48 protein-coding genes and 11 tRNA genes (2 of these 59 cut by a window edge) are annotated in these 57,671 nt (G+C 63.8%); 8 read left to right on the top strand and 51 right to left on the bottom strand.

What is annotated here, in order from left to right:
* The 10 genes from RIN61_RS19430 to RIN61_RS19385 form a co-directional block, all read right to left on the bottom strand.
* A protein-coding gene (locus RIN61_RS19430; protein WP_252192186.1) for a lactonase family protein crosses the window boundary here: on the bottom strand, positions 1-582 show its 5' portion. Its footprint begins 549 nt before the window's first position; the window shows 582 of its 1,131 coding nt (coding positions 1-582); it begins with the start codon at positions 580-582; the stop codon falls past the left edge of the window.
* Positions 548-838, bottom strand: coding sequence for a DUF5629 family protein (locus RIN61_RS19425; RefSeq protein ID WP_112252074.1), 291 nt, complete (start codon positions 836-838; stop codon positions 548-550). The genes RIN61_RS19430 and RIN61_RS19425 overlap by 35 nt, the downstream gene beginning before the upstream one ends.
* A 164-nt stretch (positions 839-1,002) precedes the next feature.
* On the bottom strand, positions 1,003-3,378 hold the full coding sequence (locus RIN61_RS19420) for an efflux RND transporter permease subunit (protein ID WP_207880020.1): 2,376 nt from the start codon (positions 3,376-3,378) through the stop codon (positions 1,003-1,005).
* A 20-nt stretch (positions 3,379-3,398) separates the two neighbouring features.
* A complete protein-coding gene (locus RIN61_RS19415) occupies positions 3,399-4,418 on the bottom strand; it encodes a WD40/YVTN/BNR-like repeat-containing protein (protein WP_112252073.1) in 1,020 nt (339 codons plus the stop codon).
* A 265-nt stretch (positions 4,419-4,683) separates the two neighbouring features.
* Positions 4,684-7,341 (bottom strand): aminopeptidase N, encoded by a 2,658-nt coding sequence (gene pepN, locus RIN61_RS19410; RefSeq protein WP_207880010.1) that lies wholly within the window; start codon positions 7,339-7,341, stop codon positions 4,684-4,686.
* A 12-nt stretch (positions 7,342-7,353) separates the two neighbouring features.
* Positions 7,354-8,184 (bottom strand): DUF2797 domain-containing protein, encoded by an 831-nt coding sequence (locus tag RIN61_RS19405; RefSeq protein WP_112252071.1) that lies wholly within the window; start codon positions 8,182-8,184, stop codon positions 7,354-7,356.
* Positions 8,181-8,441, bottom strand: coding sequence for a YeaC family protein (locus tag RIN61_RS19400; protein ID WP_003260154.1), 261 nt, complete (start codon positions 8,439-8,441; stop codon positions 8,181-8,183). Before RIN61_RS19400 ends, RIN61_RS19405 begins: the two co-directional genes overlap by 4 nt.
* Before the next feature lie 13 nt (positions 8,442-8,454).
* Entirely contained in the window at positions 8,455-9,342 is an 888-nt protein-coding gene (locus tag RIN61_RS19395; protein ID WP_112252070.1) for a rhomboid family intramembrane serine protease, read from the bottom strand.
* Positions 9,339-10,310, bottom strand: a complete 972-nt coding sequence (locus tag RIN61_RS19390) for a metallophosphoesterase (RefSeq protein ID WP_112252069.1) — start codon at positions 10,308-10,310, stop codon at positions 9,339-9,341. Before RIN61_RS19390 ends, RIN61_RS19395 begins: the two co-directional genes overlap by 4 nt.
* The gene (locus tag RIN61_RS19385; RefSeq protein WP_112252068.1) at positions 10,310-11,200 is read right to left on the bottom strand and encodes an NAD(+) kinase; all 891 of its coding nucleotides are present in this window, start codon (positions 11,198-11,200) and stop codon (positions 10,310-10,312) included. Before RIN61_RS19385 ends, RIN61_RS19390 begins: the two co-directional genes overlap by 1 nt.
* Before the next feature lie 88 nt (positions 11,201-11,288).
* Between RIN61_RS19385 and RIN61_RS19380 the strand changes: the two genes are divergently transcribed.
* Together RIN61_RS19380 and RIN61_RS19375 are read left to right on the top strand one after the other, a co-directional pair.
* Positions 11,289-12,221: a DUF1853 family protein gene (locus RIN61_RS19380; protein WP_215521132.1), complete on the top strand. Its 933-nt coding sequence runs from the start codon at positions 11,289-11,291 to the stop codon at positions 12,219-12,221.
* Between the two features lie 225 nt (positions 12,222-12,446).
* Complete coding sequence (locus RIN61_RS19375) at positions 12,447-12,992, top strand: cytochrome b (RefSeq protein ID WP_133970816.1); 546 nt, start codon at positions 12,447-12,449, stop codon at positions 12,990-12,992.
* Here RIN61_RS19375 and RIN61_RS19370 read toward each other — a convergent pair.
* The gene (locus RIN61_RS19370; protein ID WP_313853456.1) at positions 12,983-13,876 is read right to left on the bottom strand and encodes a 1-aminocyclopropane-1-carboxylate deaminase/D-cysteine desulfhydrase; all 894 of its coding nucleotides are present in this window, start codon (positions 13,874-13,876) and stop codon (positions 12,983-12,985) included. The two genes, RIN61_RS19375 and RIN61_RS19370, sit on opposite strands and share 10 nt — an antisense overlap.
* Before the next feature lie 152 nt (positions 13,877-14,028).
* Positions 14,029-16,065: an NADPH-dependent 2,4-dienoyl-CoA reductase gene (locus RIN61_RS19365; RefSeq protein ID WP_215521130.1), complete on the bottom strand. Its 2,037-nt coding sequence runs from the start codon at positions 16,063-16,065 to the stop codon at positions 14,029-14,031.
* Positions 16,066-16,258: 193 nt separating this feature from the next.
* On the opposite strand from RIN61_RS19365, the gene RIN61_RS19360 reads away from it, so the two are divergent.
* Positions 16,259-17,377, top strand: a complete 1,119-nt coding sequence (locus RIN61_RS19360; RefSeq protein WP_252378828.1) for a carbon-nitrogen hydrolase family protein — start codon at positions 16,259-16,261, stop codon at positions 17,375-17,377.
* Between the two features lie 4 nt (positions 17,378-17,381).
* Complete coding sequence (locus RIN61_RS19355; protein ID WP_313853450.1) at positions 17,382-18,422, top strand: AraC family transcriptional regulator; 1,041 nt, start codon at positions 17,382-17,384, stop codon at positions 18,420-18,422.
* 289 nt (positions 18,423-18,711) lie between these two features.
* On the opposite strand, the gene RIN61_RS19350 is transcribed toward RIN61_RS19355, so the two are convergent.
* From RIN61_RS19350 to leuC, 21 genes are all read right to left on the bottom strand, one after another.
* A complete protein-coding gene (locus RIN61_RS19350) occupies positions 18,712-19,551 on the bottom strand; it encodes a DUF2242 domain-containing protein (RefSeq protein WP_215521129.1) in 840 nt (279 codons plus the stop codon).
* Positions 19,552-19,751: 200 nt separating this feature from the next.
* Positions 19,752-19,828: transfer RNA gene (locus RIN61_RS19345), tRNA-Asp, on the bottom strand.
* A 141-nt stretch (positions 19,829-19,969) separates the two neighbouring features.
* A tRNA-Asp gene (locus RIN61_RS19340) sits at positions 19,970-20,046 on the bottom strand.
* 99 nt (positions 20,047-20,145) lie between these two features.
* Positions 20,146-20,222, bottom strand: a tRNA-Asp gene (locus tag RIN61_RS19335).
* A 66-nt stretch (positions 20,223-20,288) separates the two neighbouring features.
* A tRNA-Val gene (locus RIN61_RS19330) sits at positions 20,289-20,364 on the bottom strand.
* A gap of 238 nt (positions 20,365-20,602) precedes the next feature.
* Entirely contained in the window at positions 20,603-21,376 is a 774-nt protein-coding gene (locus tag RIN61_RS19325; RefSeq protein ID WP_013971614.1) for an SDR family oxidoreductase, read from the bottom strand.
* Positions 21,373-22,584, bottom strand: a complete 1,212-nt coding sequence (locus RIN61_RS19320; RefSeq protein ID WP_085705863.1) for an O-succinylhomoserine sulfhydrylase — start codon at positions 22,582-22,584, stop codon at positions 21,373-21,375. Before RIN61_RS19320 ends, RIN61_RS19325 begins: the two co-directional genes overlap by 4 nt.
* A gap of 16 nt (positions 22,585-22,600) precedes the next feature.
* A complete protein-coding gene (purF, locus tag RIN61_RS19315; RefSeq protein WP_085625289.1) occupies positions 22,601-24,106 on the bottom strand; it encodes an amidophosphoribosyltransferase in 1,506 nt (501 codons plus the stop codon).
* A gap of 42 nt (positions 24,107-24,148) precedes the next feature.
* Positions 24,149-24,706: a CvpA family protein gene (locus tag RIN61_RS19310; RefSeq protein WP_013971612.1), complete on the bottom strand. Its 558-nt coding sequence runs from the start codon at positions 24,704-24,706 to the stop codon at positions 24,149-24,151.
* Positions 24,707-24,904: 198 nt separating this feature from the next.
* Positions 24,905-25,573 (bottom strand): SPOR domain-containing protein, encoded by a 669-nt coding sequence (locus tag RIN61_RS19305; protein ID WP_112251850.1) that lies wholly within the window; start codon positions 25,571-25,573, stop codon positions 24,905-24,907.
* Positions 25,557-26,864, bottom strand: coding sequence for a bifunctional tetrahydrofolate synthase/dihydrofolate synthase (gene folC / locus RIN61_RS19300; RefSeq protein WP_112251851.1), 1,308 nt, complete (start codon positions 26,862-26,864; stop codon positions 25,557-25,559). Before folC ends, RIN61_RS19305 begins: the two co-directional genes overlap by 17 nt.
* Positions 26,864-27,757: an acetyl-CoA carboxylase, carboxyltransferase subunit beta gene (gene accD, locus RIN61_RS19295; protein WP_013971609.1), complete on the bottom strand. Its 894-nt coding sequence runs from the start codon at positions 27,755-27,757 to the stop codon at positions 26,864-26,866. The genes folC and accD overlap by 1 nt, the downstream gene beginning before the upstream one ends.
* Before the next feature lie 222 nt (positions 27,758-27,979).
* Positions 27,980-28,600, bottom strand: coding sequence for a phosphoribosylanthranilate isomerase (locus RIN61_RS19290; RefSeq protein ID WP_025338242.1), 621 nt, complete (start codon positions 28,598-28,600; stop codon positions 27,980-27,982).
* A gap of 61 nt (positions 28,601-28,661) precedes the next feature.
* Positions 28,662-29,519: a tRNA pseudouridine(38-40) synthase TruA gene (gene truA, locus RIN61_RS19285; protein WP_085589219.1), complete on the bottom strand. Its 858-nt coding sequence runs from the start codon at positions 29,517-29,519 to the stop codon at positions 28,662-28,664.
* 195 nt (positions 29,520-29,714) lie between these two features.
* Positions 29,715-32,414, bottom strand: a complete 2,700-nt coding sequence (locus RIN61_RS19280; RefSeq protein WP_313853435.1) for a motility hub landmark protein FimV — start codon at positions 32,412-32,414, stop codon at positions 29,715-29,717.
* A 71-nt stretch (positions 32,415-32,485) separates the two neighbouring features.
* The gene (locus RIN61_RS19275; protein WP_112251853.1) at positions 32,486-33,490 is read right to left on the bottom strand and encodes an aspartate-semialdehyde dehydrogenase; all 1,005 of its coding nucleotides are present in this window, start codon (positions 33,488-33,490) and stop codon (positions 32,486-32,488) included.
* Between the two features lie 944 nt (positions 33,491-34,434).
* Positions 34,435-35,547 carry an aspartate-semialdehyde dehydrogenase gene (asd, locus tag RIN61_RS19270; RefSeq protein WP_112253309.1) on the bottom strand — a complete coding sequence of 371 codons (1,113 nt, stop codon included), beginning with the start codon at positions 35,545-35,547 and terminating at the stop codon, positions 34,435-34,437.
* 63 nt (positions 35,548-35,610) lie between these two features.
* Positions 35,611-36,693 (bottom strand): 3-isopropylmalate dehydrogenase, encoded by a 1,083-nt coding sequence (leuB, locus tag RIN61_RS19265; protein ID WP_112253310.1) that lies wholly within the window; start codon positions 36,691-36,693, stop codon positions 35,611-35,613.
* A gap of 54 nt (positions 36,694-36,747) precedes the next feature.
* Positions 36,748-37,512 carry a class I SAM-dependent methyltransferase gene (locus tag RIN61_RS19260; protein WP_112253311.1) on the bottom strand — a complete coding sequence of 255 codons (765 nt, stop codon included), beginning with the start codon at positions 37,510-37,512 and terminating at the stop codon, positions 36,748-36,750.
* A 148-nt stretch (positions 37,513-37,660) separates the two neighbouring features.
* A complete protein-coding gene (gene leuD / locus RIN61_RS19255; RefSeq protein ID WP_112253313.1) occupies positions 37,661-38,305 on the bottom strand; it encodes a 3-isopropylmalate dehydratase small subunit in 645 nt (214 codons plus the stop codon).
* A complete protein-coding gene (gene leuC / locus RIN61_RS19250) occupies positions 38,302-39,735 on the bottom strand; it encodes a 3-isopropylmalate dehydratase large subunit (RefSeq protein WP_013971600.1) in 1,434 nt (477 codons plus the stop codon). Before leuC ends, leuD begins: the two co-directional genes overlap by 4 nt.
* A gap of 130 nt (positions 39,736-39,865) precedes the next feature.
* Between leuC and RIN61_RS19245 the strand changes: the two genes are divergently transcribed.
* Positions 39,866-40,744 (top strand): LysR family transcriptional regulator, encoded by an 879-nt coding sequence (locus RIN61_RS19245; RefSeq protein WP_112253314.1) that lies wholly within the window; start codon positions 39,866-39,868, stop codon positions 40,742-40,744.
* Positions 40,745-40,806: 62 nt separating this feature from the next.
* The gene (locus RIN61_RS19240; RefSeq protein ID WP_207879731.1) at positions 40,807-44,103 is read left to right on the top strand and encodes a PAS domain S-box protein; all 3,297 of its coding nucleotides are present in this window, start codon (positions 40,807-40,809) and stop codon (positions 44,101-44,103) included.
* A gap of 94 nt (positions 44,104-44,197) precedes the next feature.
* Here RIN61_RS19240 and RIN61_RS19235 read toward each other — a convergent pair whose 3' ends face one another.
* The 13 genes from RIN61_RS19235 to uvrB form a co-directional block, all read right to left on the bottom strand.
* Positions 44,198-44,641, bottom strand: a complete 444-nt coding sequence (locus tag RIN61_RS19235; RefSeq protein WP_112253348.1) for an Hsp20 family protein — start codon at positions 44,639-44,641, stop codon at positions 44,198-44,200.
* Positions 44,642-44,874: 233 nt separating this feature from the next.
* Positions 44,875-45,846 (bottom strand): tRNA dihydrouridine synthase, encoded by a 972-nt coding sequence (locus RIN61_RS19230; RefSeq protein ID WP_112253316.1) that lies wholly within the window; start codon positions 45,844-45,846, stop codon positions 44,875-44,877.
* A gap of 51 nt (positions 45,847-45,897) precedes the next feature.
* Positions 45,898-46,332: an acyl-CoA thioesterase gene (locus RIN61_RS19225; RefSeq protein WP_112253317.1), complete on the bottom strand. Its 435-nt coding sequence runs from the start codon at positions 46,330-46,332 to the stop codon at positions 45,898-45,900.
* A gap of 140 nt (positions 46,333-46,472) precedes the next feature.
* On the bottom strand, positions 46,473-47,354 hold the full coding sequence (locus tag RIN61_RS19220) for an alpha/beta fold hydrolase (RefSeq protein ID WP_313853429.1): 882 nt from the start codon (positions 47,352-47,354) through the stop codon (positions 46,473-46,475).
* A 15-nt stretch (positions 47,355-47,369) separates the two neighbouring features.
* Positions 47,370-47,909, bottom strand: coding sequence for a TetR/AcrR family transcriptional regulator (locus RIN61_RS19215; RefSeq protein ID WP_039615373.1), 540 nt, complete (start codon positions 47,907-47,909; stop codon positions 47,370-47,372).
* Between the two features lie 173 nt (positions 47,910-48,082).
* Positions 48,083-48,158: transfer RNA gene (locus RIN61_RS19210), tRNA-Glu, on the bottom strand.
* A gap of 42 nt (positions 48,159-48,200) precedes the next feature.
* Positions 48,201-48,276 (bottom strand) — tRNA-Ala (locus RIN61_RS19205).
* A gap of 60 nt (positions 48,277-48,336) precedes the next feature.
* A tRNA-Glu gene (locus RIN61_RS19200) sits at positions 48,337-48,412 on the bottom strand.
* A 42-nt stretch (positions 48,413-48,454) separates the two neighbouring features.
* Positions 48,455-48,530, bottom strand: a tRNA-Ala gene (locus RIN61_RS19195).
* Positions 48,531-48,583: 53 nt separating this feature from the next.
* Positions 48,584-48,659: transfer RNA gene (locus RIN61_RS19190), tRNA-Glu, on the bottom strand.
* Positions 48,660-48,731: 72 nt separating this feature from the next.
* Positions 48,732-48,807, bottom strand: a tRNA-Ala gene (locus tag RIN61_RS19185).
* A 289-nt stretch (positions 48,808-49,096) separates the two neighbouring features.
* On the bottom strand, positions 49,097-50,578 hold the full coding sequence (gltX, locus tag RIN61_RS19180; RefSeq protein WP_025338230.1) for a glutamate--tRNA ligase: 1,482 nt from the start codon (positions 50,576-50,578) through the stop codon (positions 49,097-49,099).
* 309 nt (positions 50,579-50,887) lie between these two features.
* Entirely contained in the window at positions 50,888-52,903 is a 2,016-nt protein-coding gene (gene uvrB, locus RIN61_RS19175) for an excinuclease ABC subunit UvrB (protein ID WP_112253321.1), read from the bottom strand.
* A gap of 288 nt (positions 52,904-53,191) precedes the next feature.
* On the opposite strand from uvrB, the gene RIN61_RS19170 reads away from it, so the two are divergent.
* Entirely contained in the window at positions 53,192-54,388 is a 1,197-nt protein-coding gene (locus RIN61_RS19170; RefSeq protein ID WP_075044142.1) for an amino acid aminotransferase, read from the top strand.
* Between the two features lie 62 nt (positions 54,389-54,450).
* Positions 54,451-54,526: transfer RNA gene (locus tag RIN61_RS19165), tRNA-Asn, on the top strand.
* Between the two features lie 57 nt (positions 54,527-54,583).
* Here the strand turns inward: RIN61_RS19165 and RIN61_RS19160 are convergent.
* From RIN61_RS19160 to RIN61_RS19140, 5 genes are all read right to left on the bottom strand, one after another.
* The gene (locus RIN61_RS19160; RefSeq protein ID WP_112253323.1) at positions 54,584-54,985 is read right to left on the bottom strand and encodes a cupin domain-containing protein; all 402 of its coding nucleotides are present in this window, start codon (positions 54,983-54,985) and stop codon (positions 54,584-54,586) included.
* A gap of 216 nt (positions 54,986-55,201) precedes the next feature.
* Complete coding sequence (locus RIN61_RS19155) at positions 55,202-55,762, bottom strand: DUF1285 domain-containing protein (protein WP_112253325.1); 561 nt, start codon at positions 55,760-55,762, stop codon at positions 55,202-55,204.
* A gap of 10 nt (positions 55,763-55,772) precedes the next feature.
* Positions 55,773-56,378, bottom strand: a complete 606-nt coding sequence (locus RIN61_RS19150; RefSeq protein ID WP_112253326.1) for a DUF4823 domain-containing protein — start codon at positions 56,376-56,378, stop codon at positions 55,773-55,775.
* Positions 56,379-56,444: 66 nt separating this feature from the next.
* Positions 56,445-57,413, bottom strand: coding sequence for a GTP 3',8-cyclase MoaA (locus RIN61_RS19145; protein WP_112253327.1), 969 nt, complete (start codon positions 57,411-57,413; stop codon positions 56,445-56,447).
* Positions 57,414-57,665: 252 nt separating this feature from the next.
* On the bottom strand, positions 57,666-57,671 hold the end of the coding sequence (locus RIN61_RS19140) for a TetR/AcrR family transcriptional regulator (RefSeq protein ID WP_003260720.1). 630 nt of this gene lie beyond the right edge of the window; the window shows 6 of its 636 coding nt (coding positions 631-636); the start codon falls outside the window, past its right edge — the gene reads right to left on this strand; its stop codon occupies positions 57,666-57,668.

Genomic DNA, 57,671 nt, shown 5'->3' with positions numbered 1-57,671 from the left:
CACCTTGTCGGCACCCAGATCGCTGGCATACAGGTGTTGGCCATCCGGTGACAGCACCAGCGAATGCACATGGGCGCCGGCCTGGCGCTCGGGGTTGACCCCGCTCGCCTTGTGGCGAGCCTGTTGCACTACCGGCTTGAGCTTGCCGTCCTTGGCCACCGGGACAACCACCAGGCTGCCGCCGGGGTCGGGCTTGACCGCGTAGTTGGCCACGAACAGATAACGCTGGTCCTGGCTGAGGCTGGCGTGGGTCGGCTCATCACCTTGGCTGGCCACCTGGTTGAGGAGCTTGATCTCGCCTTTTGCACTGACGCTGAAACTGCTGGCATGGCCGTTCGGGGTTTCGTTGACCGCGAATAGCTGGCGTTGATCGGCCGACAATACCAGCCACGAAGGGCTGACACTCTTCACCACCTGCTGGGGGGCAGGGTCGATATGGCCGGTCTTTTCGTCGAACTGATAGCGGTAGATGCCCTGGCTGGCGCCATCGGTGTAACTGCCCACCAGCAAGGTGGCGGCGTGGGCGGGGATGGTCAGGCTCATCAGGCTAGCGGTCAGCAGGCTCGTCCAGGTCCGGTTCATCTTCGTCATCATCCGGGGCGCGAAAGGCACTCATACAGACTAGCCGATGCGCGCCGTTGGCATCGTCGAGCTGCCATTCATCACCGCTGGCGATAGCGGCGGTGATTTGCTCGGGGGTGAACGACCAGCGGCGGAGCTGGCGGCCGTCCATGCATTCGATGGTGAGGCCGGACTCATCGGAGGTGAAGTCGAAGGCGTGCAGGCCGTCGATCAGGAGCATGTCGCAGGACTGCAGGGCGGTGGCGAGGGGGGACATGGGGGTACCTGTGAGGGATGTAGCGGCATTATAACCCTGGGGCTGCTTTGCAGCCCATCGCGACACAAGGCCGCTCCTACAGGGAGCGCGTCAATCTGCGAATACGCGTTCCCTGTAGGAGCGGCCTTGTGTCGCGATGGGCCGCAAAGCGGCCCCCCTGCAATTCAATGGGCGAAAATCGACCCGCCCTCCTTGCCCGCCATCTTCTCCGGCTTGATCAGGAACCGCGCCAACGCCGGCAGCAGCCACAGCGCGCCAAACATGTTCCACAGCAGCATGAAGGTCAGCATCAGCCCCATGTCCGCCTGGAACTTGATTGCCGAGAAGATCCAGGTGCACACGCCGATGGCCAGGCACAAGCCGGTGAACAGCACCGCCTTGCCAGTCGAGCGCAGGGTCTCGTAATAAGCCTCCTGCAACGGCAACCCGGCGCGCAGGAAGCTTTCCAGCCGGCTGTAGATGTAGATGCCGTAATCCACGCCAATGCCCACACCCAGCGCCACCACTGGCAAGGTCGCCACCTTGACGCCGATGCCCATGTAGGCCATCAGCGCGTTACCCAGCACCGAGGTCAGCACCAGCGGCAGGACGATGCACAGGGTGGCGGCAAACGAGCGGAAGGTAATCAGGCACATCACCGCCACACAGATGTACACCAGGATCAGAATGGTCAGCTCGGCCGACTTGATCACCTCGTTGGTCGCTGCCTCGATCCCGGCGTTGCCCGCTGCCAGCAGGAACTGCAGGCCTTCCTTGTTGTGGCTGTCGGCAAACGCCTTGGCCACGGCAGTGACCCGCTCCAGGGTTTCGGCCTTGTGGTCGTTGAGGAACACCAGTACCGGCGCCAGCGAGCAGTCGCCGTTGTACAGGCCATCGGCACGGGCGATGGAGTTGTTGAGGATGTCCGGATTGCGCGACAGGGTTTCCCATTTCAGGCTGCCCTCGTTCATGCCCTTGATCACCTGCTTGGACACGGTCACCAGGGAAATTGCCGACTGCACGCCAGGGGTGTTCTGCATGGTCCACATCAGCTCGTCGATCGGCGCCATGGTCGAGTGGATCGAGCAGCTTTCCGGCGGGGTCTTGACCATGATCACCAGCACGTCGGAACTGGTCGAGTAGTTGCTGATGATGAAGTTGTTGTCCTGGTTGTAGCGCGAGTCGGGGCGCAGTTCCGGCGCACCCTGGTCGAGGTCGCCGATCTTCAGGTTCTGGCTGTACCACAGGCCACCGGCGAAGGCGACCAGCGCCAGAGCCACCGACACCGGCGCCACCTTGGCACTGGCAAAGTTCGACAACAGGCGCCAGAACGGGTGCTCGCGGGTGGCGTCCTGCTTGCTGCGCTCTACGGCCTTCTTGCTGATGCCGACATAGGAGATGGCTACCGGCAGCAGGATGAGGTTGGTGAACACGATCACCGCCACACCGATGGAAGCTCCGATGGCCAGCTCACGGATCACCCCGATGTCGATGATCAGCAGGGTGATGAAGCCCACGGCGTCGGCAAGAATGGCGATCATCCCCGGCAGGAACAGCTGCCTGAAGGTGCGCCGGGCGGCGGTCAGGGCGTTGTCGGCGCCACTCGACTGCAGGGCGATACCGTTGATCTTTTGCACCCCGTGGGAAATGCCGATGGCAAAGATCAGGAACGGCACCAGCATCGAGTACGGGTCCAGGCCAAAGCCCACCGCATGCATCAGGCCCAGTTGCCAGACCACCGCCACCAGGGTGGTGATGAGCACGGCGATGGTGCTGCGGATGCACCAGGTGAACCAGTACAACAGCACCCAGGTGATGGCCAGGGCGACACCGAAGAACATCGCCACCATCACCAGGCCGTCGATCAGGTCGCCGACCTTCTTGGCGAAACCGACGATGTGGACCTTCACGTTGGGGTTCTGCGCCTGGAACTTGTCACGGATCTTTTCTTCCAGCTGGTGCGAGAACTGCTGGTAGTCCAGCTTCACCTGCTTGCCCGGGTCCTGCGGGTCGGGGTAGCTCTCCAGCAGCGGCACATCGACGATGCTGGACTTGAAGTTGTTGCCCACCAGGCGCCCCACCTGGCCCGACTTGAGCACGTTGTCGCGCAAGGTGTCGAGGCTGTCCTGCGAGCCGTTGTAGGTGTTGGGGATCACCTCGCCACCGGAAAAGCCTTCTTCGGTGACCTCGCTCCAGCGCACGCTGGGGCTCCACAGCGACTTCAGCCCGGCACGGTCGACGCCAGGGATGTAGAACACTTCGTCATGGATCTGCCGCAGGGTCTCCATGTAATCCTTGTCGAAGATGTCGCCATTCACCGCCTCCACCGAGATGCGCACGGTGTTGCCGAGGTTGGCCAGGTCGTTGCGGTGCTCCATCATCTGCTCGATGAACGGGTGCTGCAGCGGGATCATCTTCTCGAAGCTGGTGGACGGGCGGATCTGCGTGGCCTGCCAGAACAGGAAGATGCTGACCAGTACGCACAGGGCGATGACCACGGGGCGATTGTTGAAGATCAGGCGTTCGAGCAGCGTGGCCTTGTCCTGGTGATGCGGGTGCATGGTGATGCTCTCCCTGCTGGTCATGGACGCACCTCCTGGTCAGCACCCTGCGGGTCAGCCAGGTGCACGCCACCCTGCCCTACCAGCAGCAGGCCGCCATCGGCCCGGCCACTGACGCCGGCCAGGGCGATGCGGTCGGCGCGGTTGTAGACACTGAAGGTCTGGCCATCATCGGCACTGCGCAGCACGCTGCCGCCATTGCCGACCAGCACCAGGCTACCGTCCTCGACAAGCGTAGCGCCTGCCAGGCCGAATTCGAGGGTGCCACGTGCGGCCTTGAGTTCGATCGGCTGCCAGCTGTTACCAAAATCGGTGGAACGGAACAGGTTGCCGCGCAGGCCGTAGGCCAGCAGGGTGTGCGGCCGGGCAGTACCGATCACGCCGAACAGCGACCCCTCGTACGGGCCCTCGACCTTGGCCCAGGTCTGGCCGTTGTCGGCGGAGCGGAACATGCCGCCCTGCTCGCCGACGATGAACAGGCCAGCATCGCGCACCTGGGCGATACCGTTCAGGTGCAACTGGTCGGGGTTGTCCAGGCGCTCGGCCACGTCCTGCCAGTGCTGACCACCATCGGTGGTTTCCAGCAAGGCGCCGTAGGCACCCACGGCAAAGCCGTGCCGGGCATCGAGGAAGGCGACATCGAGCAAGGGTGCTTCGCGGGACAGGTCTTCGAACTGCTTGCTCCAGGTGGCACCACCATCGCTGCTGGCAAGGACCAGCGCATCATGGCCGACGGCCCAGCCGCGCTTGTCGTCGAGGAAGAACACTGCGGTCAGCAGTTGCCGGGTGGGCACCCGCGCCTGGGTCCAGGTGCTGCCCTGGTCGTCGGAGAACAGGATATGACCGCGATCGCCCACCACCACCAGACGCTTGCCGGCGTGTGTGGCATCGATCAGCAGGCTTTGGCTGGCCTTGGCCGATTCGGTGGAGTATTCGTCGGCGGCAGCGGCTTGCACGCTGTCAGCCCACACGCCAAGCCCCAGCGCCAGTACCGCGCCGGCTGCCAATGGCCAGGCAAAGCGCCTGTTCTGTTCCCTCATGACTGTCCCCTTTGTGTTTTTATTTGGCGGGTCAATGCATTGCAGGTACTGCGAAAAGCCTGATCTAGAGGCCTGCAATAGCTTGAGGGGATCGTAGCGGGGATGTTTGCGGGAACACAACGAACGGGGTGTTATGTTTTGTTATCGGCCCAAAAAGCTTCGCGGGTAAACCCGCTCCCACAGGTCCTCCACCGCCCATGAAAGCAGTGCAGTACCTGTGGGAGCGGGTTTACCCGCGAAGAGGCCAGCTCAGGCTACAGAAAACTCAAGCCAGGCTCTTGCTCACCACTTCATACACATCACTGGACAGCTCCCCAGAAGCCAGAATCCGCTCCAGCTCGCCCTTCATCAGGGCCTGACGCGCATCGTCATACTTGCGCCAGCGGGTCAGCGGTGCCAGTTGCCGCGAGGCAATCTGCGGGTTCAGCGCATTCAGCTCGATCACCAGGTCCGCCAGGAAGCGATAGCCCGAGCCATCCGCCGCATGGAAGTTGACCAGGTTCTGCCCGGCGAAGGCGCCAATCAGCGCACGTACCTTGTTCGGGTTCTTCAGGGTGAACGCCGGGTGCTGCATCAGCGCCTTGACCCGCGCCAGCCCGCCCGGCAGCGCACTGGCTGCCTGCACGCTGAACCACTGGTCCATGACCAGCGGGTTGTCCTTGAAATGCTCGGCAAAGGCTTCCAGCGCTTTCGCGCGTTCGGCCTCGAACGGCGAGTTGACCAGCACGGCCAGCGCGGTAAGGCGCTCGGTCATGTTGTCGCAGTGCTTGAACTGCTCCAGGGTCGCCTGCAGCACCTGCGGCTTGCCGCTCTGCATCAGGTACGACAGCGCGATGTTCTGCAGGCTGCGGCGGGCGAAATGCTCGGCCGAGGCCACATAGGCGGTGCTGCGCGACACTTCGCGGTTGGCCTGGTAGCGCGCCCACAGGGCGTCGAACAACTGCTCGGCGATCTGCTGGCGGGCGAACTCGCGGGCGGCGTGGATGGCGTCCACGTCGGCCACCTGGCTGATTTCGGTAAGGTAGGCCTCACCTGGCAGCGAAAGCATTTCGGCAACCATGGCCGGGTCCAGCGACTCGTTGCCGAGCACGGTGCCAAGGGCGGTGATCAGGCGCTGGTCGAGCTTGAGTGCTTCGCCACGCTGATGCTGGCCGATCAGCTCCTGCAGCACCTGCACCGACAACTGCTGCCCCGCCTCCCAGCGGTTGAAGCCATCGCTGTCATGCTGCATCAGGAACATCAGCTGGTCCCGGTCATAGGGGAAGCTCAGCTTGACCGGTGCGCTGAAACCACGCAGCAGCGACGGCAGCGGCTTGGCCTGGATGCCCTGGAAGGTGAAGGTCTGCTCGGCTTCTGTCACCGACAGTACGCGGCTGGTGCCCTGCGCCGCAGCTTCACCAGCCAGCTGCAGCGGCAGGTCGTTGCCTGCGGCATCCAGCAGGCCAAGCTCCACCGGGATCACGAACGGCAGCTTTTCGGCCTTGTCCGGGGTCTGCGGGCAGCTCTGGCGGAAGGTCAGGCTGTAGGTCTGCGCGGCCGCGTCATAGGCCTCGCTGACTTCCAGGCGCGGGGTGCCGGCCTGGTTGTACCAGCGTTTGAACTGGGTGAAGTCGACGCCGTTGGCGTCTTCCATGGCCTTGATGAAATCGTCGGTGGTCACCGCCTGGCCATCATGGCGCTCGAAGTACAGGTCGCTGCCCTTGCGGAAGCCGTCGGCGCCCAGCAGGGTACGAACCATGCGCACCACTTCGGCGCCCTTCTCGTACACGGTCAGGGTGTAGAAGTTGGAGATCTCGATGAAGCTGTCCGGGCGTACCGGGTGGGCCATGGGGCCAGCATCTTCGGCGAACTGGTGAGTTCGCAGGTAGGCCACGTCTTCGATGCGCTTGACCGTGCGCGAGTTCATGTCGGCGCTGAATTCGGCATCGCGGAACACCGTGAAGCCTTCTTTCAGCGACAGCTGGAACCAGTCACGGCAAGTGACGCGGTTGCCCGACCAGTTGTGGAAATACTCGTGGGCAACCACGCCTTCAACACGCTGGTGCGCGGCGTCGGTGGCCGTTTCGGCACGAGCCAGTACACAGCTGGAGTTGAAGATGTTCAGGCCCTTGTTTTCCATGGCGCCCATGTTGAAGTCGTTGACCGCGACAATCATGAAGATGTCCAGGTCGTACTCGCGGCCATAGACTTCTTCGTCCCAGCGCATGGACTTCTTCAGGCTGACCATGGCGTGGTCGCACTTGTCGATGTTCTCGGGCTCTACGTAGATGCGCAGGGTCACATCACGGCCGGACTGGCGGGTGAAGCTGTCCTCGACGCACCACAGGTCACCGGCCACCAGGGCGAACAGGTAGGCCGGCTTCATGAACGGGTCTTCCCAGGTCGCCCAGTGGCGGCCGTCTTCTGCCGGCCCGCTGCCGATGGGGTTGCCGTTCGACAGCAACACCGGGTAGCGATGCTGTTCGGCGATGACCGTGGTGGTGAAGGTGCTCATCACGTCCGGGCGGTCGAGGTAGTAGGTAATTTTGCGGAAGCCTTCGGCCTCGCACTGGGTGCAGAACATCTTGCCCGACTTGTACAGGCCTTCCAGTGCGGTGTTGCTCTCGGGGTGGATCTTCACGCTGGTGTCGAGGGTGAAGCGCTCGGCCTTGGGCTGCAAGGTCAGGCTGTCGGCATCGAGCTGGTAATCGCCCGGCTGCAGCTCCTGGTCATCCAGCGCGGCGCGCAGCAACTCCAGCTGCTGGCCATCGAGTTCCAGTGGCGGCAGGCCGGCACCGCGTGCCGGGTTGCGGCGCATGACCAGTTGCGCGTGAACCAGGGTGTGGTCCTCGAACAGCTCGAAGGTCAGGTGCGTCTCGTCGATCAGGTACTCGGGCGCCTGGTAATCCTTGAGGTAGATCACTTGCGGTTGTTCGGTACGCATGTGCAGGTCCTTTTACTGGAGCACGGCCAACTGGTAGGCCGTGTACTTGCGAATATTGATCACACCGGTGTCGAAGATCAGGTACTGGCCCTTGATGCCCAGCAGCGTGCCTTCCACTACCGGGTCCTTGTCGAGGTTGAAGCTGACGATCTTCGAGGGGTAGGCCTCGACCGGGTACTTCATCTGCACCACTTCGGCGTCGGCCAGCGGCTGGATGGCCTGCAGGCCGAAGCGCCCCTGCAGCTCGCGCAGGCCGTCGGCGCAGGCGTCGAACACCTGTTCACGAATGGCGACCAGGTCGAGCTCCTCGGCATCGCCCTTGAGCAGGGCGCGCCAGTTGGTGCGGTCCGGCACCTGGCTGCGCAGCAAGTCTTCGACCAGGCCGGACTGCTGGCGGGTGGCCACGCGCATGATCGGCAGGGCCTGGCTGGCACCTTGGTCGAGCCAGCGGGTGGGTAGCTGGGTGGCGCGGGTGATACCGACCTTGATCCCCGACGAATTGGCCAGGTAGACCACATGGTCGGTCATGCAGAACTGTTCGCCCCACGACGGTTCACGGCAGGTGCCAGCGTCGTAGTGGCACTTTTCCGGGGCCATGATGCACACATCGCACTGGGCCAGTTTGGTCATGCACGGGTAGCAGTAACCCTGGCTGAAGCTGGTCTTGGTGCGCTTGCCACAATGGCTGCAGTGAATGGCGCCGAGGTATTCAAGGCGCAGGCGCTGGCCGATCAGCGGGTTGACCGGCACCTGGGTGTCATCCAGGCGGAAGCTGTACTGCACCACTGGCGCCTGCAGGCTTACCGCCATCTTGCTCAACGAGCCACGAGCGAGTTCGATCAATGTACCGAGTCCGACTTGAACAGAATGTTGGCGATCGGCGCGGACTTCGAGGCGCATTCCTGCGGGCCCATGTAGCCGGTACGCTGGTCTTCGGGCAGGTTTTTCATCTCCCAGGCGATTACCGCTTGCAGCGACAGCTCTTTCTGCTCGGCAGTGAGCTTGCGGCCGTCCGACCATTTGCCGATTTCCACGGCCAGTTTCAGGCTCTCGTAGATTTCAGGGGTGATGTTTTCAATCATTTGCGCGAAAGTGGACATAGTGTCTCCTGATTCAAGCCGACAGTTTACGCCGGGCCAGCGCCCCACCCAAGAGCCCGGTCAGGCATCCGATGAGCAGCCCGCCGACGTGGGCGGCGTTGGCGATCTGGCCAAGGCCCAGGGTGTCGATCACGCCGCTCAGGCACACCACCAGCCAGATCAGCATCATCACCAGCACGCCCTTGGGCAGGTTGAAGTAACGGTTTGGCGCCAGCCACTGGAACAGCCAGATGTGCCCGAGCAGGCCGTACAGCACACCAGACAAGCCACCGAACAGGCTCGGCCCGCTGCTGTAGTGCTGGGCCAGGTTGGACACCAGGCTGAACAGCAAGGTCAGGCCCAGCAGCGCCCACGGGCCCTGGCGCAATTCGATGCGTTTGCCCAGCTCCCAGTACCACAGGCTGTTCATGGCCAGGTGCAGCACGCCGAAATGCAACAGCATGGGCGATACCAGTCGCCACCACTGGCCTTCGTCCAGGCTTTGCGCCAGCGGGCTGAAGTACAGGTAGTCGCCCTGGACGCGGAAATCGAGGAAGGTGAACCAGCTGATGGTGGTGAAGTTGTCGCCCAGGCCGGTCAGGCCGGCGACGATGAAGCACAGCAGCAGGGTGATAGTGGTGACTTTGCAGGCTTTGGCCTGTTCCGCAAGGGAGGGCTGTGTGGGGCTATTCGCGGGTGAACCCGCTCCCACAGGGCCCTTTGCAAGTTCGAGGTCGGCGTTGCCGTCAGGGTAGCGCTGGTAGAGTTCGCGGACGTCATCGGCCAGGGTGTCGGGGGCCCAGAGCACCTGGGCATCGCCCTCCTCGCTGACCCGGTGCGGCACTTGCAGGCGCTGTAGCAGGTGAACGAAGCCGCTGAGGTCGACCGACAGCGGCAGGCGCATCACTTCGATAATGTTCATTGGCTGGCCTGTGGGCGGTCGACATCGACCCAGACGAACTTGTGTGGGTCGATGCGGGTTTCATCATCCAGCCGGTAGGCAGCCAGCTTGCCGTAGAGCACGGCGCTGTAGTCCAGGCAGGCCAGGTTGGCGCGGATCGGCGCCGGGCGGCCGCTGCGCCAGTAATGGCCGACGAACAGCATGGGCTCGTCTTCGGCATAGCGCAGCAGGGCGTTCTTCTGGCTGTGGCTGAGCGGGGTGTTGGCCACTTCCGCGGGCAGGGCGTCTGGCTGGAACACTATGTCGCCGTAGGTTTGCGGGTCTTCTTCCCAGAACTTGGTACGGAAGAAGGCACGGGTCAGGCCGTCGCCACCGGTGAGGGTCAGGCCGTCCGGCAGGCGCATGTCGGTGCCGCGCAGCAGGCGGTTGCACGCGGTGGCGGCAAAGCTGCCGCTCACCGCCGAGGCCTGGATGAAGTGCTCGTCGATACGCCCGTCGGGGTACTGCTGGCGCAGCGGCTCGATCAGCCGCGGGTCCCAGCAGGCATGCACCAGGCGGAAGCGCCCGGCGTCGACGAACAGCGGCAATTCGTAGAACCAGTTGACGAAGTCGTGCCAGTCGGCGGGGTGGTGGGCAAACTGAGTCAGGGTTTCGTCGATCAACCGGGCGTGGCGCGGCGTATGCTCGCGCACGAAGGCCTTGCCGCTGCCAGGCAGTGCCGGAGTGACCCAGCCCAGGGCGTTGTACTCGTGGTTACCCATGATGCAGAACGCCTGGCCGGCCTCGACCATGTCGTGGACGATGTGCAGCGCCTCGCGAATGCGTGGCCCGCGGTCGACGATGTCGCCAAGGAACAGCGCCTGGCGCCGCGGGTGGCGCCACACGCCTGCCACACGCTTGTAACCAAGGGCGTCGAGCAGGCGTTCAAGGGTCAGCGCACAACCGTGCACGTCACCGATGATGTCGAAACTACGCGCCGGATCGAGCATCAGTCGTCCCTGCTTCCCAGGCGGCTGCCCCAGCCGAGCTTGGTGCGGCAGACCTCGTAGTAATTGTGGTCCAGCGGGTGGATCAGGCGCAGCTTCTGCGGCTTCTTGCTCACCGTGATGGTGTCGCCGGGGGCGCAGGTGAAGTGGTTCTGGCCATCACAGGATACTTGCGGGTAGATCTGCAGGTCCTTGGACACCACGATCTTCAGCTCGCTGTTGCCGTCGACCACGATCGGCCGGCCCGACAGGGTGTGCGGGTACATCGGCACGATGACGATGGCGTCGAGCTTGGGGTGCATGATCGGGCCGCCGGCCGACAGCGCGTAGGCGGTGGAGCCGGTGGGGGTGGCGACGATCAGGCCGTCGGCCTTCTGGCTGCAGACGAACTGGCCATCGATGTAGATCTCGAACTCGATCATGCGCGTGGACTTGCCCGGGTGCAGTACCACGTCGTTCAGTGCATCACCCTGGCCAATGGCTTCGTTGTGGCGGCGAACCTCGGCCTGCAGCAGGAAGCGGTTTTCTACCAGGTAGTGGCCGTCGAGCACTTCGGCGACCTTCTGTTCCAGTTCGTCAGGGCGGATGTCGGTGAGGAAGCCCAGGTTGCCACGGTTGATGCCCAGCACTGGAATGTTGTGCCGGGCCAAGGCGCGGGCGGCGCCCAGCAGGCTACCGTCGCCGCCGACCACGATGACCAGGTCGCAGACCTCGCCCAGCAACTTGCGGGTTGAGGTTTGCAGGCCATGGCCGGGCAGCACTTCGGCAATGGTGTCCTCGAGGATCACGTGCAGGTGCCGCTCGAGGAGGAATTTTTTCAGTCGGCGAATGGTGTCGAGCACCTGCGAGCTACCAAGGCGGCCGATGATACCGATATTGCGAAATTGCTCCATGGGGCTCCTGCGAGGCTCTGCGGCGGGTGACTATGCCGCGATTATGGGCGAAACCACCGGCTAGCGGCAAACCGGCTATGCTCGCAGGATGATGCCATTCGCCCTGCTCCACGACCTGCCCCGGCAACTACGTCGCCCCAACGTGCGCGACCTGGCCTGGGCCCTGCTGTCGCCCCCGTTGCTCAGCGCCCCGCCCTGCCCCCAGCGCCACCCGCTGGCGGGCAGCCTGTGGGCGGACCAGCCACAGTGCCTGGCAGACTGGCTGCGGGCGCTGGATGACGATGACCGCCCCTTGCGCGACTGGCTGGCGCAACTGGGCAGCCGGCGCCTGGGGCACTACTACGAACGGCTGTGGCAATTCGCCCTGGGCCAGGCGCCGGGCATCGAACTGCTGGCGGCCAACCTGGCGATTCGCGAAGCCGGGCGCACCCTGGGTGAGCTGGATGTGGTGCTGCGCGACCGCGACGGCGTGCACCACCTGGAACTGGCCATCAAGCTGTACCTGGGCCCGGAGCACGCCGGGCACGACCCCGGCGCCTGGCTGGGGCCAGGCTGCCATGACCGCCTGGGAAGCAAACTGGCGCACCTTGCACGGCACCAACTGCCCATGTCGGCCGGGGTACACAGCCGCGAGGTGCTGGCACGGCTGGGGGTGGAGCAGGTGCAGGCGCATGTATGGCTGGGTGGCTATCTGTTCTACCCGTGGCCTGGGCATGCGCAGCCACCACTGGGCGCCAACCCGCAGCATTTGCGCGGGCGCTGGCTGCGGCGGCGAGACTGGGTCATGGGCGAAGGTGAGCGATGGCAGCCGCTGCAACGGCATGCCTGGCTGGCGCTGGCGCGGGTCGAGGCGCATGAGTGCTGGGCGGTGGAGCAGTTTGCGGCGTGGCTTTACGTGCTGGAGCGGCAGGCTCCGGCGCAGTTGCTGGTGAGGTTGGAGCAAGAGGCTGACGGGGCGTGGCAGGAGGCCGAGCGGGTGTTTCTGGTGGCTGACGATTGGCCGCATCTACCCGATGTCTGATGTTGCCTTTACTGGCCCTTTCGCGGGTAAACCCGCTCCCACAGGTTCCGCGCAGCACATGAAGACTGTGCAGTCCTTGTGGGAGCGGGTTTACCCGCGAAGAGGCCGGTGCAGACAACACAATTTTCACAGACCTGGCGCAAAGATTTGTGCCCCCATAGCCATTACAGTACTACCTGAGCGCCAGCAAGAGCGCCATTCCGACCTGATGACGAGGACCGATCAATGGTTTCATCCACCTCCGCGACCCATTACGCGCGCCTGTCCATCGCCTTGCATTGGCTGATGCTGGTGCTGCTGGCCGCTGTCTATGCCCTTATCGAACTGCGTGGCCTGTTCCCCAAGGACAGCGTCGAACGCAACCTGATGAAGGACTTGCACTTCATGCTCGGGCTCAGCGTGTTCGTGCTGGTCTGGTTGCGCCTGGCCATCCGCCTGAGCCGCCCGACCCCACCCATCGTGCCCAAGCCTGCAGCTTGGCAGACCGGCCTGGCGCACCTGATGCACCTGGCGTTGTACCTGTTGATGATCATCCTGCCGCTGGCCGGCTGGCTGATTCTCAGCGCCGCCGACAAGCCGGTGCCGTTCTTCGGCCTGGAGCTGCCGCACCTGATCGGCCCGAACCCGGACCAGGCCAAGTTCATCAAAGGCTGGCATGAACGCATCGGCAGCTGGGGCTACTGGCTGATCGGCCTGCACGCGGTGGCCGGCCTGTACCACCACTACATCAAGCGCGACAACACGCTGTTGCGCATGCTGCCCTACAAGTAACCGCGCCGGCCCTGCAGGCCGCCGGTGTGTACGAAGAGCAGACGGGTGCCGGGCGCGAACAGCCCGGCCTCGACCTGCTCACGCAGGGCCAGCAGGGCTTTGCCGGTGTACAGGGCTTCGAGCGGCACGCCGGTGTGCCGCTCGCAGTCGGCAACGAACGCCAGCAGCTCAGCGTCGAACTTGCCGAAACCGCCACGGCAGGCGTCGTGCAGCTGGTAGCCATGCGCACCGGCCAATGTCGCTACCGCCTCCGGTACACCATGGCTCCTGGGTACAGCCAATGCACCATGCACGACATGTGCGCCCGCCTCGGCCATTACCAGGCCGGCCAAGGTAGTCCCCGTTCCGCTGGCCAGCCACCAGGCGTCGTAGCCCGACCAGCCCAGTGCCGCGATCTGCGCTTGCGCCTGTTGCATGATCAGCGCGCAGCCCTGTGCTCCGGCCAGCCCGCCGCCCCCTTCGGGGATGCAGTGCCAACCCGGGTAGCGTGCCTGCCAGGGCTCCCAGAAACCCGCTTCGTTTCGTGCACGGTAGCCGCCATAGCCCAGCCAGTGCAGTTGCATGCCCAGCGCCTGCAGGTCACGCACGGTTGGCGTGTCCTGGGCGTGGCCACGCAGCAGGCCGGCGGTGGCGAAGCCGAAGCGCTTGCCAGCGGTTGCCAGGGCGTGCAGGTGGTTGGAATGGTTGCCGCCCAGGCTGATCAGGCCCGGGGCGTTGCTGGCGCTGGCCTGTTGCAGGTGGTGGCGAAGCTTGAACCACTTGTTGCCACTGATCAGCGGGTCGATCAGGTCCAGGCGCAGGATGGCGGCTGCGACCTTGGCTTGCTGCAGCCAGGGCAGGTTCAGGGGGTGCAATGGGGCTTGGGGAAGGTCGAGTGCAGGCATGGATCGCAGTTTACAGGGAAACCTTGGGAGCCCGTTACGCCCCTGTGGGAGCGGGTTCACCCGCGAACACCGGCAGAGCCGGTGCCATGCACCGCGTGCCCTTCTTCGCGGGTGAACCCGCTCCCACAGGGCCGCGCAGCGGCCCGGCGATCTCAGAGTTCAGCCGCCAATCTCGAACCCTGGTTGATCGCCCGCTTGGCATCCAGCTCGGCCGCCACATCAGCGCCACCGATCAAGTGCACCGACTGCCCCGTCGCCACAAGCCCGTCCTGCAGTTCGCGCAGCGGTTCCTGCCCGGCACAGATCACCACGTTGTCCACCGCCAGCATCTGCGGCTCGCCATCGGCCACGCGAATATGCAGGCCGGCATCGTCGATGCCCAGGTATTCGACGCTGTTGAGCATCTGCACCCGCTTGTTCTTCAACCCGGTACGGTGAATCCAGCCGGTAGTCTTGCCCAGGCCGTCACCCACCTTGGATTTCTTGCGCTGCAACAGGTACACCTGCCGCGCCGGGGCATGCGGCTCGGCCTTGATCCCGGCCACGCCACCGCGTGCCTGCAGGTGGGTGTCGATACCCCACTCCCTCCAGAACGCCTCACGGTCCTGGCTGGTGGCCACGCCCTGATGCACCAGGTACTCGGAAACGTCGAAGCCGATGCCACCCGCGCCAATTACCGCGACAGCCTTGCCCACCGGCTTGCGCTCGAGCAGCACGTCCAGGTAGCTGAGCACCTTGGCATGCTCGATACCGGGGATGGCCGGCGTGCGCGGGGCGATGCCGGTGGCCAGGATAATCTCGTCGTAGCCACCGTCCACCAGGGCCTGCACATCGACCCGGGTGTTCAGGCGCAGGTCCACGCCGGTGCTGGCGACCTTGTTGCGGAAGTAGCGCAGGGTTTCATGGAACTCTTCCTTGCCCGGCACCCGCTTGGCCACATTGAACTGGCCACCGATTTCGCTGGCGCTGTCGAACAAGGTCACCACGTGGCCACGCTCGGCCGCTACCGTAGCCGCTGCCAGGCCCGCCGGGCCGGCGCCGACCACGGCAATGCGCTTGACGGTGCGCACCGGCAGGTAGTTGAGCTCGGTCTCGTGGCAGGCACGCGGGTTGACCAGGCAACTGGTCAGCTTGCCGCCGAAAGTATGGTCCAGGCAGGCCTGGTTGCAGCCGATGCAGGTGTTGATCTCGTCGCCGCGGCCGGCAGCGGCCTTGTTGACGAAGTCCGGGTCGGCCAGGAAAGGCCGAGCCATCGAGACCATGTCGGCATCGCCCTCCGCCAGCACCGCCTCGGCAACTTCCGGGGTGTTGATGCGGTTGGTAGTGATCAGCGGAATGTTCACCACGCCACGCAGCTTGGCGGTGACCTTGCTGAATGCTGCCCGCGGCACCTTGGTGGCAATGGTCGGGATACGCGCTTCGTGCCAGCCGATGCCGGTATTGATCAAGGTCGCGCCGGCTTTCTCGATAGCCTTGGCCAGCAGCTCGATTTCATCCCAGGTGCTGCCGCCCTCGACCAGGTCGAGCATCGACAGGCGGAAGATGATGATGAAGTTCGGCCCTACCGCTTCGCGCACCCGGCTGACGATTTCCACCGCCAGGCGCATGCGGTTTTCATAGCTGCCGCCCCAGCGGTCGGTACGGTGGTTGGTGTGGGCGGCGAGGAACTGGTTGATGAAGTAGCCTTCCGAACCCATGATCTCGACGCCGTCGTAACCAGCGCGCTGGGCCAGCACTGCGCAATTGACGAAGTCGGCGATCTGCTTCTCGATACCCGCCTCGTCCAGTTCCTTGGGCTTGAACGGGTTGATCGGCGCCTGGATCGCACTGGGCGCCACCTGGCGCGGGCTGTAGGCATAGCGCCCGGCATGCAGGATCTGCAGGCAGATCTTGCCACCGGCGGCATGCACGGCATCGGTGACGATACGGTGCTTGTCGGCCTCTTCCTCGGTGCTGAGCTTGGCCGCGCCGGAATACACCCCGCCCTCATCGTTGGGTGCAATGCCGCCGGTGACCATCAGGCCGACGCCACCGCGGGCGCGCTCGGCAAAGTACGCCGCCATGCGCTCGAAGCCGCCCGGGCGCTCTTCGAGGCCAGTGTGCATCGAGCCCATCAGGGTGCGGTTGCGCAGGGTAGTGAAGCCCAGGTCGAGCGGGGCAAGCAGGTGCGGGTAGCGGTCGGCGGCCATGGAAGAAGGTCCCCAGGTGGCGTGATCACGGGATGCGGGCGCCGCACCGGCTGGCGGGCCCCGTCGTTTGTCTGCCTGCGACATTAAACAGCCGTTTGAATGGGCTCAATGATCGAAACTGACAAGTTATTGATCATCGCGCACAGCGCGACTACCCTAGGAAACTCTCGTTTCCAAGGCGCTGTTCTGCTCCATGCGAAAACTCCTGGCAAGCGCCCTGGCGCTGGTGATGATCGCCGCCCTCTGCGGCTATGGCTTCTGGACGATGCAACGCCCGGAAGGCCACTACCTTTCCGATTTACGAATCGAACTGGCGCTCAACCATGGCGTGCCGGGCGAGCACGGCAACCTGCTGGGTATCGAGCCGGTGCTCTACCCTGGCGATTACCAGAACCTGCAACGCCTGCGTCGCAAGCTCGCGGCGTACCTGGAGCAGGCCCGCGCCCAAGGGCTGGTGGGCCCGCGCACGGTGGTGGTGCTACCGGAGCACATCGGTACCTGGCTGTGGGCGCGTGGGGAAAAGAACGAGTTGTACCAGGTCACGCAAAGCCGTGAAGCCCTGCAATGGCTGGAACTGAGCAACCCGCTGCGCTATGGCCTGGCCATGCTCCGTGCCGACGGGGACGACTGGCGCGCCGACGCGCACCTGCGCATGAAGGCCGAGCAGATGGCTGCGGACTACCAGCAACTGTTCGGTGGCCTGGCCAAGGAATTCAACGTCACTTTGGTAGCCGGCTCCATCGTGCTGCCCGCCCCCTACGTGAAACAGGGTGTGCTGCATGCCGGTAGCGGCCCGCTGTTCAACAGCAGCGTGGTGTTCGCCGGTGACGGCTCGCTGCTGGGCCAACCGCAACACCAGCAGTTCCCCGACAGCGAAATGCGCCGTTATGTGCAAGATGGCCGCCAGCACCCGCTGCAGGTATTGCAAACCCCTGCGGGGCGCCTGGGCGTACTGGTGGGCAGTGACAGCTGGTACCCGGAAAACCACCAGCAACTGGCACGACAGGCGGTACAACTGGTCGCCAACCCGGTGTTTCTAAGCGGCAAGGGCAGCTGGCAAGCGCCGTGGCGCGGCAATCGCCATCAGGATGCCAGCGCCGGGCTGGCCTTGCAGCGCGGCGAAGTCAGTGAACAGGCCGCCTGGCAACGCCTGACCGAGGCAGGCGGGGCCGGCGTCAGCAGCATGAGCGTGTTCATGCGCGGGCAGTTCTGGGAACAGGGTAGCGACGGCCAGGGCTTTGCCCGCCAGGCCGGCGAACTGCTGGCGGGAACGCCCAGCCCTGGCGCCCGCCTGTTGAACCTGTGGTTGTAGGCCAATGGCTCGCCCCCGTGTGCGCCTGGGCGACCTTTCGGTCGGCTTTGTCCAGCCGCTGAGCGAGGCCCTGCGCGAGCTCGGCCACGACCCGGAGCCGCTGCTGCAGCGCTATGGCCTGGACGCGGCACGCCTGGGCGAGGCCAATGCACGCTTGTCGATCCCGCGCTACATGCACCTGGGGCACGCCGCCATCGAACTGTGCGGCGAGGCCGCACTTGGCCTGCACATGGGGCGCCTGAGCCGCCTGGCGCATGCAGGCCTGGCCGGGGTCACCGCTGCGCAGGCGCCGAACCTGGGCGAGGCGGCACGCACCCTGTTGCGCTTCGAGCCCCTTTACGCCGCCAACTACCGCGGCCACTCCAGTTTTCAGGAAGATGCCCAGGGCGCCTGGCTACGCTTCTACTCCATCAGCCCCTACAACGCCTACAACCGTTTCGTGGTCGATTCGCTACTCGCCGGCTGGCTTGCCCAGCTCGCCGACCTGGTCGGTACGGCGGTGCAGGCCGAACATATGGATATCGAGTTCGCCGCACCCGCCTACGCCGCGCGCTACCAACCACTATGTAGCGCAACCGTGCAGTTCGCGGCCGACGCCAACCAGCTGCGCCTGAGCCGCGCCACGCTGCAACTGGCCAACCCCAGGCACTGCCCGAGCACCTGGCAGCACCTGCTGCAGCTGTGCGAAACGGAGATGCTGCAACGCACGCGCGTACGCAGCCTGGGTGAGCGCATCACCCATCTGCTGGGCCCGTTGCTCAATGGTGGCCGTGAACCGGACCTGGAAGAAGTGGCGCTGCACCTGCAGCTGCCAACCTGGACCTTGCGCCGCAAACTGGCCGAGGAAGGCACGCGCTTTCGCGACCTGCTCAACGAAACACGGCGCGACCTCGCCGAGACCTATATCCGCGATACGGAGCTGGCCTTCGGCGAAATTGCCTATCTGCTGGGGTTTGCATCGGCCGAGGCCTTCCAGCGCGCCTTCAAGCGCTGGACGGGCCTTACACCGGGGGAGTTCCGCCGCAGCCAGCGGCGGGTAGGCTAGAGCTCGGTAGCGTCGTCAGCCGGCTCCGGGGTGTCCAGTTCATAAGCCTGGAATTCGAGAAGCTCTTCCTGATATTCGTCCATAGCCCTGCGTCCTCTCATCTCATGATCTTTATCGGTGTCGCCTTCAACCTAAGCAGGTGGAGTGAAGGAATGATGACAAGCTTATGAGTGGTAAACGTAGCAGGTGTTCAAGAAGTTATCAGCGGGTGTCTGTAACAGGGGATGTGCACTGGCTGCGCCGGCCTCTTCGCGGGTAAACCCGCGAAGAGGCCGGTACAGGCAAGCCATCAAAGTGCGGGGGCCGCGGTCTCGTCGGCCTCGGCAGGCTGGGCTTGCTGCTGTACTTCAATAGGTGCCGCCTCCGCTGGCGGGGCCACCGGTTGCGAGCCCTGGCTGTCATCCACCACCGGTGCCGCTACTGCCTCGCTGGCTGGGGTGACGGCAGCCGGGGCGGGCGCCGCTTCAACCAAAGGTGCCGCTGTCGGGGCCGGTGCCACCGGCGCCGCCGCAGCCTGCTCCGGAAGCCCCAGGGCAGCCGCTGGCGCCTCGACCTTCGGCGCGGGCTGCTCGACCTTGGTCTTGCTCTGCTGTTCAGGCCTGGGCTTTGGCAGGTAGCTCTCCACCAGGGCGAAATAGCGGTCATAGAACTGCGCCGCCGTCACCGTCTCGCTGGCCACTTTGACCATCGAGTCGTCGCTGGAGCCGATCGGCATCGACACCGATCCCAGTACACCAACGCCCAGGCTGGCGGAGGTATTGGACTTTTTCAGGGCGTAGCGGTCCTGCAGGGCGTTGGCGAACATGGTCGAACGCTGCTCGTCGCTCACATCCGGCGCACAGGTGACGTTGAAGCTGATCTGCAGGTGGTTCTCGCTGTTCTGCTGGAAGCTCTTGTTGCCCACTACCTGGTTGGCGCCGCTGCTGGTGATGATGTAGCCCTGGCTTAGCAAGGCGCGCCGGGCGGCCTCGCAGGAGCCGGCATCGGTCACCGGGAAGCTGCGCGAGAAGGTGCCCGAGTCATCGAAGTTCTCGTGCTCGTAGACGGCGGTTTTTTTCGAGGAACAACCGGTCACGCCCGCCAGCACCAGGGCCAGCCCGAGCGCACCAAAGACGGAAGATCTGGTCATTGCGAATTCCGGGTAAGTCGAGAAGGTGCCTATTGTGCAACACAGCAGGCAGGCACAGGAACCGCTGATCGGTGAAGAGTCTGTCAGGTTCGTGTAAATCTGGGTCAACGGCGGCAATTGCCAAGCGCAAAAACGAAAAAAGCGACCCGAAGGTCGCTTTCTCGTGGCTTCGAGGCGTTCAAGGGGCCTCGAGGCGAAGATGGCGCAGCGGACGGGACTCGAACCCGCGACCCCCGGCGTGACAGGCCGGTATTCTAACCGACTGAACTACCGCTGCGTATCATTCAGGCTTGCGCCCGATTGAAACCTGGGTCTACCCATTCGGCGCGATGGCCTCAGGGCAGGCACAAAAAAAGCGATAACATGATCGCTTCTCTTGTGTTTGCTTCAAGGTGTTCAAGGGACCTTGAAACGAAGATGGCGCAGCGGACGGGACTCGAACCCGCGACCCCCGGCGTGACAGGCCGGTATTCTAACCGACTGAACTACCGCTGCGTATCGTTCAGGCTTTCGCCCGATTGAAACTGGGATCAGCCCAAGGCGTTTTACCTTGTGGCTTCAGACCGGTGCCAGGCACCCATCTGTACTGAAAAATGGCGCAGCGGACGGGACTCGAACCCGCGACCCCCGGCGTGACAGGCCGGTATTCTAACCGACTGAACTACCGCTGCGCAGTGCGTTCCTCTCTGGCTATCGGCTTCTTGCGAAACCTGAAGCACCAGGAACATCTCAGGAAGTGGTGGGTGATGACGGGATCGAACCGCCGACCCTCTGCTTGTAAGGCAGATGCTCTCCCGGCTGAGCTAATCACCCTCGCGATGTTGCTTGTTGCGTTTGCTTCGCTGAGGCCGCGAAATTTACGCAGATGGCGAAGCTAAGTCAATAGCCCCGTTGGATTTTTTTCAAAAAAGCAAAAGCGGTGTGGTTGTCTGTGCCGGCCTCTTCGCGGGTAAACCCGCTCCCACAGGTACTGCACAGGTCTTGAGAACTGTGCAGTACCTGTGGGAGCGGGTTTACCCGCGAAGAGGCCGGTACAGGATATGCAGAATGCTCAGGTGTAGATCATCTTGCGGGTCATGCCGCCATCGACCACGAACTCCTGGCCGGTGACGAACGCTGCTTGCCGAGACAACAACCAGGCCACCATGGCCGCAACGTCTTCCACCGTCCCTACCCTGCCCGTCGGGTGCTGGGCATGGTCCGCCTCGGTCAACGGCTCGGCACGGCGCTGCGACGGATCACGGGCATCGATCCAGCCCGGGCTGACCGCATTGACGCGGATCTCCGGGCCCAGGCTCATGGCCAGTGCATGGGTCAAGGCCACCAGGCCGCCCTTGCTCGCCGCGTAGGCCTCGGTATCGGGCTCGGACTGCCGCGCCCGGGTGGAGGTGAGATTGACGATCGCCCCATTGTGCGCACGCAGGTACGGCGCACAATGCTTGGCCAGCAGCATCGGGCCATTGAGGTTGACCGCCAGCACTCGGTTCCACTGCGCCAGGCTCAGGCTTTCCAGGGTCTGGTTGTGCGGGTTGGCGATGGCCGCATTGCACACCAGCGCGTCCAGGCGGCCAAACTGCCCCAGCACCTCGGACACCCCCGCGCTGACCTGGGCCTCATCGGCAACGTCCATGGTGATGAACCAGGCATTGTCGCCCAGGGCCTTGGCCGCCTTGGCGCCGCGCTGGCGATCGAGGTCACTGAGCACCACCTGCCAGCCTTCGCAGATCAACCACGCGGCAATGCCCAGGCCGATGCCGCGCGCGGCACCGGTCACCAGGGCTACCCGGCCGTTATGGCCGGGCGTACCGCCGCGGATTTCAATCACAGGACAGCCAACCCGCGCGCCAGGTCGGCCTGCAGATCGGCCACATCTTCCAGGCCCACGGCAACGCGGATCAGGCTGTCGCGGATACCGGCGGCTTCACGCTCCTGCGGCGTCAGGCGGCCGTGGGAGGTGGTGGCCGGGTGGGCGATGGTGGTCTTGCTGTCACCCAGGTTGGTGGTGATGGAAATCACCCGGGTAGCGTCGATGAAGCGCCAGGCGCCCTCTTTGCCACCCTTGACCTCGAAGCTGACCACCGCACCAAAGCCACTCATCTGGCGCTTGGCCAGTTCGTGCTGCGGGTGGCTCGGCAGGCCGGCATAGTGCACCTTCTCCACGCCCTCCTGCTGCTCCAGCCATTCGGCCAGTACCTGGGCGCTTTCGCAGTGCGCACGCATGCGCAGGCGCAAGGTTTCCAGGCCCTTGGTGAAGATCCAGGCGTTGAACGGGCTGAGGGTCGGGCCTGCGGTACGCAGGAAACCCACCACTTCTTTCATCTGCTCGGCACGGCCGGCAACCACGCCACCCATGCAGCGGCCCTGGCCGTCGATGAACTTGGTGGCCGAGTGGAACACGATGTCGGCACCCAGTTTCAAAGGCTGCTGCAGCGCCGGGGTGCTGAAGCAGTTGTCCACCACCAGCATCGCACCATGGGCATGGGCGATTTCGCTGAGCGCGGTGATATCGACCAGCTCGGCCAGCGGGTTGGACGGCGACTCGACGATCAGCAGCTTGGTATTGGCCTTGATGGCCTTTTCCCAGCCAGCGAGATCGACCAGTGGCACATAGTCCACCTGCACGCCAAAGCGCTTGAAGTACTTCTCGAACAGGCTGATGGTCGAGCCGAAGACGCTCTGCGAAACCAGCACATGGTCACCGGCACTGCACAACGACATCACTACGGCAAGGATCGCCGCCATGCCGGTGGAGGTGCCCACGGCCTGCTCGGCGCCTTCCATGGCCGCCAGGCGCTCCTCGAAGGCACGCACAGACGGGTTGGTGTAGCGCGAATAGACGTTGCCCGGCGTTTCGCCGGCAAAGCGTGCGGCCGCGTCAGCAGCCGTGCGGAACACATAGCTGGAGGTCAGGAACAGCGCTTCGCTGTGCTCGGCCTCCGGTGTACGGTTTTGACCGGCGCGCACCGCCAGGGTGTCGAAACCGACACCCTCGAGGTCACTGTCCAGTCGCCCGGCATCCCATTGATCCGTCATGCCGTCGCTCCCGAAATCAGTTGTTGTAGAGGTCGATGATCGCGCTGACCGCCTGGTTCTTGACCTTGGCCAGGTCGTTACGAGCCTGCTCGATACGGTCGAGGTAGGCTTCGTCGATATCGCCGGTGACGTACTCACCGTTGAATACCGCGCAATCGAAGTGGTCGATCTTGATTTTGCCGCCGCCGACCGAGTCGATCAGGTCCGGCAGGTCCTGGTAGACCAGCCAGTCGGCGCCAATCAACTCGGCCACTTGTTCGGTGGTACGGTTGTGGGCGATCAGTTCGTGAACACTCGGCATGTCGATGCCGTAGACGTTGGGGTAGCGCACCGCAGGCGCTGCGGAGCAGAAGTAGACGTTCTTGGCGCCGGCTTCGCGGGCCATCTGGATGATCTGCTTGCAAGTGGTGCCACGCACGATCGAGTCGTCCACCAGCATCACGTTCTTGCCGCGGAACTCCAGCTCGATGGCGTTGAGCTTCTGGCGTACCGATTTCTTGCGCGCGGCCTGGCCGGGCATGATGAAGGTACGGCCGATGTAGCGGTTCTTGACGAAACCTTCGCGGAACTTCACGCCCAGGCGGTTGGCCAGCTCCAGGGCCGCGGTGCGGCTGGTGTCCGGGATCGGGATGACCACGTCGATGTCGTGCTCGGGGCGCTCGCGCATGATCTTGTCGGCCAGTTTTTCACCCATGCGCAGACGGGCCTTGTACACCGATACGCCATCCATGATCGAGTCCGGGCGGGCCAGGTAGACATGCTCGAAGATGCACGGCTGCAGCTTCGGTGCTTCGGCGCACTGCTTGGTATACAGCTGACCTTCTTCGGTGATGTACACCGCTTCGCCCGGCGCCAGGTCGCGGATCAGGGTGAAGCCGAGCACGTCCAGGGCCACGCTTTCCGAGGCGATCATGTATTCCACGCCTTCGTCGGTGTGACGCTGGCCGAACACCACCGGGCGGATGCCGTTGGGGTCACGGAAGCCGACGATGCCGTAGCCGGTGATCATCGCCACCACGGCATAACCGCCGACGCAGCGGCTGTGCACGTGGGAAACCGCGGCGAACACGTCTTCTTCGGTCGGCTGCAGCTTGCCACGTACCGCCAACTCATGGGCGAACACGTTCAGCAGGACTTCCGAGTCGGAGTTGGTGTTGACGTGGCGCAGGTCGGACTCGTAGATCTCCTTGGCCAGCTGTTCGACGTTGGTCAGGTTGCCGTTGTGTGCCAGGGTGATGCCGTACGGCGAGTTGACGTAGAACGGCTGGGCCTCGGCCGAGGTAGAGCTGCCCGCGGTCGGGTAGCGCACGTGGCCGATGCCGATGCTGCCGACCAGGCGCTGCATGTGGCGCTGCTGGAACACGTCGCGCACCAGGCCATTATCCTTGCGCAGGAACAACCGGCCGTCATGGCTGGTCACGATACCGGCAGCGTCCTGGCCGCGGTGCTGGAGGACCGTAAGCGCGTCATACAGCGCCTGATTGACGTTCGACTTACCGACGATACCGACGATGCCACACATGCGACGCAACCCCTACTTTGACGAAACTTGAGTGAATAGCGCTCAGGGCTTTGCCGGCCCGAGCAACTGTTCCTTGAACGGAAGATCAGCTGGAGTGCCGATCAGCCCACTGGGTGTCCACTGGCCGGTAAAACCCAGGATCAGGTTTTTCGACCAGTCGGCGACCAAGAGAAATTGTGGTATCAGGCGTGATTCCTGCCACCAGGTGTCCTGTTGAACCGGCCCCAGGCTGATCAGCCCGATGGCCACCACCACCAGCAAGGCCCCGCGCGCGGCGCCGAAGGCCATGCCCAGGAAACGATCGGTACCGGACAGCCCGGTCACGCGGATCAGCTCGCCGATGAGGAAGTTGATCATGGCCCCCACCAGCAAGGTGGCGACGAAAAGAATGGCGCAGCCGGCGATGACGCGCATCGACGGCGTCTGGATGTAGCTTTCAAGATACACCGAGAGCGAACCGCCGAACATCCAGGCAACCGCACCGGCAATGATCCAGATGAGCAAGGACAAGGCTTCCTTGACGAAGCCGCGCTTGAGACTGATCAGTGTGGAGACGGCGATGATCGCGATGATCGCCCAATCGACCAAGGTAAATGCCACGGTGCTGCCTGCAGACGTTTGAGGCGGCGCATTTTAACAGAGCGGTGGGGGGTTGGGTAAGCGGAATGTCAGGTGGATTGGTGCTGGATCATTCGCGGGTAAACCCGCTCCCACAGGTGATGTGCAAACCCTGCCATTGCGCGCTCCCTGTGGGAGCGGGTTCACCCGCGAATGGGCGGCAAAGCCGCCCCAGGGATATCAGCTGCGCTCAGGCTGGAAGCGCACCACAAAGCCCTTGAGGCTGTTCTGGCGATTGATCGCGTCACGTACGCGTTCGGCCTCGGCACGCTCGATCAGCGGCCCTACGTAAACGCGGTTCATGCCACCGGCCGAGCGGATATAGGCGTTGTAACCCTGGCTACGCAAGGTTTGCTGCAGTTTCTCGGCCCCGGCACGGTTGGACAGGCTGGCCAACTGGATGGACCAACTGACCGGCAGGCCATTGACGTCGATCTTCGACGGCGCGGCCGGCTTGGCTGCCGGCTGAGGCTCGACCTTGGACACGGGCGCCTGCGGCTTGGCGGGCTGGGCCTGGGCCTGGGCCTGTGCCTGTGCCTGCACCTGAGGCTGGGTCTGAGGTGAGGGTGTAATCGGCTGGCTGGGCGTGCTCGCCGGCGCGGTGGACTCGTCCACCACCACCGGTGGCTGTTGCGGCTCTTGCGCAATAGCCTGCGGCTCCGGCACGGCGACCGGCTCCACCTTCACTTCCGGCAGGCTTGGCATGGCCGGCGCCTGCGGGGCCTCGACGCGCACCTGACGCATCTCGTCCTCGCGGGTGAACAGCATCGGCAGGAAAATCACCGCCAGCGCCACCAGCACCAACGCACCGACCATGCGCTGTTTCATCCCTTTATCCAGCACTGCCATCTACTCCACCCTCCTGGGCGTGCCGCTCCAGCCATTCCAGTGCCTGGGCAACACAGAAAAACGAACCGAACAGCAAGATCTGGTCATCCGCCGTTGCCTGCGCGCACTGCCCTTCAAGGGCAGCGTCGACGCTGGCATAAGACTTCACCGCGGCGCCGACGTTCGTCAAGGCCGTGGCCAGCTCCGCAGCCGGGCGGCTGCGCGGGGTATCCAGCGGCGCCACCGCCCAGTCGTGAATCAGGCCCTGCAACGGCGCGACAACACCGTCCAGGTCCTTGTCGGCGAGCAGGCCGAACACCGCCAGGCGGCGCCCCTTGAGCGGCCGAGCCGCCAGGCGCCGGGCCAGGTATTGCGCAGCATGCGGGTTGTGCCCCACATCCAGCAACAGCTCCACCGGCTTGCCCTGCCAGCTCAGCAGGCGGCGGTCGAGGCGGCCAGTGATGCGCGTAGCCAACAACGCCTGGCGAATCTGCCCGGCGTCCCAGGGCAGGCCCATCAGCAGGTAGGCCTGCAGGGCCAGCGTGGCGTTTTCCATGGGCAGGTCAAGCAAAGGCAGGTCACGCAGCTCTACCTGCGCACCATCAGCCGTAATACCGCGCCAGATCCAGCTGCCATCGGCACTGGCCAGGTCGAAGTCACGCCCGCGCAGGAACAGCGGCGCGGCCAGTTCGGCAGCCTTGTCCAGCAACGGCTGCGGCGGATCCAGGTCACCGCACAGTGCCGGCTTGCCCTGACGGAAGATGCCGGCCTTCTCGAAAGCCACCAGCTCGCGGGTATCCCCCAGGTAATCGACATGATCGACGCCGATACTGGTCACCAGGGCCAGGTCGGCATCCACCACGTTCACGGTGTCCAGGCGGCCACCAAGGCCCACTTCCAGCACCACGGCATCCAGCTGCGACTGGTAGAACAACCAGAACGCGGCCAGGGTACCCATCTCGAAGTAGGTCAGGGAAATTTCGCCCCGCGCCGCCTCGACGGCGGCGAAGGCATCGCACAGGCGCTCATCGCTGGCCTCTTGGCCATCGATCAGCACCCGCTCGTTGTAACGCAACAGGTGCGGCGAGCTGTACACGCCGACCTTGAGCCCCTGGGCACGCAGCAGCGAGGCCACGAAGGCGCAGGTCGAGCCCTTGCCGTTGGTGCCGGTTACCGTCACCACGCGTGGCGCCAGCTTACCCAGCGCCAACCGGGCCAGCACCTTCTGCGACCGCTCCAGGCCCATGTCGATGGCCGAGGGGTGCAACTGCTCGAGGTAGGCGAGCCATTCGCCCAGGGATCGTTGTTTCATCACGCGACGGCAGCCGCCTCACGCGCTTGCTCCGGGGTTTCCTGGCCGGTCATCTGCGCCAGCAGGCGGGCCAGACGCGGGCGCAGCTCGCCACGGGAGATAATCAGGTCGATGGCGCCGTGCTCCAGCAGGAACTCGCTGCGCTGGAAGCCTTCCGGCAGCTTCTCGCGCACAGTCTGCTCGATAACGCGCGGGCCGGCGAAGCCGATCAGCGCCTTCGGCTCGCCGACGATCACATCACCGAGCATGGCCAGGCTGGCGGAAACACCACCGTACACAGGGTCGGTCAGTACCGAGATGAACGGGATGCCTTCTTCGCGCAGGCGCGCCAGCACGGCCGAGGTCTTGGCCATCTGCATCAGCGAAATCAGCGCTTCCTGCATGCGTGCACCGCCCGAGGCGGAGAAGCAGACCATCGGGCAGCGGTGCTCCAAGGCATAGTTGGCCGCGCGCACGAAGCGCTCGCCGACGATGGCACCCATGGAGCCACCCATGAACGAGAACTCGAAGGCGCTGACCACGATCGGCATGCCCATCAGGGTACCGCTCATGGAAATCAGGGCGTCTTTCTCGCCAGTCTGCTTCTGCGCGCCTGCCAGGCGGTCCTTGTACTTCTTGCCATCACGGAACTTCAGGCGGTCGACCGGCTCCAGGTCGGCGCCCAGCTCGGCACGGCCGTCGGCGTCGAGGAAGATATCGATGCGCGCACGTGCGCCGATGCGCATGTGATGGTTGCACTTGGGGCAGACATCCAGGGTCTTTTCCAGCTCCGGACGATACAGCACGGCCTCGCAGGCCGGGCACTTGTGCCACAGGCCTTCAGGCACCGAGCTCTTCTTCACCTCGGAACGCATGATCGAAGGGATCAGTTTGTCGACTAACCAGTTGCTCATGCTTTCTTTCTCCAGTATTGGCAGGCGTGGGCCGGTGTCGCCGGCCCTACCCTGCCCTTGAGCTCAAAATCTTTCATGAAACGATGATGGACCGGCCGCCAGGACTTCCAGCGCGCCACCCCACCGCTAATGTGTTGTCTTGCCGCCACAGGCGCAGGCGGCTGCCCCGCAGGGCTGCGAAAGCTATGGACGATGGCGCGCAGCCAGCCGTCACATCTGCTATCACGCCTGTTTCACCGCACGCATGAATGCCTCGATCTTCGCCGCGTCCTTGATGCCCTTGGCTTGCTCCACGCCGCCACTGACATCCACCGCGTACGGCCGCACCTGGGCGATGGCCTGGCCGACATTGTCGGCAGACAGCCCGCCTGCCAGGATGATCGGCTTGCTCAGGCGCGCCGGCACCAGCGACCAGTCGAACGCTTCACCGGTGCCTCCGGGTACGCCCGGCACATAGGTATCCAGCAGAATGCCGCGGGCACCAGCGTAAAGCTGGCAGGCCGCCTCCAGGTCGTCGCCCGGGCGCACGCGCAGGGCCTTGATCCAGGGGCGGTGGTAGCCTTCGCAGTCCTGCGGGGTTTCGTCGCCGTGGAACTGTAGCAGGTCCAGCGGAACCACTTCGAGGATCTCGTTCAGCTCGCAGCGCGAAGCATTGACGAACAACCCGACCGTGGTCACGAACGGCGGCAGCTCGGCGATGATCGCCCGCGCCTGGCGCACATCCACGGCGCGCGGGCTCTTGGCATAGAAGACCAAGCCGATGGCATCGGCCCCCGCCTCGGCAGCGGCCAGTGCGTCTTCGATGCGGGTAATCCCGCAGATCTTGCTGCGAACATTGCTCATGGACAGCGAACCCTGCTTGTTACGGTGAAAGGCCGGATGTTAGCAAATGACTTTTCGCCCGTCAGTCTGCCAATGCCTCGTAGCCGGTCAAAAAGTGCGGGCCGATGTAACGCTTGGGCAGTGCGTATTCCTCGGGGTACTCCACCTGCACCAGGTAGAGCCCGTACGGGTGCGCCGTGACCCCGCCTTCGCGGCGGTTGCGCCCCTCCAGCACCTCGCGCGCCCAGGTGACCGGGCGCTCGCCGGCACCGATGGCCATCAGTACACCGGCAATGTTACGCACCATGTGGTGCAGGAAAGCCGTGGCGCGCACATCCAGCACGATCATCTGGCCATGGCGGGTGACGCGCAGGTGGTAGATGTGCTTGATCGGCGACTTGGCCTGGCACTGGCTGGCGCGGAAGGCACTGAAGTCATGGGTACCGAGCAGGTACTGCGCGGCTTCGGCCATGCGCTCGACATCCAGCGGGCGGTGGTTCCAGGTCACCTCCTCGGCCAGGTGCGCCGGGCGGATCGGGTCGTTGTAGATGACGTAGCGGTAACGCCGGGCGCAGGCCTTGAAGCGGGCATGGAAGTCGGCCGGCATCGGTCGCGACCAGACCACGCTGATGTCATGGGGCAGGTTGAAGTTGGTGCCCATGGTCCAGGCGCGTTCGTCGCGCACGGCGCGGGTGTCGAAGTGCACGATCTGCCCGCAGCCATGCACGCCGGCGTCGGTGCGCCCGGCGCAGATTACCGAGATCGGCTCGTTGGCCACCTTGGACAACGCCTGCTCCAGGGCCTGCTGGACACTGGGCACGCCACTGGCCTGGCGCTGCCAGCCACGGTAGCGCGCGCCTTTGTATTCCACGCCCAGGGCGATGCGGGAGTAGCCTTCGGCCGCGGACTCGGCGGCGGTGTCGATGATGTCCAAGAGCATGAAACCTGTGGGGGTGTACGGAATGGCGGGGATTATAACGACAACGGCAGCCGTGTAGGGCTGCCGCTGAATGTGTGTCGCGCTTGAGGGCCTCTTCGCGGGTAAACCCGCTCCCACAGGGGCCCCACAGATTTCAGATCCTGTGAGTCACCTGTGGGAGCGGGTTTACCCGCGAAGAGGCCGGTACAGACAACCTCAGACCAGTCGGGAGAGCATGTCCTCGGCTTCCTGACGCTGACTGTCATCGCCATCCTTGACCACTTCATCGAGGATGTCGCGTGCACCCTGGTTGTCGCCCATGTCGATATAGGCGCGGGCCAGGTCAAGCTTGGTGGCCACTTCGTCGCTGCCGGAGAAGAAGTCGAAGTCCAGGTCGTCCAGTGGTTCAGGCTCCGGCTGGGCAGCCGCGTCCTCGCTGGTGAAGTGCGGCTCCAGCGACGGCGATTCGAGGCTCTGCGACAGCTTGTCCAGCTCTGCGTTGACGTCGTTCAGCTCCGAGGCAAAGCTCTTGGCTGCCGGCGAATCGTCTTCCAGCGACAGCGAAAGATCGAAGTCGGACGGCAGGTCGAACTCGGAAAGCGGGTCGAATGCTGGCTCGCTGTCGAAGGCAGCCAGCTCGGCAGCGACATCCACCGGGGTTTCGTCGACTGCAGCCGGGGCGGCCGGGGCAACCGGTTCGCTGACGTCGAGGTCGAAGTCGGACAGGTCCACAGCGGGCTGTGTATCGGCCTGAGCCAGCATGGCCTCGAACTCGGCGTCGGCGTCAGCCTGCAGCTCGGCATCCACGGCAAACGGCTCGTCTTCCGGCTGAGCCGCTTCCAGCACCGGTTCATCCAGTACCGGCTCGTCGACGACAGGTTGCTGGGCCAGCGATTCGTCCAGCAGCGGCGCTGCCAGCGGGTCTTGCTCGGGCAGCTCGTCACCCAGGCTCAGGTCGAAGGCACTGTCCAGGTCCTGCTCGTCCGGCGCATCGAGGGTCGGCACTTCATCGAAGGCATCCAGCTCAGCATCCAGATCAACTTCCGGCTCGAGCACTGCCTCAGGTTCGGCTTCGGCAACGGCCTCTGGTTCAACCGCCACCTCTGGCTCGGGCGCCATGTCGGCAATCACTGGCGTTTCAGGCTGATCCTGCAGCAGTTCCTGCACGTACTGCTCATCCATCTCGGCAGCCAGGGCTGCCGCGCCCAGGCCGGCAGCGGCCAGGCCGAGCATGGCCGGGTAGCGCTCTTTCAGCCCGGCAACCGCTGCACTGTTCTGCTCGCTGGCCGGCAGCTTGCGCTCCTGCTCGGCGAACGCGCTCTGGTCACCCTGGCGGGCATACACATCCATCAGTTTCAGGCGCAGGTCGTCACGCTGCGGCGCGGCCGCCACGGCAGGCTCCAGCAGGTCGGCAGCGCGGTTCAGGCGGCCTTCGGCCACGCATTGCTCGACCTCAGCCAGCAGCGCGGCGTAGGGGTCGGCTTGCGGCTCAGGCTGCACTTCGACGGCGGGTACCGATGTTTTTTCCGCGGCGGTAGCGGCGGCTGCCGAAGCGGCGACCACAGCCGGCGACAAGGTCACACTCGGAGCCGAGACCTCGACACCATCGAGGCTTGCGCTGTCGCTGTCGAAGCCTGCGCCCTGCTCTTCTTCCAGCGCCCGCGCCATGCGCAGGTGCTTTTCCGCCTCCTGCTGAGCCTTGCGCTTGCGCGCCAGCAACAGCAACAGAAGCAGCAGTACGAGGAAGGCACTACCGGCAATCAGCCCGAGCAGCAGCGGGTTGCCCATGATTTCATCGACCGCGCTGCCAGGCTCGCCAGCAGGTGCGGCCTCGGCGGCAGGCACCGGCTTGGGTGCGGTATCGACAGCGGCAGGAGCCGGCTTGACGACCGGTTGGGCCGGCGCAGCCGCCCCTTGGGTTTCAAGCCGGGCCAACTGGTTGTTCTTCAGCTCGATCAGACGCTGCAGCTTGTCCAACTGGCTCTGCAGGTCGGCCATGCGGCTCTTGAGCTCTTCGTTGTCGCGACGGCTGGTGTCCAGGCTTTCCTGGGCCACCGCCAGTTTGTCGTTGAGGGCCTTGGCCTGGTCGGCACCAGCCTGGTTGCCCGGGCTGACCAGGCGCAGGTTGTCGCCCTGGGCTATACGTGCCGGCGCTGCCTCGGCGGCACCGCGACGGGTGGCGTCCAGCTGGCGGGCACGCGGGCCCAGGCGGCGGCCTTCCCGCCAGGCGGCATACTGCTCGGCCACCTCGGCGGTCGCCTCGCCCTGCGGGATGTTCTGGATCTGCTGCTGGTCGGGCAGGCGCAGCACCTGGCCAACCTTCAGCTGGTTGATGTTGTTGCCGATGAAGGCGTCCGGGTTCAGCGCCTGGATCGCGATCATGGTCTGCTGGATCGAGCCGCCCTGTGCATTGCGCGCGGCAATCTGCCACAAGGTGTCGCGGCGCTGGGTGGTGTAACTGCCGGCAGCGGTCACCGCTGGCGCCACATTGGCTGCCGCAGGCTTGTCGCCCTGGGCCTTGGCCTGATCGAGCAGCACGCTGTAGTCACGCAGCAGGCGGCCCTGCGGCCACATTACCTGGACCAGGAACTTTACCACCGGCTCAGGCAGCGGCTGGCTGGAGGTAACCCGCAGCACGCTCTTGCCGTTGGGGTTGATCACCGGCGTGAAGGTGAGGTCTTCGAGGTATGTCGGCAGTGCCACCCCGGCCTTGCTGAACTCTTCCGGTGGCGCCAGGCTCGGTGCCACTTCGGCGGCGGTGAGGTCGCGCACGTCGAGCAGCTCGATCTCGGCGTCCAGGGGCTGGTTCTGTGCCGACTTGAGGGTCAGCTCCCCCAGGCCCAGGGCATTCGCCATGCCCGACGACAGCGCCGATGCTGCAGCCATGGCCAGAACCAGTTTGCGAATTCGAAGCATGACCTCTTCCCTTGTATGAAGCGTCCTGAAACCTGCATGCGGAGCAGGACAATAGTGCTCGCCAGTATCTTTTACGGCATGTGTTTAATCAACAATTGCGCCACTTGCACGGCATTGAGCGCGGCGCCTTTGCGCACGTTGTCGGTGGTCAGCCAGAGGTTGAGTTGCTGGTCTTCATCAACACCGTGCCGTACACGACCAACATAGACCACGTCCTGGCCCACTGCGTCGCCTACCGGGGTCGGATAATCGTCGAGCCCCACCAGTTCGACGCTGTCGGCCGCCTCGAGGGCCTGGTTGACCGCATCCAGGTCTACCGGGCGACGGCTCTGCACCGCCACACTGAAGCTATCGCCGAAAAACACCGGGACTTGAACGCAGCTCACGGAAATCTTCAGTTCCGGCAGGCCCAGCAGCACGCGCAGCTCGCTGACCAGGCGGCGCTCCAGAGCCGTGTGGCCATGCTCATCGGCGGTGCCGACCTGGGCCAACATATTGAACGCCATCTGCCGGTCGAAGAAGCGCGGCTCCAGCGGCCGGGCATTGAGCAGCTCGGCGGTTTGCCGGGCGAGCTCGGTGACCGCTTCACGGCCTTGTGCAGACACCGCCAGAGCGGCCATCACCTGCACCCGCTCGATATCCAGCAGGCCTTTGAGCGGTGCCAGGGCAACAGCCAGGGCAACCGCGGCCGAGCACGGGCTGACGATGCGGGCGGGCAATGCCAGGCCGGCCAGGCGTTCGGCGTTGGCTTCGGGCACCAGGGCCAGGGCGTCGTCCAAGCCAGCGGACAGGTCGATGACCGTGCAGCCTGCCTGCAGCGCCTTGCTGGCAAAGCTTCGGCTGACTGCCGCGCCTGCGGCGAAGAAGGCCAGCTTGACCTGGGCGAAGTCAAAGCTGTCCACTTCACGCACCTTCAGCTTCTTGCCAGCGAACATCACGCTGCTACCCGCCGATTCCATGCTGGCCAGCAGGTGCAGGGTGGCGACCGGGAAATCCAGCTCTTCGAGAATCTGCACCAGGGCTTCACCGACGCTGCCGGTGGCGCCGACGACGGCGATGTCCAAAGGGTGTGTCATGGAAGGGATCCTTTTGCTGAAAACGGCGGGGGCGGCACTTTACTCGGATTGTAGAGTTTTGTCTGTGCTGGCCCAAACCTAGAGCTGCGCTGCTCTTGATCTTGATCTTGATCTTGATCTTGATCTTGATCTTGATCTTGATCTTGATCTTCGCGACTTCAGGAGGCCGAACGCAGGTCTTGCGGAGGGAGGTGACGGGCATGGATGCCCGTCAAGCGCTGAGGCCCCATGGATGGGGCCTGCAGCGCGTACTCCCGGGAGCAAGACCGGAGTGAGGGAACCCCGGAGCGCAGCGCAGGGGCCGGATGATGGGAGCGCAGCGTTTTTTGGTTACTTTTTGCCGCGTTTGGCAAAAAGTGACTCGCCGTAAGGGCGAAAAGGTGAGTCAGCGTCGCCATCGCAAACGGACTGTTCGCCATATCAAAACCGTCGCTTAAGCTTTTTGGCTTTTTGCTTTTTGGATGCGGGCATTCACATCGAGTAGGCATTCATTCGCGATGGTGGCGCCAAGTCACCTTTCCGCCCTTACGGCGGGTCCCTTTTTGTCGTGGCAAAAAGGAACCAAAAACCGTCGGCTCCCATCATCCGGCCCCTACGCTTCGCTCCGGGGTCCCCTCGCTACGGGCCTGCTCCCGGGAGTACGCGCTGCAGGCCCCATCCATGGGGCCTCAGCGCTTGACGGGCATCCATGCCCGTCACCTCCCTCCGCAGTCCCTTCGCTCGGCCTCCTGAAGTCGCAATCGGCGGCGCCTGAACTACCGCGCGCTTAGAAGCCAAAGCCAAAGCCAAAGCCAAAGCCAAAGCCAAAGCCAAAGCCAAAGCCAAAGCCAAAGCCAAAGCCAAAGCCAAAGCCAAAGCCAGCAAGAGCCTGGCGGACTGGGGTGGCTCGGATATAAAAAAACCCGCACTGTCGCCAGCGCGGGTTTTCGGTCAGACCGGAACGATCAACGCTCCAGCAGAATCCGCAGCATGCGGCGCAGCGGCTCGGCCGCGCCCCACAGCAGCTGGTCACCGACGGTGAACGCGCCCAGGTACTGCGAACCCATGTTCAGCTTGCGCAGGCGGCCAACCGGAACGTTCAAGGTACCGGTTACCTTGGTCGGGCTCAGCTCCTGCATGCTGATTTCACGCTGGTTGGGCACCAGCTTCACCCAAGGGTTGTGCTGGCTGATCATGCCTTCGATGTCGGCCAGCGGCACGTCCTTGTTCAGCTTGATGGTCAGCGCCTGGCTGTGGCAACGCATGGCGCCGATGCGCACGCAAATGCCGTCGACCGGGATCGGGCTCTTGAAGCGGCCGAGGATCTTGTTGGTCTCGGCCTGGGCCTTCCACTCTTCACGGCTCTGGCCGTTCGGCAGTTCCTTGTCGATCCACGGGATCAGGCTGCCAGCCAGCGGCACGCCGAAGTTTTCGGTCGGGAACGCTTCGCTGCGCATGGTCTCGGCAACCTTGCGGTCGATGTCGAGGATGGCGCTGGCCGGGTTGGCCAGGTCATCGGCAACGGCTGCATGGGTAGCACCCATCTGCTTGATCAGCTCGCGCATGTTCTGCGCGCCGGCACCCGAGGCCGCCTGGTAGGTCATGGCGCTCATCCACTCGACCAGGCCGGCTTCGAACAGGCCGCCCAGGCCCATCAGCATCAGGCTGACGGTGCAGTTGCCACCGATGTAGTTCTTGGTACCCGCGTCCAGCTGCTGGTCGATGACCTTGCGGTTGACCGGGTCGAGGATGATCACCGCGTCATCCTGCATGCGCAGGGACGAGGCGGCATCGATCCAGTAACCCTGCCAGCCGGCTTCACGCAGCTTGGGGAAGACCTCGTTGGTGTAGTCGCCGCCCTGGCAGGTCAGGATCACGTCGAGGGTCTTGAGCTCTTCAATCGAATAAGCGTCCTTGAGCGGAGCTGTATCCTTGCCCACGTTCGGGCCCTGGCCGCCAACATTGGAGGTGGTGAAGAACACCGGCTCGATGAGGTCGAAATCCTGCTCCTCCAGCATCCGCTGCATGAGCACGGAACCGACCATACCGCGCCAACCGATCAGACCTACACGTTTCATCGCAACTACACCTTTGCTAAAAGTGGGCCGCCACCGGGAATTTTGGGTGGCGGGCCAGAGAGATTACAGATTCCGCAGCGCTGCGACTACTGCGTCGCCCATTTCCTGCGTACCAACTTTGCGGCAGCCTTCCGAGTAGATGTCGCCGGTGCGCAGGCCCTGGTCCAGGACCAGGCTCACGGCCTTCTCGATCGCCTCGGCGGCAGCCGACTGATTGAAGCTGTAACGCAGCATCATCGATACCGACAGGATGGTCGCCAGCGGGTTGGCGATGCCAAGGCCTGCGATGTCCGGCGCCGAGCCGTGGCACGGCTCGTACATGCCCTTGTTGTCGGCATCCAGCGACGCCGAAGGCAGCATGCCGATGGAACCGGTGAGCATGGAAGCTTCATCCGACAGAATGTCACCGAACATGTTGTCGGTCACCATCACATCGAATTGCTTGGGCGCGCGCACCAGTTGCATGGCGGCGTTGTCGACGTACATGTGGCTCAGTTCCACATCCGGGTAGTCCTTGGCCACGTCCTCGACCACTTCACGCCACAGCTGGCTGGAAGCCAGGACGTTGGCCTTGTCCACCGAGCACAGCTTCTTGCCACGCACGCGGGCCATGTCGAAGCCGACACGGGCGATGCGGCGCACTTCGCTTTCGCTGTACGGCAGGGTGTCGTAGGCCTGGCGCTCGCCGTTTTCCAGCTCGCGCTGGCCACGCGGGGCACCGAAGTAGATACCGCCGGTCAGCTCACGGACGATGAGGATGTCCAGGCCGGAAACGATCTCGGGCTTGAGCGACGAGGCATCGGCCAGTTGCGGGTAGAGGATGGCCGGGCGCAGGTTGGCGAACAGGCCCAGTTGCGAACGGATTTTCAGCAGGCCGCGCTCGGGGCGGATGTCACGCTCGATCTTGTCCCACTTCGGCCCGCCCACTGCGCCCAGCAGCACGGCATCGGCCTTGCGCGCACGCTCCAGGGTCTCGTCGGCCAGCGGCACGCCGTGCTTGTCGATGGCGGCGCCACCGATCACATCGTGCTCCAGGCTGAAGCCGAGCTGGAACTTGTCGTTGGCCAGCTCCAGCACCTTGACCGCCTCGGCCATGATTTCCGGGCCGATACCGTCACCTGGGAGAATCAGAATCTGCTTGCTCATGCTTTCCTCTATCCATTCACGCGGTGCGGCCAAGCGGGCCCCACCGAAAAGTTCTTAACGCTCGGCCCACAACACCAGCACATCGGTGCTGAACGAACCGTCGGCCTCGATCTGGTAATACTGCCGCACTTCTTCACCCATGGCTTGCTGCAATTGGCGAATTGCCACGCGCATCGGCTCGGGGGTGCGCATGCGCTCGACCCAGCTGGAAAACTCCAGGCGCAGCGGCTGGCGGGTGTGGCTGCGCACATGCAAACCAGCCTCGCTGACCTGCCGCTGCCATTCGGCGGCGGAATAATCGCGCACGTGGCTGGTGTCGCGCAGTACTTCGACTGTTTGCAGGTAGGTGTCGAGCAGCGGGCTGCCCGGCGACATCACATCAATGAACGCCGCCACGCCACCCGGCTTGAGCACGCGGCGCACTTCGCGCAGGGCCAGGCCCAGGTCGCTCCAGTGGTGGGCCGAGTAGCGGCTGAAGACGAAGTCGAACGAGGCATCGGCGAACGGCAGGCGTTCGGCGGCACCGCGCTCGGTGGTGATATTGGCCAGGCCGCGCTCGGCGGCGGCACTGGCGACCACATCGAGCATGGCCTGCGAGAGGTCGTAGGCGACCACTTCGGCGACCAGCGGGGCGATGTGGAAGCTGACATGACCGGCGCCGCAGCCCAGGTCCAGCACGCGGGCAGCGCCCTGCCCTGCCAGTTCGGCCTGCAGCAGGGCGAATTCACTGCCCTGGGCGTGCACGGCGCTGCTGAGGTAGGCGCTGGCCTGTTCGCCGAACTGGCGTTGGACCACATCGGTGTGCTGGGTGCTGGTCATGTCTCGATCCTTTTGGTTTCTTGCTGCCTGTACCGGCCCTTTCGCGGGCATGCCCGCTCCCACAGGTCCTCTACAGGTTTCGAATCTTGCGCCGTACCTGTGGGAGCGGGTTCACCCGCGAAGAGGCCGGTACTGTCACCTACATATTTCAGGCATCCCGGAACAGCCAAGGCTGCGCTGCACGGTGCTTGCCTTCGAAGGCCTTGATCGCGTCGCTGTCCTGCAAGGTCAGGCCGATGTCGTCCAGGCCGTTGAGCAGGCAGTGCTTGCGGAACGCATCGATCTCGAAGTGCAATACCTTGCCATCCGGGCGGGTCACCGCCTGGGCCTGCAGGTCGATGACCAGCTGGTAGCCCGGGTTGGCTTCTACCTGCTTGAACAGCTCGTCGACTTCCTCATCGCTGAGGATGATCGGCAGCAAGCCGTTCTTGAAGCTGTTGTTGAAGAAGATGTCGGCAAAGCTCGGCGCGATCACGCTGCGGAAACCGTACTCGTCCAGCGCCCACGGGGCATGTTCGCGGCTGGAGCCGCAACCGAAGTTCTCGCGCGCCAGCAACACGCTGGCACCTTGATAGCGGTCGTGGTTGAGCACGAACTCCTTGTTCAGCGGGCGCTTGCTGTTGTCCTGGTAGGGCTGGCCCACGTCCAGGTAACGCCACTCGTCGAACAGGTTGGGGCCGAAGCCGGTGCGCTTGATCGACTTCAAGAACTGCTTGGGGATGATCTGGTCGGTGTCGACGTTGGCACGGTCCAACGGCGCGACGAGGCCAGTGTGCTGGGTAAAGGCTTTCATGCTGCGCTCCCTTGGATCAACTCGCGAACATCGATGAAGTGGCCGGTCACCGCGGCGGCGGCGGCCATGGCCGGGCTGACCAGGTGGGTACGGCCACCGGCACCCTGACGGCCTTCGAAGTTGCGGTTGGAGGTGGACGCGCAATGCTCGCCGCTCTCCAGGCGGTCCGGGTTCATCGCCAGGCACATCGAGCAGCCTGGTTCACGCCATTCGAAACCGGCTTCGAGGAAGATCTTGTCCAGGCCTTCACGCTCGGCCTGGGCCTTGACCAGGCCCGAGCCCGGTACCACCAGCGCCTGCTTGACGTTGGCAGCGACCTTGCGGCCCTTGGCGATTTCGGCGGCGGCGCGCAGGTCTTCGATGCGCGAGTTGGTGCACGAACCGATGAATACGCGGTCGAGCTTGATATCGGTAATCGCCTGGTTGGCGGCAAGGCCCATGTACTTGAGGGCACGCTCGATCGAACCACGCTTGATCAGGTCTGGCTCGGCAGCCGGGTCCGGTACGCGCTGGTCGACGGCAAGGACCATCTCCGGCGAGGTGCCCCAGCTGACCTGCGGCTTGATTTGCGCAGCATCGAGCTCGACCACGGTGTCGAACACCGCGTCAGCGTCGGAAACCAGGCCTTTCCAGGCCTCCACCGCCTGCTTCCACTGCTCGCCCTTCGGCGCGTACGGGCGGCCTTCGACATAGGCAACGGTGGTGTCGTCCACCGCCACCAGGCCTACGCGGGCACCGGCTTCGATGGACATGTTGCAAATGGTCATGCGGCCTTCCATCGACAATTCGCGGATGGCGCTGCCGGCAAATTCCATGGCGTGGCCGTTACCACCGGCGGTACCGATCTTGCCGATCACGGCCAGGACGATGTCTTTGGCAGTAACGCCGGCAGGCAACTGGCCTTCCACCCGCACCAGCATGTTCTTCATCTTCTTGGCGACCAGGCACTGGGTAGCGAGCACATGCTCCACCTCGGAGGTGCCGATGCCGTGGGCCAAGGCACCGAAGGCGCCGTGGGTAGAAGTGTGCGAGTCACCGCAGACCACGGTCATGCCAGGCAAGGTGGCACCCTGCTCAGGGCTGATAACGTGGACGATACCTTGACGCTCGTCATTCATCTTGAATTCGACGATGCCGTATTCGTCACAGTTCTCGTCGAGGGTCTGCACCTGCAGGCGCGACACTTGGTCGACGATGGCTTCGATACCGCCCTTGCGCTCTGGCGTGGTCGGCACGTTGTGGTCCGGCGTGGCGATGTTGGCGTCGATGCGCCAGGGTTTGCGGTTGGCCAGGCGCAGGCCTTCAAAGGCCTGGGGCGACGTCACTTCATGGATGATGTGACGGTCGATGTAGATCAAGGACGAGCCGTCATCACGGCGCTTGACCTCATGGGCTTCCCAGAGTTTGTCGTAAAGCGTTTTGCCAGCCATCAGACTGTTCCTCATCAGCGTCTTTCTATGCCAAAGACCCCTTGGCTTGTACGGACGATGCTATGGCGATAGATTGAATAACTCAAATTCATAATTTTCATGCTTTGCATAACCATCAGGAATTCAAGCAATGGACCTGGCCAACCTCAGTGCTTTCATCGCCATCGCCGAAACCGGCAGTTTCTCTGGCGCCGGCGAGCGCCTGCACCTGACCCAGCCAGCCATCAGCAAGCGCATCGCCGGGCTCGAGCAGCAGCTGGATGTGCGCCTGTTCGACCGCCTGGGCCGTGAGGTGACCCTGACCGAAGCCGGGCGCGCCTTGTTGCCGCGGGCCTACCAGATTCTCAATGTGCTCGATGATACCCGCCGCGCGTTGACCAATCTGACCGGAGAAGTGAGCGGTCGCCTGACCCTGGCCACCAGCCACCACATTGGCCTGCACCGCTTGCCCCCGCTGCTGCGGGCCTTCACGCGTGAATACCCTGCAGTGGCATTGGATATTCAGTTCATGGATTCGGAGCAGGCCTACGACGAGATTCTGCATGGCCGCGCCGAGATTGCCGTTATCACCCTGGCGCCCGAGCCGCACCACCTGGTCAAGGCCGTGCCGGTGTGGGACGACGCCCTGGACTTCGTCGCCGCACCCGAGCACCCGCTGGCCAACAACCATGAGGTCAGCCTGGCCGACGTCGCCCGCCACCCGGCCGTATTCCCCGGCGGCAACACCTTTACCCACCATATTGTCCAGCGCCTGTTCGAAAGCCAGGGCCTGACGCCGAACATCGCCATGAGTACCAACTATCTGGAAACCATCAAGATGATGGTGTCGATCGGCCTGGCCTGGAGCGTGCTGCCGCGCACCATGCTCGACGAACAGGTTGCACCCATCGCCTTGCCGGGCATACAGCTGTCGCGCCAGCTAGGCTACATCTTGCACACGGAGCGCACGCTGTCGAACGCGGCCAGGGCATTCATGGCCTTGCTCGACAGCCACGCGGGGCCCGCCTGACCGGTCGTAAGCCCGGTATTGCCACCTCCAAGGACGCGTCATACGCCAAAGGTCTGGTACCGATGCCCAAATCAGCGAATCGCTTTTTGCGCCTGCCGCGCATACCCGCGGCCGACCCTCAGGAGTCGGAACAGGCCTGGCAGAACGCCCCGCAACTGCTGGCTGCGCTCAACGGCGCCCGGCTGGGTGCCTGGCTATGGGATATCGAAAGCGGCCGGGTCAGCTGGTCACGGGGCACCCAGGCCCTGTTCGGCTTCGACCCGCAGCGCCCGCTCCCCGCCGATATCGACTACCTCGACCTGCTGCCCGAGGAAGACCGTGCGCGCACGCGCCAGGTGTTCCAGGCAGTGTTCAACGGCGAACCGGTGGAACAGGCCATGCGCCACCGTATCCGTTGGCCGGACGGCAGCCTGCACTGGCTGGAGATCAACGGCAGCCTGACCCACGACCTGCACGGCCGGCCACAGATGATCGGGGTGATCCGCGAAATCACCCGTCAGCGCGAGCGGGAAACGGCGCTGATCAATTCGGAAAAACGCTTCGCCACCCTGTTCCACCTCAGCCCCAATGCCATTTTGCTCACCCGCCGCCACGACGGCATGATCTTCGAGGTCAACCAGCACTTCGAAGACATGTTCGGCTGGCCCGGCAGCCAGGTGATCGGCAAGACCAGCCTGGAACTGGGCTTGTGGGTCAACCCCGAACAGCGCCAGCAGATGCTGGAATCGACCCGCGCCAACAGTGGCCCGCTGATTCTCGAGGTGCAGTTCCGCGCCATCAGCGGCAAGGTGCACGACGGCATCCTCTGCACCCAGGGCATCGAGCTGGAAGGCGTGACCTTCCTGATCAGCACCTTCATCGACACCACCGAACGCAAGCGCGCCGAGCAAGCCCTGAAGGACAGCCAGGAACGCCTGGACCTGGCCCTGGACTCGGCACAGCTGGGCACCTGGGACTGGCACATCCCCAGCGGCATGCTCTACGGCTCGGCCCGCGCCGCGCAGTTGCACGGCCTGCCGCCAATCCCCTTTCACGAATCGTTCGACGCGTTTTTCGAAGGGGTACCGGAGCAGGAACGCAACTCGATGCGCCAGGCCTATCGCAGCCTGCGCGAAGGGCCTGCCGGCAACTACCAGATCACCTACCGGGTACAACTGGAAAACGGCATCTCGCGCTACATCGAAAGCCGCGCCAGACTGTACCGCGACGAGCAGGGCAACCCACTGCGCATGGCCGGCACCTTGCTCGACATCACCGACCAGGTGGAACGCGAACAGCGCCTGAGCGCCTCGGAAGAGAAGTTCGCCAGCCTGTTCCAGGTCAGCCCCGACCCGATCTGCGTCACCCGTCAGGACACTGGCCAGTTCATCGAGATCAACCCGGCGTTCACCCAGACCTTCGGCTGGGGTACCGACCAGGTGATCGGCCGCACCGCCGAGGAAATCGGCCTGTGGGCGGAGTCCATCGAACGCGCGCAACGCATCGAGCGGGTCATCCGCGAGCAGGCACTGAGCAATGTCGCCGTGGTGGTCAACCACCGCAATGGCGCACCACTGACCTGCGTGATTTCCAGCCGCCTCATCACCGTCGATGACCAGCCCTGCAGCGTGACCACCCTGCGCGACATCACCCAGCAGCAGCGCGCCGAAGCGGCGCTCAAATCCAGCGAGGAAAAGTTTGCCAAGGCCTTCCACTCCAGCCCCGACGCCATCACCATCACCGAACGCCATAGCGGTCGCTACCTGGAAATCAACGACGGTTTCTGCCGCCTGACCGGCTACAGCGCCGCCGAAGTGGTCGGCCACACGGTGTACGAGATCGGCATCTGGGCCGACGACAAGCAGCGCAGCGCCCTGCTGGCCGAATTGCGCGAGCGTGGCCGGGTGCACCACCGCGAGATGCTCGGGCGCAACAAGCGTGGCGATATACTTACCGTAGAGGTGTCGGTGGAGCCGATCACCCTCAACGAAGTGGACTGCCTGCTGCTGACCGCCCGTGATGTCAGCCAGCTGAAGAACGCCCAGGCACAGATACGTCACCTGGCCTACCACGACCCGCTGACCAATCTGCCCAACCGCGCCCTGCTGATGGACCGCCTGAGCCAGCAGATCGCCCTGCTCAGGCGCCACAACCTGCGCGGCGCCCTGTTGTTCCTCGACCTCGACCACTTCAAGCACATCAACGACTCGCTGGGCCACCCGGTGGGCGACACGGTGCTGAAGATCATCACGGCGCGGCTGGAAGCCAGTGTGCGCCTGGAAGACACCGTGGCGCGCCTGGGTGGCGACGAGTTCGTGGTATTGCTCAGCGGCCTTGAGGGCAGCCGCGAGCTGGTCGAAGAGAAAGTCCGCGGGCTGGCCGACACCCTGCGCGAACTGCTGGCCGAGCCGATGTCGCTGGATGGCCAGCGCCTGCAGGTAACACCCAGCATCGGCGTGGCGCTGATCCCTGACCACGGCGCTACCCCGGCCGACCTGCTCAAGCGTGCCGATATCGCCCTGTATCGTGCCAAGGATTCCGGGCGCAACACCACCCAGCTGTTCCATACCACCATGCAGAAAGCTGCCAGCGAGCGCCTGCGCATGGAAAACGACCTGCGCCTGGCCCTGGCCCGCGGCGAGCTGGCGCTGCACTTCCAGCCACAGGTGGATGCCCGTGACAACCGCATCGTCGGCGCCGAGGTACTGCTGCGCTGGCATCATCCGCAACTGGGTCAGCAGCCGCCCGCGCAATTCATACAGGTGCTGGAAGAAAGCGGCCTGATCCTGGAGGTTGGCAGCTGGATCCTCGATGAAGCGTGCGATGCCTGCGCGCGCATGCTCGCCGACGGGCTGATCGACGCCGATGATTTCAGCCTGTGCGTGAACATCAGCCCACGGCAGTTCCGCCAGAACGACTTTGTCGGGCGAGTGCTACGCAGCCTGGACGATTACCGCCTGCCACGGCAGATGCTGAAGCTGGAAATTACCGAAGGCATCGTTATCCAGAACCTGGAAGACACCATCAGCAAGATGCGCGAACTGAAGCGCTATGGGGTGAGCTTTGCGATGGATGACTTCGGCACTGGCTATTCCTCGCTGACCTACCTGAAACGCCTGCCGGTGGATGCGCTGAAGATCGACCAGACCTTCGTGCGCGATGCACCGGTTGACCCCAACGATGCCGAAATCGTCCGCGCCATCGTCGCCATGGCTCGCAGCCTGGACCTGGCGGTGATTGCCGAAGGGGTGGAGCTGACCGAACAGCTGGAGTTCCTGGAACGGCTGGGGTGCCACCTGTACCAAGGGTACTTGCACAGCCGACCGCTGCCGTTGCCGGAGTTTCGGCAGATGTTGCTGGAGGCGCCGGCGGATTACTGAAACCGATGCGGATGCGATTCCTGTGGGAGCCGGCCTTCAGGCGATCACAATAAAAAGGGCACCCCTAAGGGTGCCCTTCTTCACATCTACACGATCAGTTCAGCGCTGGCTTGTCGCCGTTGATCGGAATGCGCTTGGCCTTGGCTTCTTCAGGCACGATGCGCAGCAGGTCGATGCTGAGCAGGCCATTGGCCAGACCGGCGGCCTTGACTTCGATATGGTCGGCCAGGCGGAACGACAACTTGAAGGCGCGCTGCGCGATACCCTGATGCAGGTAGGTCACTTCAGTAGCGCCATTGTCGCGCTTGCCACCAGTAACAGTCAGGACGCCTTTTTCAACCTGCAGGTCGAGGTCTTCTTCCTGGAAGCCGGCTGCGGCAACCACGATGCGGTAGTGGTCATCGCCATGTTTTTCCACGTTGTAGGGCGGGTAGCTGCTACCGGCCTCGTTACGTGCCGCGGATTCGAACAGGTCGTTGAAACGGTCGAAACCAACGGAATGGCGGAACAGTGGAGCGAGAGAGAAAGCAGTGGTCATGGTCATTAACTCCTGAGATTCAGCAAGTAAGTCATTACGCGACCCGTCTTCGGCATCGCGTACTCAAGAGATATGGCCGAGGGAAATGCTTTCAAGGGGGGAGCATGAAAAATCCGATTTTTTTACTGGATTCAATGGCCCTTTCGCGGGCACGCCCGCTCCCACAGGATCACCACAGGCCTTGAGCCCTGCGCAGTACCTGTGGGAGCGGGCGTGCCCGCGAAAGGGCCGGGTCAGGCAACACAAGCCTCAAGCGCCTGCACCTCAACCCCCAGCAACCGGCTGATCCGCGCACAATCATCTTCTCGCCGCAACTCGGCAAACAGCACAACCGCTTCGGGATAACTGCGGGTCAGCATTGCCAACCACTGCTTCATCCGCCCCGGCGCATAGCGCGGCGACAACTTGGCCTGGGCCTGCCGCCAGAACTCGCGCAGCAACGGCAGCAGGTCGTCCCAGCTCATCGGCCGATACTCCCGCCCGTCACGCGCCGCGGCAATCTGCAGCCCCAGGTCGGGGCGCGAGACCAGCCCGCGGCCCAGCATGATGTCTTCGGCGCCACTGACCTCACGACAACGCCGCCAGTCGTCCACGGTCCAGATCTCGCCATTGGCGAACACCGGTACCTTGACCACATCCTGCACCCGTGCCACCCACTCCCAGTGAGCCGGCGGCTTGTAGCCCTCGACCTTGGTCCGCGCATGTACCACCAGGTGCGCCGAGCCGCCTTCGGCCAGCGCCGTGGCACACTCCAGCGCGCCATCGGGGCTGTCGAAACCCAGGCGCATCTTCGAGGTGACCGGGATATCCGCCGGCACGGCACGGCGCACTTCACGCACAATGGCGTGCAGCAGCTCCGGCTCCTTGAGCAGCACCGCTCCACCGCGTGACTTGTTGACGGTCTTGGCCGGGCAACCGAAGTTCAGGTCTATCACCGGTGCGCCCAGTTCGCAGGCCAGGGCGGCGTTTTCCGCCAGGCACACAGGGTCCGAACCCAACAACTGCACGCGCATTGGCACCCCGGCGGCGGTTCGCGCGCCATTACGCAACTCGGGTGCCAGCTTGTCGAACGAGGAAGGCGGCAGCAGGCGGTCGCACACGCGAATGAACTCGGTGACGCACCAGTCGATACCGCCCACGCGTGTCAGCACGTCGCGCAGGATGTTGTCGACCAGCCCCTCCATGGGGGCCAGGGCAATTTGCATGTCGGGGTCTCGGCGGAAAAAGCCGGCAGTCTAACAAAATTTGCCGCTGTTTCAGGCGCCGATCAGCGCCGGGCCGTAACCGTCGAGGAACTCCGCGGGCATGCGCCTGGGCTTGCCGCTGGACAGCTCGATGCAGGCAAAGGTGGTCTGGGCGCGCAGCAAGGTCACGCCGTCGCGCGGGCGCTTGAGCTGGAAGCGCCGGGTCATGCGCAGGCGCTGGTCCCAATCGATGATCCAGGTAGCCAGCTGCAACTCGTCATCCTCGTAGGCAGCGGCCAGGTAGTCGATTTCGTGGCGCACCACGGCCATCGCCCGGTCCAGCCGGCGATATTCGGCCAGGTCCAGGCCCAGGCGCTGGGAGTGGCGCCAGGCGCAGCGCTCCAGCCAGGTAACGTAGACCGCGTTGTTGGCGTGGCCGAGGCCATCGATATCCTCGCTGCCGACGCGCAGATCGATGATGAAGGGTGTTGCCAGGTCCCAGCTCATGTTCGCTTCCTTGGAGCAAAAGTGGATTTAGCAGGGACCGCCGGGGGAAAGTCCAGCCCTTCTGCACTTGCCTGCGGGGCTACGCGGTCCCAGTAGGAGCGGCCTTGTGTCGCGATGGGGCGCGCAGCGGCCCCAAAATCTCAGTCCCGACACAGATTGCCGGGGCTGCTGCGCAGCCCATCGCGATACAAGGCCGCTCCTACAGGGACCGCGCAAGCCCGGGCCAGCAGCTCCAGCACCGCTTCACTCAGGCGCGGGTCGGATAGCACCCGCTGGTGGCCACCCGCCTCCAGCAGCACCAGGCGGCTATCGAACCATGCCTTGTGGATAACCTGGGCCTCATCGGCTGCCACCAACGCATCATCGGCGGCATGCACCACCAGCCCAGGCAACTCCAGCTGGTAACCAGTCACATCCAGCCGCGCAATCTGCATGCCCACATCCCGCTCCACCTGGCGAATGAACGCCGCCCGCGCTCGTGCCGGCAGCCCCAGACGATGGGCAAAGCCACGCAACACGCCCAACAATCGCGCCGGGGCAGCAATGCTCACCGCCGCCTCAGCGCGCAGGCCCATCTGCAAGGCCAGCAGCACGCTGGCGCCGCCCATGGAATGGCCAATCACCGCGCGCAGCGGCGGCAGCTCGGCGGCCGCCTCCAGCAGCGCTCGGGCAAACAGCACCACATTGGCCTGCTCGCCGGGCGAACGCCCATGCCCCGGTCCCTCCAGCGACACCACCGTGTGCCCGGCCTGGACCAAGCTTTCGATCAACGCGGCAAATTGGGTCGGGCGCCCTTCCCAGCCGTGCATCAGCAGCACGGTCGGCCCCTTGCCCCAGCGCAAGGCCGACAAGCCGAAGCGCAGGGTGATGCGCTCGGCGCTGGCCAGCACGGGCAATTCCCAATCCCGCGGCGGCAGATTGCGCGGGGTCATGAAGGCACGGCGCATCTTGCCCGCGACATGCTCAGGGGCCAGGCGGCCCAGGGTGCCATTGACACCACGAATCCAGCTCAGGGTAGTCATCGCCATGCTCCAGGGTCAAAGCACCGCCGATTTGGCGGCGCGCAGAATACGATCAGACAGCTCGCTGGTGCCCAGGGCACGGGCCAGCGCCAGGCCGCCAACCATCAGGGCCAGGTCGGCCAAGGCCTTGTCGGCGTCCTCGGGGCGGTCGACCATGGCGGCAGTCATCAACTCGATATGCTCGGCCAGCACCTCACGGAAGGCCTCGGGCAGGCGCTGCATCTCGCCCAGCGAGTTGGGCAGCGGGCAGGCGTGCACCTCGGCATCACGGTGCTTGCGCGACAGGTAGAAGGCGCTGGCCAGCGCTCGTCGCCCGGCGCCATCAAGGCTGGGGTCGATCTGCGCGAGCAAGGCGCGGCGCTCGCCCAGCAACTGGCGGAACGCTTCGAGCATCAGCTCGTCCTTGCTGTCGAAGTGGGCATAGAAGCCACCAACGGTCAGGCCTGCTGCGCCCATGACCTGACTGACGCTGGGCTCGGCCGGCCCGTGCTGGATCAGCGCACTTCGTGCCGCCTCGAGAATGCGCTCGCGGGTTCTGCTCTTCTTGTCGCTCATCAGGCCACTCGCCGATCAAAATATGATGATCGAAATATTATTCTCATAATATTTTTTGGCAAGCAGAATCTGCAGCCGACTGTCGGTCGCGAATTTATGAGCAGGGGAAAAAAACAAAAGGCCCATTCAATAATCGAATGAGCCTTCAAAGTCCCGCAAAACGCGGGTAAACGTGGCGTCCCCTAGGGGACTCGAACCCCTGTTACCGCCGTGAAAGGGCGGTGTCCTAGGCCACTAGACGAAGGGGACGTAACCTTCGCGAAGATTCACGCGTGTGAACCCTGGCAGAAATGGTGGAGCTAAGCGGGATCGAACCGCTGACCTCCTGCATGCCATGCAGGCGCTCTCCCAGCTGAGCTATAGCCCCGAAACAAAAGGCTCATCAGTAATCGACGAGCCTTTAAAGCCCTGCAAAACGCAGGAAAAGTGGCGTCCCCTAGGGGACTCGAACCCCTGTTACCGCCGTGAAAGGGCGGTGTCCTAGGCCACTAGACGAAGGGGACGTAACCTTCGTGCCGATCCGCTTACGCGAACCGCGGCAAAATTGGTGGAGCTAAGCGGGATCGAACCGCTGACCTCCTGCATGCCATGCAGGCGCTCTCCCAGCTGAGCTATAGCCCCGGATTTCTAGCCTCTCGGCCCAGCGACATCCTGAAACATCGCTTGTACAAAACTGGCGTCCCCTAGGGGACTCGAACCCCTGTTACCGCCGTGAAAGGGCGGTGTCCTAGGCCACTAGACGAAGGGGACGAACCTTCTTACCTTCAAGACCCGGTTGCTGGACCCGGTCTTGCCCGACAGCCTTGACTGCCAAGCGGAATTTGGTGGAGCTAAGCGGGATCGAACCGCTGACCTCCTGCATGCCATGCAGGCGCTCTCCCAGCTGAGCTATAGCCCCACAATGTCGCTTTGAACCGAAGCGCTGGCTGGGTGCCTGGCGTTCCGTTTTCGTTCATCGCTGTGGACGGGGCGCATATTAAGATCGGATTGCAGGGCTGTCAAACTAATTTTTCAAAATATTCAAAAAAATTTTCACAGATAACAATCACTTACCGCCCTGCCCCTACCAAAAGCTGAACAGTGAGCCCTGTGGGAGCGGGTTTACCCGCGAAGGCGGCGGTGCATGCACCCTCGTATTCGCGGGTAAACCCGCTCCCACAGGTTCGGCGATGGCCTCAGGAGCGTTATCAGGCAATAGAAGCCAGCAGCTTTTCCCACTCTTTGTTTTCTTTCTTCGACACACCACCCAGCAGGTCCAGTGCCTGGCGCAGGCGGTAGCGGGTCAGGTCCGGGCCAAGGATTTCCATCGCATCCAGTACCGAAACCGAACTGGCCTGGCCGGTAATGGCGGCAAACATCAGCGGCATGGCGTCACGCAGCTTCAGCTCCAGCGCCTCGACCACCGCCTGGATGCAACCGGTAATGCGCTCTTTTTCCCACTGACGCAGGCTTTCGAGCTTCCACAAGATCAGCTGGATTACCTGGCGCACCTGGTCGGCCGACAGCTTCTTGCTTTCGAACAGCTTGGCGTCCAGCTTCAGCGCGCCTTCGAAGAAGAACCCGCCCAGCGGCGCAACCTGGCTGAAGGTTTCCACCCGGCCCTGCACGTGCGGGGCGATCTTCATCATGTAGTCGCTGTTGAACGCCCACTTCTGCAGGCGCGCGGCGAACTCCTCGACCGGCAGTTCGCGCAGCCACTGGCCGTTCAGCCAGGACAGCTTCTCGATGTCGAAGATCGGGCCACCCAGCGAGATACGCGACAGGTCGAAGTGCTCGACCATCTCGGCCAGCGAGAACTTCTCGCGCTCGTCCGGCATCGACCAGCCCATGCGCCCCAGGTAGTTGAGCATTGCCTCGGGCATGAAGCCCATGCGCTCGTAGAACGTCACCGAGGTCGGGTTCTTGCGCTTGGACAGCTTGGACTTGTCCGGGTTACGCAGCAGCGGCATGTAGCACAACTTGGGCTGTTCCCAACCGAAGTATTCGTACAGCTTGATCAGCTTGGGTGCCGAAGGCAGCCACTCTTCGCCGCGCAGCACGTGAGTGATGCCCATCAGATGGTCGTCGACCACGTTGGCCAGGAAGTACGTCGGCAGGCCGTCGTTCTTCATCAGCACCTGCATGTCCATGCGGTCCCACGGGATTTCGACATCGCCACGCAGCATGTCCGGTACCACGCACACGCCTTCGCTCGGCACTTTCATGCGGATCACGTGCGGCTCGCCAGCGTCCAGGCGGCGCTGCACTTCCTCGGCGCTCAGCAACAGCGCGCGGCCGTCGTAGCGCGGGGTTTCGCCACGAGCTTGCTGCTCGGCGCGCATCTGCTCCAGCTCTTCGGCGGTGCAGAAGCAGTAGAAGGCATGGCCGGCGTCAACCAGTTCCTTGGCGTACCTGGCGTAGATCTCGCCACGCTCGCTCTGCCGGTACGGGCCGTGCGGGCCGCCGACATCCGGGCCTTCGTTCCATTCGATGCCGAGCCAGCGCAGCGCATCGAAGATCTGCTGTTCCGACTCGCGCGTGGAGCGCAACTGGTCGGTGTCTTCGATGCGCAGGATGAACTCACCGCCGTGCTGCTTGGCAAAGCAGTAGTTGAACAGGGCGATGTAGGCAGTGCCAACATGGGGGTCGCCGGTAGGCGATGGCGCGATACGCGTGCGTACGGTGGTCATGGAGGGTCTCGAACGAAAGATGAAACAAAGGCGGGATGTTAGCAGGAGGCAGGCATCGGGCTCCAGCAATGGTGCGATGCCTTCCGTTTTGTGGAGATCGGGTTGGCGGTTAGCAGGGTGGCGGTGGTGTCGACCCGCAGGTTGCATGAAGGATTGAAGGCTGGAAAATCCAATTGAGTGGATGGCTGCCTGTACTGGCCTCTTCGCGGGTAAACCCGCTCCCACAAATACTACACAGCTATCGAAAACTGCGTGATTCCTGTGGGAGCGGGTTTACCCGCGAAAAGGCCAATACAGGTGACAAAGCAATCAGCTGGCAATCAACCGCTCACGCAGCTGGGCAATTTCGTCGCGCAATTGCGCCGCGGCCTCGAACTCCAGGTCACGGGCGAACTGCATCATCTTCTCTTCCAGCTGCTTGATGCGCTTGGTGATCTCGCCCGGCGTGCGTAGCTCGGCTTCGTAACGGGCGCTCTCCTCCGCCGCCTTGGCCATGCCCTTGCGCTTCTTGCTGCGCGAACCCGGCACGGTGGCGCCTTCCATGATATCGGTGATGTCCTTGACCACGCCTTTGGGCACGATGCCATTGGCCAGGTTGAAGGCGATCTGCTTCTCGCGACGGCGCTCGGTCTCGTCGATGGCGCGCTGCATGGAACCGGTGATGTTGTCGGCATACAGGATGGCCCGGCCATTGAGGTTACGCGCAGCACGGCCGATGGTCTGGATCAGTGAACGCTCGGAGCGCAGGAAGCCTTCCTTGTCTGCATCGAGGATCGCCACCAGCGACACCTCGGGCATGTCCAGGCCCTCACGCAACAGGTTGATGCCCACCAGCACATCGAAAGTACCCAGGCGCAGGTCGCGGATGATCTCCACCCGCTCGACGGTGTCGATGTCCGAGTGCAGGTAACGCACCCGCACATCGTGGTCGGCCAGATAGTCGGTAAGGTCTTCGGCCATGCGCTTGGTCAGCGTGGTGGCCAGCACCCGTTCGCCCTGCGCAACGCGCTTGCGAATTTCCGACAGCAGGTCATCCACCTGGGTAAGCGCCGGGCGCACTTCCACCTGTGGGTCGACCAGCCCGGTCGGGCGCACCACCTGCTCCACCACGCGCCCGGCATGCTCGGCCTCATAGGGGCCTGGGGTGGCGGATACGAAGATGGTCTGCGGGCTGACATCCTCCCACTCGTCAAAACGCATCGGCCGGTTGTCCAGCGCCGAAGGCAGGCGGAAGCCGTACTCGACCAGGGTTTCCTTGCGTGAGCGGTCGCCCTTGTACATGGCACCGACCTGCGGAACGCTGACGTGGGATTCGTCGATCACCAGCAGCGCATCGGCTGGCAGATAATCGTACAGGGTGGGTGGCGGCGCCCCGGCCGGGCGGCCGGACAGGTAGCGCGAGTAGTTCTCGATGCCGTTGCAGTATCCCAGCTCCAGGATCATCTCCAGATCGAAACGGGTGCGCTGCTCCAGGCGCTGGGCCTCGACCAGCTTGTTGGCCTTCTGCAGGTATTCCAGGCGGTCCTTGAGCTCTTCCTTGATGCCCTCCACTGCTTCCAGCAGGGTTTCCCGCGGGGTGACGTAGTGGCTCTTGGGGTAGAAGGTGAAACGCGGCAGCTTGCGGAAGACTTCGCCGGTCAGCGGGTCGAAGGCGGCAATGTTCTCGACCTCGTCATCGAACAGTTCGATGCGGATGGCCTCGAGGTCCGATTCGGCCGGGAAAATGTCGATCACATCGCCGCGTACGCGGAAGGTGGCGCGGGCGAAGTCCATCTCGTTGCGGGTGTATTGCAGGTCGGCCAGGCGGCGCAGCAGCGCGCGCTGGTCGAGCTTGTCGCCGCGGTCCACGTGCAGGACCATCTTCAGGTAGGTCTCGGGGCTACCCAGGCCGTAGATGCAAGACACCGTGGTGACGATGATGGCGTCACGCCGCTCGAGCAGCGCCTTGGTCGCCGACAGGCGCATCTGCTCGATGTGGTCGTTGATCGAAGCGTCCTTCTCGATGAAGGTGTCGGACGACGGCACATAGGCTTCAGGCTGGTAGTAGTCGTAGTAGGAGACGAAATACTCCACCGCATTGTTAGGGAAGAACGCCTTGAATTCGCCATACAGCTGCGCGGCCAGGGTCTTGTTCGGCGCCAGCACCAGGGTTGGCCGCTGCACTTGCTGGATGACGTTGGCGATGCTGAAGGTCTTGCCAGAACCGGTCACCCCGAGCAGCGTCTGGTGCGACAGCCCCGCCTCGATGCCTTCGACCATCTGGCGGATGGCCTCGGGCTGGTCGCCGGCCGGCTGGAAACGGGTGACGAGCTGGAACTCGGACATGACGGACCTCGCGGTGTTGCAGCAACTGTAAATTTAGCCAGTAGTCTATACCCAAATACGCCCGCCGGGGGACGCTTTCAAGGCACAGCTGTGAGCGCTTGTTACGGTGGACCCGGCAATTAGACCAATGGTCGAAAAATATTTGCGCAAATGACCGGAAAAGCGATGCGGGACTGTCGCGGTGACCGGTCGGTATCACTATACTGACTCCCCGTTTGTGCACCGCTTCAGTGCATTCGGGCTGGAGCGTGTACGTCCTATCACACTCCAATCAGAGCCAAGGTAACAATGAGCCTGTTTTCCGCTGTCGAGCTGGCACCCCGCGACCCTATTCTGGGCCTCAACGAAGCATTCAACGCCGACCCACGTACCGACAAGGTCAACCTGGGCGTGGGTGTGTACTGCAATGAGGAAGGCCGCATTCCGCTGCTGCGCGCCGTGATCGAAGCCGAGACCCAGCGTGCCGCCCAGCACGCCTCGCGCGGCTACCTGCCGATCGACGGCATCGCCACCTACGACCAGGCTGTACAAAAGCTGCTGTTCGGCGCCGAGTCGCCACTGCTGGCCGCTGGCCGCGTGGTTACCGTGCAGGCCGTCGGCGGTACCGGCGCGCTGAAGATTGGTGCCGACTTCCTCAAGCGTGTGTCGCCGAACGCCGTGGTTGCCATCAGCGACCCGAGCTGGGAAAACCACCGCGCGCTGTTCGAATCGGCCGGCTTCCCGGTACAGAACTACCGCTACTACGACGCGCCGACCAACGACGTCAACCGCGCTGGCATGCTCGAAGACCTGAACAACCTGCCGTCCGGTTCGATCGTGGTGCTGCACGCCTGCTGCCACAACCCGACCGGCGTCGACCTGAGCCTGGACGACTGGAAAAACGTCCTGGAAGTGGTCAAGGCCAAGGGCCACGTGCCGTTCCTCGACATGGCCTACCAGGGCTTCGGTGACGGCATCGCCGAAGACGCCTTCGCCGTGCGCCTGTTTGCCGAGTCGGGCCTGGAGTTCTTCGTATCCAGCTCGTTCTCCAAGTCGTTCTCGCTGTACGGCGAGCGCGTCGGTGCGCTGTCGATCGTTACCGCCTCCAAGGACGAGAGCACCCGTGTGCTGTCGCAGGTCAAGCGCGTGATCCGCACCACCTACTCCAACCCGCCGACCCACGGTGCAACCATCGTTGCCACCGTACTGAACAGCGCCGAACTGCGCCAGATGTGGGAAACCGAGCTGGCCGAAATGCGCGAGCGCATCCACGGCATGCGCAAGCAGATGGTTTCGCTGCTGGCCGAGTATGGCGCCAACCGCGACTTCAGCTTCGTCGGTCGCCAGGTCGGCATGTTCTCGTACTCGGGCCTGACCGTCGAACAGGTCGCCCGCCTGAAGAACGAGTTCGGCATCTATGCGCTGGACACCGGCCGCATCGCCGTGGCCGCGCTGAACCAGAGCAACATCCACGTGGTGACCAAAGCTATCGTCCAGGTGCTGTAACTCCTTGTTTTGCCTAGGGGTGGCTTGACTTCCCCTAGGCAATCAGTAAGATACGCACAGATTCCGCGATAGCTCAGTCGGTAGAGCAAATGACTGTTAATCATTGGGTCCCTGGTTCGAGTCCAGGTCGCGGAGCCAGACACTGAAAAAGCCCCCGGGTGCGCAAGCGACCGGGGGCTTTTCGTTGCGTCGGGCTTATTGAGCCAGCGGCTCGGTCACCGGCTTGCCCTCGTCCACCAGGCTCCAGACCAGCAGCTTGGCCGGCCGGGTCTTGCTGGCGTTGCGTGACACGCTGTGTACGGTACCCGGCGCCTCGTACCAGTATTCGCCTGCCTTGTAGGTCTTTTCCTGCTCATCGTTGAGCTTCGATACCACTGCCCCTTCCAGTACGTAGGCCATTACCGCGCCTGGGTGCCGATGTGCGGGTGATGCCTGGCCGGGGGCATAGCTGACGGTGAGCATCACGGCGTTCTTGCCGGGGGCGTTCGAAGGTTGTTGCTGCTGCAGCACCTTGACCTGGTCGGGGGTGTCGCCGTGTGCCCAGGCGGGGGTTTGGGTGGCGAGCAGGGCGAAGAGGATGATGGCTAGGGGTTTCATGGGGGCTTCTCCTGAGGGCGGTTGCCGGCAGGTTAGGCCCTGACTGGCCGATGGCAAATGGCCAATTCGGGGGAAAAGCAGGGGGCCGATTTTGCCTGTGCCGGCCCTTTCGCGGGTAAACCCGCTCCCACAAGGAACAGCGCAGCCGTTGAAACCTGTGGAGAACCCTGTGGGAGCGGGTTCACCCGCGAAGAGGCCAGCACTGGCAACACAATTTCAGCTGCTACGCCCGATCGGGTAAAACTCGCCCTGGCTCCACACCCCAAGCCACTCTTCCCCTTCGATCTCGCGCGGCACCGCCAGCTCCACCAACTGGTAGAACACATTGCGATGAATCAGCGCCTCGAGGTTGCTGCGCATCAGCACATACGGCGATGGCTCCTGAGTGTCCGGGTCGATCACCACGCGCAGCGGGTTGGCCGGCCCGGCTTCGACCTGGTCCTCGACATTGCTGGTGAAGCGCAGCACCTGTTGTTCACCCTCACCTTCCACTTCCAGCGCCACGGCCACGAACGGCGCATCGTCGACGCGGATGCCCACCTTCTCTACCGGGGTAATCAGGAAGTAATCATCGCCATCGCGGCGGATGATGGTGGAAAACAGCCGCACCATCGGCTTGCGACCGATCGGCGTGCCCAGGTAGTACCAGGTGCCATCGCGGGCGATGCGCATGTCGATGTCACCGCAGAAGTCCGGGTTCCACAGATGCACCGGCGGCAAGCCCTTGGCTTTGGGGATCTGCGCCAGAAGATCATTGGCTTTGCCGGAATCGCTCATCACGCTTGCCTCATTCACTCATACCCAGAAGGCTACGAGCGTACTCGCGCATCGGCGCGCCAAGCAAATCCTCCGGGGTATTATCGTGGAACGTCAACAAACCGCCACGGCTCTTGATCCGCGCAGTATCGATCAGGTAGCGGGTGCTGGTTTCGATGAGCATCATCTGCACCACACCGGTGTCCCAGCCCAGGCGGTCGACTGCCTGCTCGTCATACCACTCGTCGCCATTGCCGATACGGTCGTCGGTGCGGGCGAAGCGGGTATACAGCACGTAGTCGGCACCCACCGAACGCGCCTGGGCTATGGCATCTTCCAGGCCCAGTGGCCCTTGAGCGCGGCGTACCAGCGGGAAATACTCGACGAAGCTCTTGAAGGCCTGCTCGGCCACCGCATTCTGCCGCGGCACCGGCCCCTTGCCCGGCGGCACGAACGCGCCCTGGCCGATGAAGATGAACGAATCAGGCTGCAGGCGGATTGACAGGGTACGACGGGTATCGCTGTGGTCCAGCAGACCGGCATCGCTCAGGTGGTAACGGACGCCCTCGCCCATATCGCTGACATTCATGCAACCGCCCAGCGCTATCAGCGCCAGCAGCAAAACCAGGCTACGCATCTTTCCTCCAGTGGCCGGCGACGAAAAACCGGCGAATAGCCGGCGGATGCAGCTTTTGCGCCAGCTTCAGCCACCGATCACCTTCATCACCATCACATCGCCAGAAAACGCCAGGTCCTGCTTGTCTGCCAAGGCTTTGACCAGCAAGCGTTGCAGGGCCGGCAGCGCCTGATGGCGCGGCTTTTCCAGCAAGTCGCCGACGAAATGGCGATTGCCCGAGGACAGGCAGCCATGCAACCAGCCCGTGGAGGACAGGCGCAGCCGAGAACAGGTACGGCAGAACGGTACGCTTTCGTTGGCGATCACGCCGAAGTGGCCTTTGCCGGGCACCTGATAACGCAAGGCGGTGGCATCCAACGGCGCATCGACCTGAACGTAGCCATGCTTGTCAGCGATCAGTGCGAGCAATTGGTCGAGGCCGACGAACTGCTGCAGGAAGGCGTTGTGGTCACGGGCCAGGTGACCCATGCGCATGAGTTCGATGAAACGCAGTTCGAAGCCGCGTTCAAGGCAGTAATCCAGCAGCGGCAACACCTGATCGAGGTTCTCCCCGCGCATCGGCACCATGTTTACCTTGATCTGCATGCCCATGGCGCTGGCCTGTTCCATACCCGCCAGCACGCTGGCAAGGTCGCCGCCCCGGGCAATACGGCGGAAGGCGTGTGGATCGAGGGTATCGAGGGAAACGTTCAAGCGGCGGATGCCTGCCGCCTGCAACTGGGGCAACTTGCGCGCCAGCAGCTGGCCATTGGTAGTCAGCGAAATATCGTCAAGGTCGAGCTTGGCCACGGCAGCCAGGAAGGCATCCAGGCGCGGACTGACCAATGGCTCACCGCCAGTGATGCGCAAGCGCTCGATGCCGGCGGCTTCGATCAGGTAGGCCACGCCGCGCGCCAGGGCATCCGCCGGCAGTTCGTCCTGTGCTGCCACCAGGCGCTTGCCGTCTGGCACGCAGTAGGTGCAGGCATAATTACAGGCAGCCGTCAGGCTGACGCGCAGGTTGCGAAAACGCCTGCCTTGACGATCGACGATCATGAATGACTCCGGCATGGATGATGGGGCTGGCAAAACCTGACTCATAAATCAGGTTTTTGCAAGCCCCCAAGAGATTTGCCGAATTTTGTATGAGACCGCTGTCGCCCGAAGAACTCAACCTGTAAGCGCAACGCGGCCCCTGTGGGAGCGGGCGTGCCCGCGAAGAATTCAACGCGGTGGCTGGCACCGGCTGTGCCGGTGTTCGCGGGCACACCCGCTCCCACAGGGCCGTGCAAACTTGATGAGCTGATCTCAGTT

The organism is Pseudomonas inefficax, from assembly GCF_032164165.1.
Taxonomy (GTDB): Bacteria; Pseudomonadota; Gammaproteobacteria; order Pseudomonadales; family Pseudomonadaceae; genus Aquipseudomonas; species Aquipseudomonas inefficax.
Note: the sequence above shows the minus strand (reverse complement) of the source record. Positions and strands in the feature narration are given on the sequence as shown.

Coding starts and splice junctions, on each gene's coding strand:
- RIN61_RS19220 (WP_313853429.1), bottom strand. CDS start 47,354: ATGACTACCCTGAGCTGGATTCGTGGTGTCAATGGCACCCTGGGCCGC.
- RIN61_RS19145 (WP_112253327.1), bottom strand. CDS start 57,413: ATGATCGTCGATCGTCAAGGCAGGCGTTTTCGCAACCTGCGCGTCAGC.
- leuB (WP_112253310.1), bottom strand. CDS start 36,693: ATGAGCAAGCAGATTCTGATTCTCCCAGGTGACGGTATCGGCCCGGAA.
- RIN61_RS19395 (WP_112252070.1), bottom strand. CDS start 9,342: ATGAACATTATCGAAGTGATGCGCCTGCCGCTGTCGGTCGACCTCAGC.
- RIN61_RS19380 (WP_215521132.1), top strand. CDS start 11,289: ATGATGCCATTCGCCCTGCTCCACGACCTGCCCCGGCAACTACGTCGC.
- RIN61_RS19365 (WP_215521130.1), bottom strand. CDS start 16,065: ATGGCCGCCGACCGCTACCCGCACCTGCTTGCCCCGCTCGACCTGGGC.
- RIN61_RS19400 (WP_003260154.1), bottom strand. CDS start 8,441: ATGTCCACTTTCGCGCAAATGATTGAAAACATCACCCCTGAAATCTAC.
- RIN61_RS19420 (WP_207880020.1), bottom strand. CDS start 3,378: ATGCACCCGCATCACCAGGACAAGGCCACGCTGCTCGAACGCCTGATC.
- folC (WP_112251851.1), bottom strand. CDS start 26,864: ATGAAACAACGATCCCTGGGCGAATGGCTCGCCTACCTCGAGCAGTTG.
- RIN61_RS19225 (WP_112253317.1), bottom strand. CDS start 46,332: ATGAGCTGGGACCTGGCAACACCCTTCATCATCGATCTGCGCGTCGGC.
- RIN61_RS19240 (WP_207879731.1), top strand. CDS start 40,807: ATGCCCAAATCAGCGAATCGCTTTTTGCGCCTGCCGCGCATACCCGCG.
- purF (WP_085625289.1), bottom strand. CDS start 24,106: ATGTGTGGCATCGTCGGTATCGTCGGTAAGTCGAACGTCAATCAGGCG.
- gltX (WP_025338230.1), bottom strand. CDS start 50,578: ATGACCACCGTACGCACGCGTATCGCGCCATCGCCTACCGGCGACCCC.
- RIN61_RS19215 (WP_039615373.1), bottom strand. CDS start 47,909: ATGAGCGACAAGAAGAGCAGAACCCGCGAGCGCATTCTCGAGGCGGCA.
- RIN61_RS19350 (WP_215521129.1), bottom strand. CDS start 19,551: ATGACCAGATCTTCCGTCTTTGGTGCGCTCGGGCTGGCCCTGGTGCTG.
- RIN61_RS19320 (WP_085705863.1), bottom strand. CDS start 22,584: ATGACGGATCAATGGGATGCCGGGCGACTGGACAGTGACCTCGAGGGT.
- pepN (WP_207880010.1), bottom strand. CDS start 7,341: ATGCGTACCGAACAACCGCAAGTGATCTACCTCAAGGATTACCAGGCG.
- RIN61_RS19150 (WP_112253326.1), bottom strand. CDS start 56,378: ATGCGTAGCCTGGTTTTGCTGCTGGCGCTGATAGCGCTGGGCGGTTGC.
- RIN61_RS19390 (WP_112252069.1), bottom strand. CDS start 10,310: ATGCTCGATCCGGCGCGTAGTTTCGACATCATCGGTGACGTGCACGGT.
- RIN61_RS19385 (WP_112252068.1), bottom strand. CDS start 11,200: ATGGAGCAATTTCGCAATATCGGTATCATCGGCCGCCTTGGTAGCTCG.
- RIN61_RS19245 (WP_112253314.1), top strand. CDS start 39,866: ATGGACCTGGCCAACCTCAGTGCTTTCATCGCCATCGCCGAAACCGGC.
- RIN61_RS19370 (WP_313853456.1), bottom strand. CDS start 13,876: ATGCCTGCACTCGACCTTCCCCAAGCCCCATTGCACCCCCTGAACCTG.
- RIN61_RS19260 (WP_112253311.1), bottom strand. CDS start 37,512: ATGACCAGCACCCAGCACACCGATGTGGTCCAACGCCAGTTCGGCGAA.
- uvrB (WP_112253321.1), bottom strand. CDS start 52,903: ATGTCCGAGTTCCAGCTCGTCACCCGTTTCCAGCCGGCCGGCGACCAG.
- RIN61_RS19160 (WP_112253323.1), bottom strand. CDS start 54,985: ATGAAACCCCTAGCCATCATCCTCTTCGCCCTGCTCGCCACCCAAACC.
- truA (WP_085589219.1), bottom strand. CDS start 29,519: ATGCTCTTGGACATCATCGACACCGCCGCCGAGTCCGCGGCCGAAGGC.
- RIN61_RS19275 (WP_112251853.1), bottom strand. CDS start 33,490: ATGACACACCCTTTGGACATCGCCGTCGTCGGCGCCACCGGCAGCGTC.
- RIN61_RS19280 (WP_313853435.1), bottom strand. CDS start 32,414: ATGCTTCGAATTCGCAAACTGGTTCTGGCCATGGCTGCAGCATCGGCG.
- RIN61_RS19415 (WP_112252073.1), bottom strand. CDS start 4,418: ATGAGGGAACAGAACAGGCGCTTTGCCTGGCCATTGGCAGCCGGCGCG.
- RIN61_RS19375 (WP_133970816.1), top strand. CDS start 12,447: ATGGTTTCATCCACCTCCGCGACCCATTACGCGCGCCTGTCCATCGCC.
- RIN61_RS19425 (WP_112252074.1), bottom strand. CDS start 838: ATGTCCCCCCTCGCCACCGCCCTGCAGTCCTGCGACATGCTCCTGATC.
- RIN61_RS19290 (WP_025338242.1), bottom strand. CDS start 28,600: ATGAGCAATGTTCGCAGCAAGATCTGCGGGATTACCCGCATCGAAGAC.
- leuC (WP_013971600.1), bottom strand. CDS start 39,735: ATGGCTGGCAAAACGCTTTACGACAAACTCTGGGAAGCCCATGAGGTC.
- RIN61_RS19355 (WP_313853450.1), top strand. CDS start 17,382: ATGGCTCGCCCCCGTGTGCGCCTGGGCGACCTTTCGGTCGGCTTTGTC.
- RIN61_RS19305 (WP_112251850.1), bottom strand. CDS start 25,573: ATGGCAGTGCTGGATAAAGGGATGAAACAGCGCATGGTCGGTGCGTTG.
- accD (WP_013971609.1), bottom strand. CDS start 27,757: ATGAGCAACTGGTTAGTCGACAAACTGATCCCTTCGATCATGCGTTCC.
- RIN61_RS19360 (WP_252378828.1), top strand. CDS start 16,259: ATGCGAAAACTCCTGGCAAGCGCCCTGGCGCTGGTGATGATCGCCGCC.
- RIN61_RS19235 (WP_112253348.1), bottom strand. CDS start 44,641: ATGACCACTGCTTTCTCTCTCGCTCCACTGTTCCGCCATTCCGTTGGT.
- RIN61_RS19230 (WP_112253316.1), bottom strand. CDS start 45,846: ATGCAAATTGCCCTGGCCCCCATGGAGGGGCTGGTCGACAACATCCTG.
- RIN61_RS19155 (WP_112253325.1), bottom strand. CDS start 55,762: ATGAGCGATTCCGGCAAAGCCAATGATCTTCTGGCGCAGATCCCCAAA.
- RIN61_RS19170 (WP_075044142.1), top strand. CDS start 53,192: ATGAGCCTGTTTTCCGCTGTCGAGCTGGCACCCCGCGACCCTATTCTG.
- asd (WP_112253309.1), bottom strand. CDS start 35,547: ATGAAACGTGTAGGTCTGATCGGTTGGCGCGGTATGGTCGGTTCCGTG.
- leuD (WP_112253313.1), bottom strand. CDS start 38,305: ATGAAAGCCTTTACCCAGCACACTGGCCTCGTCGCGCCGTTGGACCGT.